Here is a 56009-nt window from a genome sequence, read left to right as displayed (position 1 = left end):
TGCTCAACATCCAGCTGGACTACATCTTTCCCGGCTCCTTCTATCCCCTGCACTTCTACGGGGGCTGGGTGTTCATCGCGGCGTTCGTCGTCCATGTGGCCACCCGGTTCCCCCGGATGCGGCGCGCTCTGCGCAGCCGCCGGCTGCGCGACGAGCTACGCGTCCCGACAGCCCTGACCCAGCCCGAGCCGCAGGATGAGACCGGGCTGGTCACGCCCCGTCCGGCCGCGCCCACCCTGTCCCGCCGGGGAGCGCTCGGCATGGTGGGCCTGGGATCCGCCGCCCTGCTGGTGGCGACAGCCGGGCAGAGCATTGGCGGGCCGCTGCGGCGTACGGCTTTTCTCGCCCCGCACGGTCAGGACCCCGGTCCCGGGCCGAACGGCTTTCAGATCAACAAGACCGCGGCGTCCCGCGGCATCCAGCCCCGCGACATCGGGCCCGACTGGCGGCTGGTCGTCCGGGGCGAGGGCCGCCAAGTGGTCCTCAGCCGTGCGCAGCTGCTGGCGCTGCCGCAGCACACCGCGGCCCTGCCGATCGCCTGCGTGGAGGGATGGTCCACGAATGATCAGCACTGGAGCGGAGTGCGGCTCGCGGACCTGGCGGCCCTGGTCGGCTCGGACGGCCGCCCGCCTGGAGTGTTCGTGGAGTCGCTGCAGCGCAGGGGCGCCTTCCGGGCGACGGCGCTGCGGGACAACCAGGTCCGCGACCCGAGGTCGCTGCTGGCCCTCCGGGTGAACGGCGCGGACCTCTCCCCCGACCACGGATACCCGGCGCGCATCATCGTTCCGAACAACCCCGGCGTGTACAACACCAAGTGGGTCGCCCGCCTGAGCTTCGGGGAGCCGGCGTGAAGCGCCGCAGGGCAGGCTTCCGGGAGCGGTACGGGGCCTCGCCGCTCCAACTGCTGCTGATGCTGGGCTCCTTCGCCCTCACGCTGTACGCGGGGGTGCGGCTGCTGGAAGGGAACGCGTACGGCATCGCGATGTGGTTCATCGGTGGCGCCCTCCTGCACGACCTGGTGCTGCTGCCCCTCTACACGGCCGTCGACCGCGGTGTGCAGGCCCTGCTCCGCAGCGGTGCGCGGCCCGGCGAGCCCGTCTGGGCGACCCTGCAGTGGATCAACTTCATCCGGGTTCCCGCCGTCGTCTCCGGAGTGCTCCTGCTGGTGTGGTTCCCGCTGATCCTCGATCGGGTCGGCCACTACGAGGCGTACACCGGGCTGCCCGGCGGCGTTTTCTGGGAGCGCTGGCTGCTGGCCAGTGCCGCTCTTTTCGGTGCCTCGGCCCTGTGGCTCCTGGCCCGGATGTGGCGCGTCCGCCCACGGAAGCCGAGCCCACCGGCCCCGCGGGCCAAGCCGAAGCGTCAGTAAGTACGGCGCAGCGCGACAAAGCTCCGCCGCGGCGCCGTCCACTGCTCCACGGCACTCCAGCCCGCCGCCCTGGCGTGCCGCAGCAGCGCCGGCATACCGACCCGCGCCCAGAGGAAGCCGGCGCCCAGGTGCCCGCGCCCGTCGTCGACCCGCACCCGCACCCGCTCGTCGATGTCCGCGGGTGCGGCCTCGACCAGCAGCAGCCCGCGGGGAGCGACGATCTCCGCGATCCGCCTGAGCAGGCCCGGTACATCGCCGCCGATGCCGATGTTGCCGTCCAGGAGCAGGACGGTCCCCCAACGGCCCTCGCCGGGCAGCGGGTCGAAGACGGAACGGCGCAGCGCCAGGCCGCCTGTACGGACCGTACGGGCGACCGCCGCCGGGCTCACGTCGATGCCCAATGACGGCTGGCCGAGCCCGGCCAGCGCCGCGACCAGCCGCCCCGGTCCGCAGCCGACGTCCAGGACGGTCCCCTCGCACCGCCGCAGTACGGCCAGGTCCGCCGAGTCGGCCGCGGCGCACCAGCGCTCCACCTCCAGGGGAAGCAGCCGTCCGTCGGCCCGGCGCAGGAACAGCGGACCGCGTCCGGCGCGCAGCGCGTCGGTGTACGGGTCGCTGGACCAGGCGCGCGTTATGACGTCCGCCGACGGGACCGGCGGCGGTTTCTGGGCTGCGCTCATCGCGGGGTCGCCTGGGTCAGGCCGGCGAACGTGGCGGCGAAGCGCCCGCCCGGCGCGGTGGCGGCCACCTGGGCGGCGTCCGACGCGGTGTCGACGTCCCGCAGTTCGGGCAGGTCACGCACCCGCAGCCCCGCGTCCGTCAGCCGTCGTCGCTGTACGGCGCCGGTGGTGGCCGTGGACATCGGTACGCCGCGCAGCAGCCCCGGTTCGGGCTCCGCGAGGCCGAGTGCCCAGAAGCCGCCGTCCGCGGCGGGGCCGAACCAGGCGTCGCAGTCACGCCAGGCGTCGTGGCACAGGGCCGGGTCGAGCAGGCCGGGGGTGATCTGCGGGGTGTCCATGCCGATGAGCAGCGTCGGGCCCGGACAGCCCGCGAACGCCGCCGCCAGCCGCTCGTCCAGCCCGCCGCCGCACTGCGGCACCACCTCGATGCCGGCCGGCAGCCAGGGCCCCGGCTGTCCGTCGAGGGCCAGGACGCGGCGCCGGGCCGGGGCCCGGAGCACCGTCTCCAGGGTGTCGGCGAGGGCGGCCTGCGCGAGCAGTGCGGCCTCGGCAGGGCTGTAGTCGGGGGTGAGGCGGGTCTTCACCCGGCCGGGGGCCGGCTCCTTGGCGATGACCAGCAGGGTGGTCGGCCCGTCAGGCCCGGTCATCGGGCGGCCTGCCGCGACGCCTGGGGCTCGGGCGGCTGCCGCAGTACGGCCCGCATGTCCCGTACCGCGTGCCAGGTGCCGAGCCAGGTGCCGGTGACCTTCGACTTGCCCGTCCGCGGCCGGTAGGGCACGTCGAGCTCCGCGATCCGCCAGCCGGCGTCCGCAGCCCGTACGACCATCTGGAGCGGATAGCCGCTGCGCCGGTCGGTGAGCGCGAGCCCGAGGAGCGGCTGGCGCCGGGCGGCGCGCATCGGACCGAGGTCACGCAGGCGTACTCCGGTGCGCCCGCGCAGCATACGGACCAGGGCGCGGTTGCCCAGGCGTGCGTGCAGCGGCCATGCGCCCCGCACCTGCGGACGCCGGCGCCCCAGTACCAGGTCCGCGGTGCCGTCGAGCAGCGGCCGGACCACCGTGGGCAGCAGCCCGGGGTCGAGGGAGGCGTCGCAGTCGCAGAAGCACACGATGTCGGCGTCCGCCGCCAGCAGCCCGGCGTGGCAGGCAGCTCCGAAGCCACGCCGCAGCTCGTGCACGACGGTGGCGCCGAGGGATCGGGCGATGTCGGCGGAGCCGTCGGTCGAGCCGTTGTCGACGACGATGGCGCGCCAGCCCGGCGGGATGCGTTCCAGCACCCAGGGCAGGGCGGAGGCCTCGTCAAGGCAGGGGAGGACGACGTCCACACGGGGAGTGGTCGAGTGGGTCACGCCGACCACAGTACGAAGCTAAAAGCGACAATACGGACTTCCGGTTCTTACGAAACACGGACATCGCCCCATGGACGGCGGCCCGAGCGGCCCAAGCGGCAAGCGCCGGTGCGACGCTGGAGCCATGCAGCAGACCCCATCTCCGGCCCCCGTACGGCGTGTCCTCGTCGTCGACGACGACCCGACCGTCGCCGAGGTCGTCACGGGCTATCTGGAGCGCGCCGGCTTCGTCGTCGACCGCGCGGACGACGGCCCGGCCGCGCTCGAGCGGGCCGACGCCGAGTGGCCCGACCTGGTCGTCCTCGACCTCATGCTCCCCGGCATGGACGGCCTTCAGGTGTGCCGCACGCTCCGCGGCAAGGGGCCGGTCCCGGTCATCATGCTCACCGCCCGCGGGGACGAGGACGACCGGATCCTCGGTCTGGAGATCGGCGCGGACGACTACGTCACCAAGCCGTTCAGCCCCCGGGAACTGGTGCTGCGCGTGGAGTCGGTGCTGCGCCGCGGCCGTACGCCCGGACGCGACCGGCCCGGGCCGCTGCTGCACTGCGCGGGGATCACCCTCGACCCGACGGCCCGCCGCGCCACCAAGGACGGCCGCGAACTCTCCCTCACCCTCCGCGAGTTCGACCTCCTCGCCTTCCTGCTGCGCCACCCCGGCCGGGCGTTCGGCCGCGAGGAGCTCATGCGCGAGGTGTGGGGCTGGGAGTTCGGCGATCTGTCCACCGTCACCGTCCACGTACGGCGGCTGCGCGGGAAGATCGAGGACGACCCGGCCACACCCCGCCTGATCCAGACCGTATGGGGTGTCGGCTACCGCTTCGATGCCGCGCGGATGGGGAGCTGACCATGAACGACCTGCTGCTCATGGCCCTGTTCGCCTTCCTCGGCGCCGCCGCGGCCGGGCTGCTCGGGGCCGTCGCGCTGCGTGTGCTGCGCCACCGCTCCGTGGCCGTGTCCCTCGCCGTCGTCGCCTCGGTGGCGGTGACGGCCATGCTCGCCGGGACGCTCGCCGTCGCGTGGGCGATGTTCCTCTCCGCGCACGACCTGACGGTGGTCACCACCGTCTGCGCGATGGCCGCCGTGGTCTCCCTGGCCACGGCGCTGCTGCTGGGCCGCTGGGTGGTGGCTCGCAGCAACGCCCTCACCCTCGCGGCCCGTTCCTTCGGCGACGGCGGCAGCTTCGCCGCCCCGGACGGCGACGCCACCGCCGAACTGGCCGCACTCGGCCGGGAACTGGCCGCCACCAGCGCGAAACTCACCGAATCGCGTGAGCGCGAGCGTGCCCTGGAAGCCTCCCGACGCGAGCTCGTCGCCTGGATCTCGCACGACCTGCGTACCCCGCTCGCCGGGCTGCGCGCCATGTCCGAGGCCCTGGAGGACGGCATGGCCCAGGACCCGGACCGCTACTTCCGGCAGATCCGCACCGAGGTCGAGCGCCTGAACGACATGGTCGGTGACCTGTTCGAGCTCTCCCGCATCCACGCCGGCGCGCTGTCCCTCAGCCCCGCCCGGATCTCCGTCTACGACCTGGTCGGGGACGCTCTCGCGGGTGCCGCCCCGCTCGCCCGCGAGCACGGCGTCCGGCTCAACGGCGACGGTGTCACGGCGATCCCGGTGGAGGTGGACCTCAAGGAGATGACCCGGGTGCTCGGCAATCTGCTGGTCAACGCCATCCGCCGGACCCCCGCCGACGGTACGGTCGCGGTGGCCGCGCGCCGCGAGGCCGACTCCGTCGTGCTGTCCGTCACCGACGCATGCGGCGGTATCCCCGATGAGGACCTGCCCCGCGTGTTCGACACCGGCTGGCGCGGCACCGACGCCCGTACGCCCCCGGCCGGCGCCGGACTGGGTCTGGCCATCGTCCGCGGGATCGTTGAGGCACATCAGGGGCGGGCGGCCGTACGGAACGTGGCCGGCGGCTGCCGGTTCGAGGTCACTCTGCCCGCGGTGCCGTCATAGCGGCCGTCGCCCGCAGGGGCGAGCGCGCGAACTCGGCCATCCCGGCGGCGAATCCGACCTCCGGCCGCCAGCCGAGCTCGCTCATCAGCCGCTGTGACGAGGCGGTGATGTGGCGTACGTCGCCCAGCCGGTACTCCCCGGTCACCACCGGCGCCGGCCCGCCGTGCGCCGCGGCCAGCGCCCGCGCCATCTCGCCGACGGTGTGCGGTTCGCCGCTGCCGGTGTTGAACGCGGTGAAGGTGCCCGGCGCCCGGCTCGCCACGGCCTCCAGCGCGACGGCATTCGCCGCGGCGACATCCCGTACGTGCACGAAGTCCCGCCGCTGGCAGCCGTCCTCGAACACCCTCGGCGCCTCACCGCGGGCCAGCGCCGAGCGGAAGAACGAGGCGACGCCCGCGTACGGGGTGTCTCGCGGCATCCCCGGCCCGTACACGTTGTGGTAGCGCAGCGAGACCGCCCGCCCGCCCGTCGCCCGCGCCCACGCGGCGGCCAGCTGCTCCTGCGTCAGCTTCGTCACCGCGTACACGTTGCGCGGATCGGCCGGCGCGTCCTCGCCGACCAGCCCGGGCCGCAGGGCCTCGCCACAGCGCGGACACGCGGGTTCGAACCGTCCCGCGTCGAGATCCTCGGGCGCGCGCGGGCCGGGCCGCACCTCGCCGTGCACCGGGCAGTCGTAGCGCCCCTCCCCGTACACCACCATCGAGCCGGCAAGGACCAGGTCGCGCACCCCGCGCTCCGCCATCGCCGCGAGCAGCACCGCCGTGCCCAGGTCGTTGCAGCCGACGTACGCCGGCGCGTCCGTGAAGTCCTTGCCCAGACCGACCATCGCCGCCTGGTGGCACACGGCGGTGACGCCCCGCAGCGCCCGCTCCACGGCCTGCCGGTCCCGTACGTCGCCGTGGATCACCTCCACGTCCGGCAGCGGCGGCGCCTCGGGATGCGCCGCGGGCAGCAGCGCGTCGAACACGACCGGCTCGTGTCCGCGGGCGGCCAGGGCCGGGACGATGTGGGCGCCGATGAACCCGGCGCCTCCGGTGACAAGTACACGCATGAACGCGACGCTAAGGGGCCGGCCACCGCCGGGCCGGGCCACGCGCCGTACCGTCACAGGTCCGTAAGAGGTCCGGGGCGTCGCGTCAGGTCGCGCGCCAGCCACTCCACCGATGGACCGAGACCTCCACCACCGGACCCTGCGGAGCCCGCCCGGTGTACTGCGCCCGGTACTTGTCCACCAGCAGCGCGACATACCCGGCGGAGGTCGCCGAGCGGTCAGCCGGCGGCAGAACGTGGGCTTCGCCGTCGGCCCGTGCCCACCACAGGCGGTCCCAGTCCTCGTCGTACGCGTCGGCGAGCAGGCAGACATTCGGGTTCGCGGAGATATTGGCGAGGCGTTTGAGCCGCGTCGACCGCTTCGGCTTGTGGTCGACGGCCAGCACCACCGTGTCGCCGAGTACGGCGAAGACCACCGGCACCAGGTGCGGGCGGCCCTCGGGGTCCACGGTCGCCAGCCGGGCCACCCGGGACCGCGTGAACCGTTCCAGAGCCTGCTCACTCGTGAGAGTGGGCACCACGCCTCCCGGGGGCTCAGCGGAACCGGGCGGCGATCTCGGCCATGTGGTCCAGCTGCTCCAGGGTTTCCCTCTCCGGCAGGGTGTCCAAGTAGAACAGCAGCCGCTCGATGTCCACGCGCTGGTAGCTCTCGACCGCGTCGGCTGAGGCAGGCACCCCGTATACGGTCACCGGCACATCACGTCCCGCGATACGGCGCAGCTCCTCGGTCTGCTGCCCGAGCACGTCCGGTGGCAGGGCCTGGGAGAGCCAGGCGTCGCCGAACTCGGCGATCCGGGGGAACGCGCGCTGCCCGCCGCCCACATAGATCGGGGGGTGGGGCCGCTGGACCGGCTTGGGCCACTGGTAGACCGGGTCGAAGTTGACGAACTCGCCGTGGAACTCGGCCTTCTCCTTGGTCCACAGCTCCCGCACGGCCCGCAGTCGCTCGTTGAGCACCCGGCCGCGTGTGGCCGGGTCCGTACCGTGGTTCTCCATCTCCTCGCGGTTCCAGCCGGCGCCGACACCGAAGATGAAGCGGCCGCCGGAGACCAGGTCGAGGGAGGCCACCTCCTTCGCCGTGATGATCGGGTCCCGCTGGATCAGCAGGCAGACGCCTGTCGCCACCAGCAACCGCTCGGTGACGGTGGCGGCGGCGCTGAGTGCGACGAACGGGTCGAGGGTGCGGTAGTAGATGTCCGGCAGCTCGCCGCCCATGGGATAGGGCGTACGGCGCGACGCGGGAATGTGCGTGTGCTCGGCGATGAAGAGCGAGTCGAACCCGCGCTCCTCCAGCGCGCGCCCGAGAGGAGCCGGTCGGATGCCCTGATCGGTGATGAAGGTTGCGATCCCGAACTTCACAGCGGTCCCTCCGACTGGATTTTGGTGCGGGAAACGGCGGATATCCGTCTTCGTGTACCCGCCTTCCGGCGGATCTCAGCATGAGGATCCGCCGATCGGGTCGGGCCTGCTGGGTACGGCCGGCGCGCAGGTACGGCTGTTCGCCGCGACCTGGTTTCCGAGCGGTGCCGCGATTGGAGCACCCCAGCTTGCGCTGCCCCGCCCGGCATTTCCTGATTCTCTGATGAATCAGTGCACATAGGCTTGTGGAAATAACCGAAGAGAGGTCAGTAATGATGCGGACCACGGGGCTTGCTGCTTTCGTCTGTGCTGTCCTTCTCGCCATGACCGCAGGGCAGGCCCTCGCGTCCGCCCCCAGCCCGACTCACCGCGGCATGGTGATCGTCGCTCACCGTGGCGCTTCGGCCATGGCCCCGGAGAACACGCTCGCCGCCATCGATGCCGCCGGCAGACTCGGTGTGAAATGGGTTGAGAACGACGTCCAGCGCACCAAGGACGGCCGGCTGATCGTCATCCACGACCGCACGCTGTCGCGGACCACGAACGCCCGGGTGGTCTACCCCGGTCGAGCCCCGTGGAACGTCCCGGACTTCACCGAGGCGGAGATCAAGCGTCTGGACGCCGGCAGTTGGTTCGGCAGGCAGTTCGCCGGCGAGCATGTGCCTACGCTCGCGCAGTACCTGAAGCATCTGGACCGCACCGATCAGGGGCTGCTGCTGGAGATCAAGACACCTCAGCGGTTCCCGGGCATCGAGCAACAGATCATCGCCCAACTGCGGGCCTCCGGGTGGCTCGACGCCTCTCATGTGCGGGACAAGCTGGTCATCCAGAGCTTCGGCGCCAACAGCATCAAGACGGTGCACCAGCTGCGGCCGGATGTGACGACCGCATTCCTCGGTGCCCCGACAGCCGCCGAGCTTCCCGCGTACGCGCGCTTCGCCGATCGGATCCATGCGCGTGCGCGTCAGCTGAACCGTCCCTATGTGGACGCGGCACACACGTTCACGGGCCCGCACGGAAGGCGGCTCGAGGTCTATGCGTGGGAGGTTGCCAGCCCCGAGCTCGCCCGCGCCCTGACCCTCGACGGCGTCATCGTCTGAGCCGCCGACCACTGAGCGCCGAGGCAAGCAGCCTGCCGGCAGATCATCGCCGTACGGGACCCAAGGGCGTCGGCGCGGCTGTGCCCCCGCCGGTTACCGGGCCGGATTGGAGTAGGCGGTCAGGAATCGGTCGCGGAAGGTGTCCATCCGCCAGACCGGGGCCTTCGGGCCGGGCTTCAGGCCGTCGCCCCAGCCCCAGTCGGAGATCCGGTCCAGCACGGCCCGGTCATGAGCGACGATCGCGATCGGTACGTCCCGGCTGGCCTTCTCGCCGACGACGATCGGGTTGGGCTGGTGGTCGCCGAGGAAGACCAGCACGGTGTTCTTGTTGCCGTACTTCGCCACGTAAGAAATGAGGGTGTGCACCGAGTACTGGATGGAACGGCTGTACTCCTTACGCACCTGGGCGGCGTCGTTCCACACCTCCTTCGGGTCCTTGCCCGCCTTCGCGATGGCGTTGTAGACCGAGCCGTCACCGACCTCGTTCCAGCCGATCGTCTTGGGGATGGGCGCCCACGGGGTGTGGCTGGACGTCAGAATGATCTCCGACATCAGCGGCTTTTCGTGCGGCCTGCCGTGCTCCAGGCGCTGGAAAGACGACAGGGCGTACTGGTCGGGCATCCGTGACCAGCTGAACCTCGGGCCCTTGTACCCCATGTGCCGGGAGTCGTAGACGTGGTCCAGGCCGTAGAACTTCCCCTCCGGCCAGGCCCGGGTGACACCCGGCATGATGCCGACCGTCCGCCAGGCATTGGTGCGCCGGAAGGCGCCGGTGAGCGTCATGCGGTCGCTCGAGGTGACGCTGCGGTAGCGCTGCTGGTTCTTGATCCACAGGCCTGACAGGAAGGTGGAGTGGGCCAGCCAGCTGCCGCCGCCGAATGTCGGTGAATGGAGCCAGGCGCTCCGGGAGGAGTACCCGGCCTTGCGCAGCCGCTCGGTCTCCTTCGCGAGCGCGGCGTCGACCTGGGGGGCCATCCTCGGGTCCTCGACCGCGCCGCGGCCGTAGCTCTCGATGAAGGTGAAGATGACGTCCTTGCCGCGCAGCGCGGTCAGCAGCCGGTCGGGCGGCACATGGCGGAAGTGGTCGACCTTGGCTTGCTTGGCGAACGCCCGCTCGTCCTTCAGGTCCGCACTCACCAGGTGCGCACGGCTGTTGATGAGCCCGAGGGCGCTTCTGGAGGCGACCGGGGTCCCCGCGATCTGCACGCTGAGCGCCGCACAGGCGATCCAGGCGGTCCCGAGTACCAAGGTGGTGGGCCCCGCCGCGGCGCGCTGCCGGGCCATGAGGTTGCTCAGCCGGACGACCGCCAGCGTCGTGAGGACGAGCAGGGCCAGGACGAGGACGATGGCCCCGGTCACGGCACCGATCGCGCCCGCCCGGCCGACCGAGTCCTGGAGGGCTGACTCGGCGTCGTCGAACAGGATCCAGTCGAGCACCGGGTCGAACGGCCGGGCGAGAACCGCGTAGAAGCCGATGTCGAGGAGCTTCAGAATCGTCAGCAGGGCGAGGCCTGCGCCGGCCAGGACCGCCACCACCCGCCGCGCCTTGGGAGGCAGGACGAGCAGGACCGCGGCGCCGAACACGCCCTCCACCGGGAGGCGTACGAATGCGTTGGGCGTGAAGCCGGCGGCCCTGTTGGGCAGGAAGAGCGCGCAGAGCACAAGCGCGGCGGCCAGGGCGGTGGTCGTCCAACTCACCGCCCGCGCCGCGGCCGGGTACCTGCCCCGCCAGCCGCCGTCCGCGACGGCCTCCCCCGGGTCTTCGCCGGCGGCGTCACCTGCGGTGGCTTCCTCACGGTCGCTACGGTCGCCCGTGCGCTCACTCGCGGCGGCCCCGTCGGGAGCGGGCTCCGGAGGGCCGTCCGGCGTCGGGCCCTCCTCAGTGCCTGCCTTGGCCGTATTGGGCAGTTGACGAAAGCGTGTGAAGAGCGACAACCCCAAGGTCCTTCCCCGCGACATCCGGTGGTGGCACGGCGGACGAGGCTCGGGAGGCCAGGGCCGCCGGTGTCTGTACGGCTCGTCGGCGGCTTCGGTTCATTTGCCGGGGAATCCCGCGTGGGACTGCCGTCAGTACTCAACGCCTCCGGGGTGCGCGGGCGACGGCCGCGTCAGCGAAGGCACACCACCAGCACACACACGGGCTCCGGCGACGAGGGTGCCGGCGATGAGGGTGCCGTCGACGGAGACGACGGAGAGCTCGCAGGCGGCGTGCTTGCGGTGGAGTCGTCGCCCGGCTGGGGCGTCGGCGCGGGCTTGGCGGTGTACGAGGGGGCAGGGACGGCGCGCTGAACGTGCGTTTCGCTGAGCGCGGCGGATGGCGTGTGGGGCACGAGACTCGCCGGCGCGGTGGGATGGGCGCTGGCGGCGGTGTGGGGCGGCGCGCTGGTGGCGGGCTTGGGGGCCGCGGGGACAGTGGTCTCGCGCTGCGGGCCGGCCTTGTGCGTCGGGCGAGCGCTGGGACGCTTGGGAACCTCCTCGTCCGACCGAGTCGATGACGAGTCGGCGGACCCCATCGGGGTGGTGGTCTCGGATATGTCCGGTGCTGAGGCCGCTTCCGGGCGGGCGTTGGACGCTCCGCTCGGCAGGGCGGTGAGGGCCAGGCCGCCACCGACGAGCGCAACGGCCGTCGCGACTGCGGCCCGACGGCGGCTCTTCTTCCAACGTGCCAGTTGCCGGCGCCGGGCGGCACGGCCCTGCGCGATGGGGGCGGTCGGTTCATCACCGCTGGAGGAGTCGGCAGGCGCCCCTCCTGCATTCCCGGCGGCGCCGGTCCCGATCGCTGCGGACTTGGGGCGCGCAGTGGCTGAGTGAGTCCTTGAGGCGGCGAACTCCCCGCTGTCGTCCGCCGCCCACGACGTTGTCGCCGCGTTACGGTCGCGATGCGTGAGCGGGGCGATGTCCGGTGCGTATGAGCCGCACCCTGGGCACACCAGGGCACCATTGAGGTTCCGACGGCACAAGGTGCAGTAGTCCATGTCAATCTTTCTCTGCCGGCTGCCGGGGGCTGGGGCGCGGATTCACCTACGCACACCCATGGAGCGCCCGCAACGCTAACGGCCGCTGCCGAATGGGATGTGTAGCCCTTGTGGTGCTCTTGCAAAGGTTGCCTGCCGTCGCGTTTCGCGTTCGAGACCGCCGAACCGGCGTAAGCGACATATGGCGATGTCGGCTGGCATGCTCCTAGGTGCGCCCTGCCCGCGCCGGAGCGGATGCCGCTCACTCACGATCCGCCCGGGTACTCAATCCGCTCGCGCAGGCCGCTCGCTTCGATCCCGACGGGGAGTACGTACGCCGCTGGGCTCCCGGACTCGCCGCGGTCGAGGGCACTGCTGTACACCGTCCCTGGTGGCTGCCGGGCGCCGAACGCCGGCGCCTCGACTGCCCCGCACCCATCGTGGACCTGGCCGAGGGCCTTGCCCGGTTCCAGCAGGCCCGCGGCGACGACTGGGACCTTCCGACAGGACGGCCCTCTCGCTTCCGTCCTCCCCCAGGTGCGTCAGGCGGACATCGGCTTCGGCTTGATGACGGCGAAGGGCGCTCCCTGGGAGTCCGCGACGACGGCCATCCTTCCCGCAGCCATGTCGAAGGGCTGATTGAGCACCGTCCCGCCGAGGGAAGTCAGCTTCGCCACACAGGCGTCGGTGTCATCGACCGCGAAGTAGACCAGCCAGAAGGAGGGGGTGCCGGGCGGTGCTCCTTCGGGCATGCTTTGCATCCCGCCGACTGTGCGGCCGTTCACGTTGAGCGCGAAGTAGCCCTCGGCGCCTTCCATCGTGGAGGTTTGAATGCCGAGCACCGCGGAGTAGAAGGCGGCCGCCGCCTCCGGGTCGGTGGTGTTGAGCTCGTTCCAGATCAGTGCGCCAGGCTCGTTGACGATCCCGGCGCCGGGGAATTCCTTCGCTTCCCAGACACCGAAGATGGCCCGGGTGGGGTCGGCGGCCAGCAGCATCCGTCCCAGGTTCATCACATCCATGACCGGCATCATCACGGTGCCGCCGCTGCGGGTGACCGCCTGCTCGGCGGCGCTGGCGTCGGCGGAGGCGAAATAGGTGGTCCACACGGTCGGCGGCGCGGGCTGGCCCTCGGGCACGGCTTGAGCGGACATGATGCCGGCGACCGGCTTGCCGCGCAGTGAGCAGACGGAGTATCCGCCGGTCTCAGGCGGTCCGATCTCACCGGTCCAGCCGAACAACTGCCCGTAGAAATCCAGCGCGGCCTGCTGGTCGCGGGCGATGAGATCGATCCAGCAGGGCGTACCGGGCTGGTACGGAGTGGTGACTTCGGGCATCGGCGCCTCCAGGTCGGGCCCGGCCCTTCCGGCCGGGCACAAGCACCCCCTCTGCCACCCTCTCCATCAGCACTGGCTCCCGCCACTCGGCGGCCTCTGGGAGGGGGAGCCGGCCGCGCGCCCGGCCTCGTACATCTGCCGGCGACTGGATCCCGCCCACTGCCCGTCAGTGCCGGCTCATTCTGGCGCACAGTGTACGGATCTGGCACGTTCGACCGGATGTGCTGCAGGCACTGGGGTCAGGTCGGGAACGTGCGGTCCGGTAAATCATTGCCCGCGATGTAACCCCTCGTGACGTGGAGTGCCGTTGGCGGTAACGTGCGTCGCACACTTTTCGGCCTGCTGGCCGGTATGCAACCAGGGACTCTGATGCAGGAACCTTCGAAGTTGCCCGCTCATGCCCATCAGGAGATGGGGTCGGTAGGCTCCCAGGCATGGCATGTCCCTGACGTCCTGTGTGGGCGCGGCAAGGCCGTTGAGCGCCACCTGGTGCTTCTCGCACTGCTGCCTGCCGGGCTGGTCACGCTCACCGGAGCCGCAGCCGCTGCCATCCTGTTCACCGTGGGCGTGGGCCACGTCGACAAGAACGCCTTCTGGGGTCTGGTCACGGGCACGCTGCTGATCATCTGCGGGATCCTCACCGGCGCAGGGTTCTTCGCCTCCGACAAGGCACGGGCCTTCGCGCGCGGCTATACCGAGCTGAGCAGCTTCGCAGCACGCGCCCAGGACGAACTGGCGAAGCTGCGGCAGCAGACCGAGCGCGGCCAAGAGCTGATAGAACGTCAGCAGCAGAGCGGCCCGCTGCCCGAGCCGACGGGTGAGGCGCTGGACCGGCTTGGGCACGAGATCGCATCCGCCCAGCGCGCCGCCGAGGCGACCGTGGCGGAGCTCGCGGCACAGGAGCGTGGCGGCGAGCATTTCGAGGTCTTCGCCAATCTGGCCCGCAGGCTGGAGTCTCTCGTGCACCGCGAGATCGGGCTGCTGGACGACCTGGAGAACGAGGTCGAGAACCCGGACTTGCTCAAGGGCCTGTTCCATGTCGACCACCTGGCCACCCGTATCCGGCGATACGCCGAGAATCTCGCCGTGCTCGGCGGCGCTGTCTCCCACCGCCAGTGGACCCGACCGGTCAGCATGGGCGATGTGATGCGCTCCGCGACTGCCGAGATCGAGCAGTATTCGCGGGTCAAGATGGTGCCTCCGGTCGAAGGGACGGTGCGCGGGCACGCGGTCGTCGACGTGGTCCACCTGCTGGCGGAGCTGGTGGAGAACGCCACGGTGTTCTCCCGTCCGCAGACCCAGGTGCTGCTGCGTGCCGAGCACGTCACCGCCGGGCTGGCGATCGAGGTCGAGGACCGCGGCCTGGGCATGACCTCCGCTGAGCGGAACCAGCTCAATGCCCTCCTCACTTCCCCTGACAGGATCGCTTTGGGGGAGCTGCTCCAGGACGGGCGGATCGGCCTGTACGTGGTCTCCGCGCTTGCCCGGCGGCACGGCATCGCCGTACAACTCCACAGCAACGTCTTCGGCGGTACACAGGCGGTGGTGGTGCTGCCGCATGAACTGCTGGGCGAGCGCCCGGACGAGGTGGAGCCACAGCAACAACCGTCGGGTGTCACTCCCCCTGCCCCTCACGGACGGGCCGACGACTCGGCGGAGCCGGCACCTGCGCGGGACACATCCGTCGCTCAACGCCCGGTACCCGCAGCGGTGGCCGAACCACCACTCGCCCCTGTCGCGGCCGCCACGGCGGAAGTTGATCGTCCCTTGCTGCCCAAGCGCCGCCGTCAGGAACACCTCGCCCCGGAATTGCGGCAGACCTCCGGCGCTGCCGCAGTGCCGAAGCAGGCGAAGGACGTCGAGCACGATCCCGGCCTGATGGCCGCCTTCCAGACCGGCGTCCGCCGGGCCGAGGACTTCCAGGAGACGGACGCCTCCTCGCCCCTTGGCGCGCATACCCAGCCGGACCCGGCCCCCTAGCGGTTCACGTCATTTGAGGAGAAGGGCGCGATCGTGGTGAGCGAAGATCTTTCTTGGCTGTTGACCAGCCTTGTGCAGCGCGTACCCCATACGCGAAGCGCACTGCTGTTGTCCTCGGACGGTCTGGTGATGGCCTCGGAAGGACTGGACAAAGACGCGGCGGATCATCTGGCGGCCATCGCCAGCGGGCTGTACTCGCTGGCCCGCGGTGCCGGCAAGCGATTTGACGACGACGATGATGTGCGGCAGATCGTGACCGAACTCAGCAGCTCGATGCTCTTTGTCTCCGCGGCCGGGCCGGGCGCCCTGTTGGCCGTGCATGCCGGGCGCGAAGCGGATGTGCCGGTGCTGGGCTACGAGATGACCATGATGGTCAAGAGCGCCCGCCGCCACCTGGGGGCCGCTCCCCGCCAGTCGGTGGGGCAGTGAGCGATGCCGGACGCCTCGGACGATCCGGATGGGCCGTTGCTCGACGACGCCGTCGGGCGGCTGGTCCGGCCGTACACCGTCAGCGAGGGACGCACCAGACCCACGTGCCACTTCGACTTGATGACCATGGTGGTGGCCACCGGTACCGCGCTTCGGAAACACCTTGGACTGGATCACGCACATGTGCTTGAGATGTGCCAGACGCCGGTCACGGTGGCTGAGATCGCGGGGCACACACGAATGCCCGCAACGGTGATCAAGGTGCTGCTGTCCGACTTGGTGGAGCACGGCGCGGTCGTCACACGGCCCTTCGACCTGGGAACGCAGGGGCCATGTCCTACCCTCGATCTAGATCTATTGGAGGCGTTGCGGGATGGGCTCCTCAAACGGCTGTGAGGCACCCGGCGCCGACTCCCTTCCGATGGGGATCAAGGTTTTGGTCGCCGGGGGTTTCGGGGTGGGCAAGACCACCTTCGTGGGAGCGGTCAGCGAGATAGAGCCGCTGAGCACGGAAGAGCTGCTGACCGAGGTCAGTGCTGCCACGGACAGACTGGACGGGGTGGAGAACAAGGCCACCACCACGGTCGCGATGGACTTCGGCCGGATCACCATCAGCCCCCAGCACGTGCTCTATCTGTTCGGCACGCCCGGCCAGGAACGCTTTTGGTTCATGTGGGACGAGCTGTCAGCCGGTGCACTCGGTGCGGTAGTGCTTGCCGACACCCGTCGGCTGGACCACAGTTTCGCGGCGGTTGACTTCTTCGAATCGCGTGGCATCAACTTCCTCGTCGCGGTCAATGAGTTCGACGGGGCACACCGCTACCGGCCGGACGAGGTGCGGGCGGCGCTGGACCTCAAGCCCGAGGTGCCGGTGGTCGCGTGTGATGCTCGCCTGTCCAGCTCGGGTATGCGGGTTCTACTTTCCCTCGTGCAGCATCTGATCAGTTCAAGGAGTTCCCATGGCAGCGATGGCGTCCAAACCTCCCCACGAGGGGGATATAGCGATCGCCGTGCGTCATCTGCTTCTCCCTCCGGAGGACTCTGAGCAGGAGGCCCGGACACGCCGGCTTCGCGAACTGGGAATCGAAGACAGGCCCGTTCCGGAGCTGGATGACTTCGCGCGTGAGCTGGCGAGGCGCACTGGGGGGTGCTACTCGGGAGTCAACTTCTTTCTCGACGAGGAGCGTCAGTACTACGGGGGCTTGTACAGCGCGGCCACCGACACAAGTGTGAGTTTGAAGCCGCCGAATCTTCTCGAGGACCCCGTGCCCGGCCGGGTGATGCCTCGTGACTTTGACATTGGTTTCTGCCCACATGTGGTCAAGCGCCGCAAGGCTCTGGTGCTGGACGATGTCCGCGACTACCCCCGTTTTGCCGGGAATTGGGTGGTCGATGCCATCGGCATCCACTCCTACCTGGGAGCGCCGCTGATCGACCGCACGGGCATGGTACTGGGCACGATCTGTGTGGTGGACCAGGATCCGCACCCCTGGGGCCACAAAGGCCTGGAGACCATCAAGACGATGGCCGCTGAACTCGTGGAGCGCATCGAGCGGTCGGCGGACGACCGGTGAGAGAACCTGCTTGAGCAAGGGTGCCGGGTACGGCAGATGAGGCGCGCGCTGGGGAAGGCCGGCGCCGGTGCCAGGTTCGCGCTGCCCGTCCTGCGACTGGATGTATGCGGTGAGCCGCGCCACCAGCCGAACCAGCCGACGGCTCATGCACCCGGCCGCTCATCGTGTGGGGCCGGCGGCCGTAGCACCCCGGCACGGCCCGACTACGCGGCCTGTGGGCAGCCGGCCGGCCAGGAGCGGTGCCCAGCACTCCGGCGTGTGATGGCCGGCCGTTTCACATGGCTCGGCGGCCCAACGGGCGTATGCCGACGTGCCCGTTCGTCCCGCGCTCGTCGGCCTGGCCAATAACCCATGGGACCCCACCGGTTACCGGGTCGGCGTGGACGGGGTGGGGCCGGGCTGCGAGCTGTAGGCGGTGAGGAAGCGGTCGCGGAAGGTGTCCATCCGCCAGACCGGGGCCTGTGGTCCGGGTTTCAGACCCTCCTGCCAGCCCCAGCCGGAGATCCGGTCCATCACAGCCGGGTCGTGGGCGATGATCGCGATAGGTACGTCCCGGCTGGCGTGGTCACCGGTGACGGCCGGGACGGGCTGGTGATCACCGAGGAAGACGAGCACGGTGTTGTCGTCGCCGTACTTCTCCACATAGGAGATGAGGCTGTTCAGCGAGTATTCGATGGAACGCCGGTACTCGGTGCGCACCTGCTGGGGGTCCTTCCACACCTCTCTCGGGTCCTTGCCCGCCTTCTTGATGGCGTTGTAGACCGAGCCGTCGCCGACCTTGTCCCAACCGATCATCTTGGGGACGGGCGCCCAGGGGTTGTGGCTGGAGGTCAGGATGATCTCCGTCATCAACGGTTTGTGGCCCCGCTTGCCGTGCTCCAGGCGTTCGAAGGCGGCCAGGCTGAACTGGTCGGGCATGGTCGACCAGCTGAACTTCGGGCCCTTGTACCCGAGGTGCCGGGAGTCGTAGATGTTGTCGAGGCCGAAGAACTTGCCCTCCGGCCAGCCAGTGGTGACGCCCGGCACGATGCCGACCGTCCGCCAGGCGCCGGTGCGCTTGAAGGCACCAGTGAGAGTCAGGTGATTGCCCGCGGTGACGGTGCGGTAGCGCAGCTGGTTGTCGATCCACAGGCCTGTCAGGAAGGTGGAGTGGCCCAGCCAGCTCATGCCGCCCCTCGTCGATGAGGTGAGGAACGCGCTCCGGGAGGAGAACCCGGCCTTGCGCAGCCGCTTGGTTCCGTCCGCGAGCACCGCGTCGACCTGCGGCGCCATCCTCGGGTCCTCGACCGCGCTGCGGCCGTAGCTCTCGATGAAGGTGAAGATGACGTCCTTGCCGCGCAGCCCGGTCAGCAGTTGGTCGCCCGGGGTGACGCGGAAATGGTCGACGGCGGCGGCCTGTTCAAACGCCCGCTCGTCCTTCAGGGCCGCATTCACCCGGACCACACGGTCCTGCACGAGTGCGGCCGTGCTCATGGAAGCAACCGGCACGCCGCCGATCTGCACGCCGAGCGCCGCGCACATGACCCAGGCGGTCCCGAGTACCAAGGCGGTATAGGTCGCCGTGGTCCTGTGCCGGGCCATGAGGTGACCAAGGCGGACGACCGCCAGCACGTTGAGGACGAGCAAGGCGAGGATGAAGAGCACGACTGCGACCACGGCAGCGATCGCGCCGGCCGGACCGATGGAGTCCCTGAGGAACGACTCGCCGTCGTCGAGCAGGACCCAGTCGAGCACCAGGTTGAACCCTCGGCCGAAGACCTCGTTGAAGCCCATGTCGAGGATGTCCAGGATGGTCAGCAGGCCGAGGCCCACCCCAGCCGGCACCGCGGCCACCCGCCTGGCCTTGTGCGGCAGGACGAGCAGCACGGTGGCGCCGAAGATCCCTTCCACCGGGATGCGCGTGAACGCGTAGGGCGTGAGGTGGCTGAGCTGGTTCGGCAGGAGGAGGGTGAAGAGCACCAACAGGGCGGCCAGGGCCGCGGTCACCCTCGCCATGTACCGGGCCGCAGCCGGGTGCCTGTCCCGCCAGCCGCCGCCTGGGACGGCCTCGCCCGGGTTGTCACTGGCGGCGTCGCCTGCGGCGGATTCCTCACCAACGTCGGCGCCGGCACTTTCGGCGGTGTCCTGACCCGCGGCGGTGTCGTCCGGTGTGCGCTCCGGGGGGCCGTCCGGCGTCAGGCCTCCCTCCGCCGTTGCCTTGTCCGTATGCGGCAGCTGACGAAGGCGAGTGAAGAGCGACAACCCCAAGGTCCTTCCCGCGCGAGGCCCGGTGATGGCACGGCGGATCCGGGTCGTTGGGCCGGGGCCGCCGTTATGTGTACGGCTTGCCGGCGGCGTCAGTTCAATCGCCGGGGGCACCATCGCCCAGTGCGGTACCCAGAGAAGGTCATCGCGACCTCCCGCGACGTGGCACTGAAGTCGGAGGACTGACAGGTGATTCCGACCGCCGACAGACCAGTGGCCGTCCCGGCTCCCCGGCCCGTCCGGGCGCCGGGACGGCCCGCTCCGGCCGATGGCGTCGCCTCCGCCCACCCTCCCGCCCCGGCCTGGGCGCTCACTGCCCCGGGGGTCCTGAGCTCCATCGCCCTGGCGGGTGCCTGCCGGGTGGCCGACCACGTCATGCGGACCCGGCTCTGCAGACGGTCGAGACACCGCTTGGTCCCGAGCGGGCGTTAACCCGAGGGACCGGGCGGATGAGCCCAAGGACGTCCCCGTCGTCCCGCGAATCCTCTCGGCCATCGCCCGGTTGGTGTGCGTCCCCAAGTTGACATGAGGTCATGCCCTCACCTGCGGTACTGGCCGACTCCACCCAACAACCGCATCATGGCGCATGCATGCCAATGACCACGGCGGGTGTCGCGGGGAAACCGCGATCCAAGAGGGGGAAAGGTTGACCGTGAACAGATCCTTCGTCCGAGTGGCGCTCACCGCCGCCATGCTGGGCGTCGTCGCGGGTGCTCCACCGGCGCCTCAGGCGGCGGCCGATCCGCCCGCGGCCACCGGGCGCACCGCGAACGTCCTCGAACTCCCTGCCGCCCGCCCGGCGGAGGCCTGGACGCCTCCGCTGAGCACGAGGGGCCGCTACATCGTCGACGCCGACGGCAACCGGTTCAAGCTGAGATCGGGCAACTGGCATGGCGCGAGCGGCACATGGACCGGATCGGGGAACCCCGACGACCCGGGCAACAACCACGCGGGCGAGAAGTCGGATCGGATGCCGCTGGGTCTGGACCGGGCGCCGATGTCCGAGATCGTCGCCGGGTTCCGGGAGCTCGGCCTGAACAGCGTTCGCCTCCCCTTCTCCAACGAGATGATCCATGACACGCGCCCGGTCGCGGACGCCTCGGTGGCGGCCAATCCGGCGCTGCGCGGGAAGACGCCGCTCCAGGTCTACGACGCCGCGGTCGAGGCCCTCACGGACGCGGGCCTCGCGGTGATCCTGAACAACCACACCAGCACCACGCGCTGGTGCTGCGGCGTCGACGGCAACGAACGATGGAACGCGAGCCAGACCACCGAAGCCTGGGAGCGGGACTGGCTGTTCATGGCCCACCGCTACCGGGACAACCAGAGGGTCGTCGGCGCCGACCTCTACAACGAGGTGCGCCGCTCCGTCCTCGACGATCCCAACTGGGGCCTCGGAGACCGGCACGACTGGTTCGCGGCGTCCCAGCACCTGGCGGACCGCATCCTCCAGGAGGGCGATCCGGACCTGCTGGTGATCGTCGAGGGGATCAACTGGACCGGCATCCCCGTTGACGGACTCCCTCACGGACGGCCCACCCTGGAGCCCGCCGAGCGTCTCTCACACACCCTCGTACGGTCCGGCAAACTCGTCTACTCGGCCCACTTCTACGACTACACCGGCCCGCACCACAGCGGCGCCACCGGCATGGGCGAGACCTCCGACCCGCGCTATCGCGACTTCACCCGCGACGAGTTGTACGACGTGCTGCGTCGCCAGGCCTTCTTCGTCGCCTCGGAACACGACCGGCATTTCACGGCACCCGTGTGGATCAGCGAATTCGGCGTCGGCGGCCGCGAGGAGACGGGGGCCAAACAGCGGGCCTGGTTCGGCCACTTCGTCGACTACCTCATCAAGACGGACGCCGACTTCGCGTACTGGCCGCTCGTCGGCTGGCACGAGAACCGGAAGGGCAACGGGTGGGCGCTGCTGCACTGGGACTCAGCGGGCCGGAGGATGGGCGTCTTCGACGGCGACGACTGGCGGGCCGACGACTGGAGGCGCCTGGTCGGCGCACCGGGCCGTACGGGGCAGGTGGCCCCCGCGGACCGCTGGTCGATGCTGAGTCCGGACCACGGAGACTTCGTCCAGTCCCTGCGGATGCGCGCACTCCCGGACTGGGACCAGGGGGCCCGCAAGGCGGCCTGCCCGGATGACCAGCGACTCATCGGGCTCAGCCACTCCGGCAACCGGGGCCTGTGCACCGACACCGGCGCCCGCGGCCTCCAGGCGCCGGGCGGCTCCCATGAGGTGGTCCGGGACGAACGGCATGTCGAACCCGGGCGCGACTGGGCTCCCGGACACACCAAACTCCAGTGCCCTGCGGGCCACTTCCTGTCCGGCTACAGCGTGCGCGGGGCCGCTGTGTCCGCCGCGCTGTGCACCGCGGCGCACCGGGGCCTGGGCACGGAGGGCAGGACGGTGTGGTTCGACCGGTCCGACAACCGCCCGCCCCAGGCCCCGGGGGGCGACTTCGCGTACGGGCATCACAAGGGCCAGTGCGCGGACGACGAGTACGCGGCCGGAATCGCGTACACCGGCCGCTTCGGATCGTCGCGCGCACCCGACGCCTTCCTGTGCCGGAAGCTGCGCTGACGCGGTCCCTGGGCCGACCGGTTGTGGTCCGCGGCCCCCGTTTGCGATGAGCGGTGGGCCGCTCGCCGCGCGGCGCCCAGCACCGGGGCTGCCTCGGTCAACGACACAAGATGGCCCAGGTTGGGGATCACGTCCCTGACCTGGGCCTCAGTCTTTGGAGCCGGTGACGGGAACCGAAGCCGCGCTCTGTGCTTGGGAATCATCGGACGAACCGAGTCGGTAAGGTCGCTGACGCGCAAATAGATCAGTTCCAAGGTCACCAAGGCTCTGGCACCTTCGATTTGCCCGCCCCACGGCGGGCGGCGAAGCCGCCCTGGGTTGCTGACCTGCGGAAATCATCGTCAGCGGGGTGCCGGAGAGAAGCTGCTGTGACCGCAGCTGACCCCTGTTCTCCCGTCGTACTGGCATGCATCTGGCACGGCCGGGGCAGAGGCGCGGGACATCTACCGCTTCAGGGACCTGAATCGCTTCAGAAGCGCGATGATCTTCTCGTGGTCCGCCGCACCGTTCAGTGAACCAACAGGGCCCGGTTACTCCCCGTCTGGCCCCGCTCCTGTCGCGCTGACAGCTATGCCCATATATGTCATATAAGACGACCTTTTGTGGGGTGGCGAACCAGGAGTCAGACGATGAGGATATGCAGCGCAACCGTCGTCGGAGCGATGCTGGGCATAGCGGCCGTGTCAGCGGGCTGTTCGGCGCCGGAGTCCGGCCACCGCACGCCGAAGTCCGCGGTCACGAAGCAGGCCGGCCGTGCCGCCAAGATATCGCCGCAAAGCACCTTCACCCTGGTGGCCACGGGTGACGTCCTGCCGCACGATTCGATAATCCGGCAGTCTCAGCAGGATGCCGGCCGGTCCGGGGAAGATCATGACTTCCGTCCGATGCTCGCCGGGGTGAAGCGGATCGTTTCCGCCGCCGACCTCGCGATATGTCACATGGAGACCGTCTACGGCAAGGAAGCCGGCCCGTTCAGCGGATACCCGACGTTCGTCTCTCCGCCCGAGGTCGCGCAGGCGCTGAAGGATACGGGTTACGACGCCTGCTCCACCGCCTCCAACCACACACTCGACGCCGGCAGTGCGGGGGTGCAGCGCACACTGGACGCGATGGACAAGGCGGGGCTGCGGCACACCGGGTCGGCACGGTCGGCCGCCGAAGCTGCCAAGCCGGTCCTGCTGCGGGCGGGGGCGGCGAAGGTCGCCCATCTCTCCTACACCTACGGGACCAACGGCATCCCCATTCCCAAGGACCGCCCGTGGACCGTGAACCTCATCGACGAAAGGCGCATCATCGCCGATGCCCGTGCGGCCCGGAAGGCGGGCGCCGATGTCGTGGCGGTCAGTCTGCACTGGGGCACGGAGTGGCAGCAGGCGCCGGACCAGCAACAGCTGGCCCTGGCACGGCGACTGACGGCCGCCAAGAGCGGGGACCGCCCCGACATCGACCTGATCCTCGGCACGCACAACCACGTTCCGCAGCCGTACGAGAAGGTCAACGGGACCTGGGTCGTGTACGGGATGGGCGATCAGCTCTCGGGCAAGATGATCAATTATCAGGGGCGCTCGGACGGCCGCGGCAATCAGAGCTCCATCGCGCGTTTCACCTTCGCACCACCATCGCAGCCGGGCCAGCGCTGGACGGTGCGCAAGGCCGAGTTCATTCCCCAACTCACCGACCTGGGACCACCGATGCGTGTAGTCGCCCTCGGAGTCGCCGGGAGCGGCCGCGGTACGGCACCCGACAGCGCGCTGGAACAGATCCGCAGTGCGGTCCTGTCCCGCGGCGCGCAGAAGGACGGCCTCATCATGGCCCAGTGAGGGATGGCGTCAGGCGGTGAGGACGCCGGGGTTGGTGGGTCCCGCAGAGGTCGCAGACCCTGATTGACCGTGGTTCCCTCCGGACACGCAACGGGCACAGCCGGCGAGGTGGCTGGCACGGAGATTTCGGCTTCGGGACCCCGGTGTACGACAACCGCAAGGGCCGGGTCTCCCTCTGGTACGGCTCCTCCACGGGCCCCGCCACCAGCGCCCGTATCTCTCCCAGGCCACCAGCGGCGTCGCCGGCACCCCGGAGAGCTTGGACGAATTCGGTTCCTCGATCTCGGCAGCCGACGTCAACGGCGACGGCTACCGGGATCTGGCGATCGGGGTGTACGGCGAGAAGATCAACGAGGAGGCGTACGCGGGCGGCGTCCACGTCCTGAAGGGCAGCGCGAGCGGCATCGGCGGCACCGGCTCCCAGTGGTTCGCCCGCAACACCGCCGGCGTGCCGGGCTCCGTGACGTGGAACGACTGCATTGGCACCACGGTCCGCCGTCGCGACACCGACCGTGACGGCTACGCCGGCCTCCACATCACGGGCGGCCGACCTCCACATCACGGGCAACAATGGCCTCCGCCTCCCCGGTACGGCCTCCGGCATCACCACGACCGGCGTCACCTCCATGAACCGGGAGATCATTGAGGGCATGCTCCAGTAGCCGCGTCCGACCCGAACTCTCCAGCCCCCACCACATCACGCGGGGCCGGCGACGTCGGCCGCGCGGCGCGGAGGCCTCACGGCGAGCGTCGTCCATGATCTGCCGGATTTCGGCGAGCACGGGACGTACGGACTCCCGGTCGGTCGCAGCTTCGGCAGCCGGCTCCAACTCTCGCAGGCGGGCGGCTGCCGAATGCGGTTGAAGAGCCGCCGCGTCCACACCGGCGACCGGGGCGAAGTTCTCCGGGGCGATCATCTCGAGGGTGGAGCGCTGGCGGTGGAGCTCGGCGTCGCTGGTGCGGGTTCCGTGGGACTTGTCCATGTCCGGCGCCCGCCTCGACCGGCCCATCGGTGCACGTCCGACCACCTCCGTGTCGAGGTGTTTCCCGCGCCGGGTCAGCCGCGCTTTTCCTCCTCGGCCTCCATGAGCCGGATGCCCTCGTGGGTCAGGGTGACGGTCGCGGCAGTGTTGTGCGATGTCCAGTCGACCGCGACCAGTCCCTCTCCCGCCAGATAGGTACAGGCGGCGGCGAGGTCCTCCTCGGGCAAGTGGAGGCGGTCGCGGAGCGTGGCTCCACTGAGGCCCGGGCGATTGTCTGCGACGGCATCGTACAAAGCCCGCATGACGGCCTTGCGGTAGTTCTTGCGCTCACCCAGTGTTGCCATGACTGCAGCTCTCTCGCTCCGGTGCGAGGCCGGGACCGTGAAGGGCGGTTCGAGGCGGCCGCTGTGCGCTCAGACCTCGCCCGCCTGAGGATGCTCCTCCATGGAAGGCTCGCTGGTCGACAGCCAGGACCGCGCCGGTCCTGCGGTGTGGGTGGTGTCCACCGTGAGATCGAGACGGGTTCCGCCTTCGCCGCCGGCGGGGTAGCTGCGCTGTTCGGTCGCAGCGAAGCTGCGACGCAGCACCTCCGCGACCCGGCGGGCGACCTCGGGCGTTGCCGCGACGACACGGACCTCGGCATGGCCGGCGGAGGGCAGCTGCTGTTCGACCTTCATGGCAGACCTCCTCTGGCGCGGCCCGGCGCGGCGAGGTGGCGGTGTACGGGACGCTGTCGCGGCGCAACCTCGCCTGCCCCGCCATCAGGAGCCGGTGGTGCTCCCGATCACCGCGACGGTGCGCGGGTCGCCGACTCCGGCGTCCTGCTGTACGAGAGCCCCTGCTCTTCGGTGAACCGTCCCCACGTGCACCGTATGCCCGGTCAGGTGCGCCTTACGCGGAACCGGAGACATCGGGACGCGGGCGGCCACCAGGCGAGATCCCGCGTGCACCGTACGGCGGGTGCCCCGGTCCTCGGTATCCCGGTGCTGTGCGCGATGCGGGGGGTGCCGATGACCGAAAACGCCTCGCCCTTGGCCCGGGTTCCCTGCTGGATGGAGCGGCCGGGCCGCTGCTCCATGGCCGCCGTCGGGCGGTTCGCCGCGCGCAGTACCGTGAAGTCAACGAGATCCCTTCGTTGGCGGGCACAGCGAAGCCCCGCAGGCGGGCGGGCACACCATGACCGACTCCGAGACCCCTCGCGTTTCGAGGGTGCTGCCCGATGCGATCCACGAGGCCGTGAAACCCGGGACGGCTCTGCTGCGGCTGGAGACGACATCGTCCCGCGAGGGCGTCCTCGACGGGGCATGGTGGCCGCGCTCCCGCGACATCAGTGCCGAGCTTCCCGCCCTCGTCAGCGCCCTTACCGAGCACCTCGGCCCGGTCACGCGTGTCGGGCTGGACGCCGCTGCCTGGGAAGCACTCCCGACCCGGCTGATCATCGACGACCGCGTTGTGCACATCGACTCCTTCCCCGTCGGAGACGACACCGTTCTCATCACCCGCGGTGATCAGGACCTTTTCTCGCTGATGGTGGTGCCCCCGCAAGCGACTGCGGAAGCCGCGCGTGCCGCGATGGCACAGGCCGTCCGGGCCGACAACATCACCGGGGCCCAACAGATCCTCATCGACACCGGTGCCGGCCGCGAACGGAGCGACCCGGCCTGATGCCGGGGCTGGATGCCGGGCCCGGTCCGTCGGGTCTTCATCCCTCGGGGCCTGCAGGAACTCGCGAGGGTCTGGAGGCGCGATCCGTCGGGTTCGTCAGACGAGCCCGTGCCCGCCCTCGGATTCCCGCTGCAGCCTCTTGCTCTCCGACGACGTCGGCCTCGGCCAGCGTCAGCATTTCCTCGGCCGTCAGACGGTTCCACGGATCAGCGGCGGCGGCCAGCAGCCGGGCAGCTGTTCCGGGCGGCGCGTACGGAGGAATGACCAGAAGCACCCAGCGGCCCATGGTGCCGGAGAGGAAAGTCAGCCTGTGGGCCTCCGCCGCGGCGCCGGATCTGGTCACCTCGACCAGGTGTCCCGGAACCAGGACCGTGCGCGGGGCGTGGGGCCATGCGGCCGCGCCCACGGTGACGTGGGTGAGCGCTCCGTAGTGGGGGTCGAGGAGGTCCGCGAGGGCGGGCAGCTCGAGTTCGAGCATGTCACAGCGCGGCCACCATGCTCCGTCGAATGGTCCATGGCTGGCGTCGGATGTGAGGCTCAGCCGGGCCTGCGGCAATCGATAGGAGTGCATTTTCTCAGGCGATACACGGTCGGTGGACTTTTTCATCACACGGTCCCGTCCTGGGCATTTTTTGGCTGCCCATGTAGTCACTCGCCGGGAACGGCACCGCCGTGACTGCGCTGCACGAAATGCTCTCGGTAAGATCAGGCTACGCCTGATCGAAGAAACGCGCGCGGCCCAAGCCGGCTCCGGGAAAAGGGTGAGCCAGTCGGCCGGGCGAAATGGAGCAGGGCCCGCACCTCGTGAGGCGCGGGCCCTGTTCTCGGTGCCGCTGCGCGGCACCCGGCTGTGTCAGGCCGGAACGATGTTCTCCGCCTGGGGACCCTTCTGGCCCTGCGTCACGTCGAACGTCACCCGCTGGCCTTCCTGCAGCTCGCGGAAGCCCTGGGTGGCGATGTTCGAGTAGTGCGCGAAGACGTCGGCGCCGCCGCCATCCTGCTGGATGAAGCCGAATCCCTTTTCCGCGTTGAACCACTTCACGGTGCCAGTAGCCATGTTTTTCTCCTTGAATGGGGGCAATGATGAGTTCCCGCACGGTGCAGAATCCCCAGTCGCCGAAATGACCCCATCCGGAGGGTCCGGAAAACAAAAATGCACCTGACGTTACATCCGTCAGGTGCACACTGAGTTAATGGGTACCAAAACTGCAACTGGAACCAAGCTAGCACAGATTTCTCCGCTGTGTCGGATTTCCCGGAAAAAATTCTTGACCGGCCATGCGCCGCTGCCCGGGACGCACGTCCCCCGGTTGACCAGTCCGTGAGCCGAACGGCGTAGCCGCCGGTGAGCACCAAGGGGTAGACGCCGCCACGGCGAGGATGCCCTCCGGCAGGCGGCTGTCCCTCGGCCAGGGCCGTCCGGTAGTAGCCCATCCGTTCTGGCATGTATCTGACAGGGCGCAGGGTGCCCTGACCGTCGCTTCAACCGGTCCAGGTGACCCGGGTAATGACGATGAGCCGCAGACGTTCCAGTGCGAGGAAGAGGAAGAAACCCCGTCCGCCGAAGATGTCCAGGGTGCGCAGTCCGCCGCCATGCAGGTTGCCGCGGCCTACCTGGGCGGCGTCGGGGCCGAGGACGACGAGCTGTTCGGCGAGTCGCTCGACCTCGGCTGTGACTTCGGTCGGGAGGCCACCGACAACATGGTCGGCGTCCGGGGCGTAGTCCCATGTCCAGGCATCGCTCACGCGGAGGCCTCACGGCGTGCGTCGTCCGTGATCTGCCGGATTTCGGCCAGCACAGGACGTACGTCGTCCCGGTCGGTCGCGGATTGCGCAGCCTGCTCCAACTCGCGCAGGCGGGAAGCTCTGGCAGGGAAGCGCTGGATCGCGACGAACTCTCCCCACCACATGAGGAAGCTACGGAGAGGCGTGATGGTGCTCTGAGCGGCTGCCTGCTCTACAGCTTGGTCCAGGTGCTCCACGAAGGCGGGCAGATGTGCCGGGGCGATCTGCGCGACTGCCGCTCGCAGTGCGCCCGGGGTCAGGGCCGGCATAGGGATCAGCGGTGCGTCTGTCGGGGAGGAGTGCTGCTCGGACACGGGACTGTCTCCTGATTGGTGGAGTGCTCTACCACCGGGAGGCTTGCTGCCCGGGTGACTGGAGTGAGCCTACGCCGACGACTCGGGCGCACGCTTCCAAATCTGTTGTGGTGAGGGACGCCGGCCATGGCCGTGGGCCCGGCATGGACAAGCGACAGCCTGACCTCGCGCGGGAGATGTCGGCGTTCGCGCTGCCCGGGACGGGGTACCTGATCAGTTCCTGTTGTTGTCGACCTGGAGGCGCTCACCCTCGACCGGCCCGTGGTCCGATATGTTCCCGCTTCGACTGGGAGGTAGCATGTCACCTTCCCGCGCGGCCTTGGTCGCACTCGCCGGCACGCTCATCGTCGTGCTTACCGGCTGCTTCTCCGGTGGCGGCGCCGAGGCAGCCGACACAATGGCCACCCCGGGCGCATCGTCAACTGCAACGGAGCCCACGCAGACGCCCACGGCTCCCTCGCCGGACAGCCCCTCAGCGGTCCTGCAGACGACCTCGACGAAGCCGACTTTGCGCGAGGCCAGCACCCGGACCCAGACCGCCTCGCTGACGATCCCGTCGATCGGCCTCAAGGACCTGCCCGTCGTCCCGTACGAGGGAACGACTGACGACTGGCCGGGTACGCGGATCCAGGACCGCGGCATCGCCGCCAGCCCGTTCGGGGACCACGGGGGTGTCGGCCCCGGCGAGATCGGCAACTACCTCGTGACAGGCCACCGCCTTACCGCTGGTGGGGCCCTGCGCAAGCTCCCATCCCTCGACCAGGGCGACTCGGTCCTCGTCACGTCGGGTGGCATGATCTACGAATACAAGATCACCAAGACCAGGACGGTCTCCTTCCGCTCCCAGAGATCGCTCGCCGAGCAGCGGGCGGCGGTCCCTGGTTCGCCGGGTGAGCGTCCCACCGAGTCCATGATCACCATCTCCACTTGCGCGACTCCGGAGGACGACGCGGCCGGCAATTCCTGGCGCGACGACAAGGGCAACCCCGAGCACCGCATCGACAAAGTCGGCGTGCTGGCCTCGACGCGGAAGGCTCCCGGCAATCCGGCCTCGCCCTGACCCGGCGCTCCATCGACCTGGCGGGCATGGCGCTCAACGCGCCGCAGCGGCCAGCCGCGGGGCTACGACCCTCGACGAACCCTCCCCGCCTGGTCCCCAGACGGTCCCCACGGAAGCGGCATCTCCGCTGGCTACACCCAGCCCTGGTACTCGGTGCGCGACGTGGAGGAACCGGTCGGCGGAGAAATGGGTTACATCACCTGCTTCCTGCGCGACGGCGACCGCGTGTTCCTCACCTACTCCACGACCGGCCGTGGCAACGAAAGCCGGTCAACGGGTCCCTCGGCGGGTGCGGACACGAGAAGGTCGGCCTGTATGCACCCATTGCCGTCAGCGTTGCCGTCAGCACGCAGCGCAACCAGGATGCCCAGGAGCGCACGGGCCGCCGCGTGCGCCGCGCACTGCACAGTCGCAAGCTGGACGTATGGCCTATCGGTGCGCGACGAAAGGTGCCCCATGAATATCGCAGTCATCGGCGGTACCGGCCTGATCGGGTCGCAGGTCGTGAAGAAGCTGAACGCGGCCGGGCACGAGGCCGTGCCGCACTCGCCGTCCACAGGTGTCGACGTGATCACGGGCCAGGGCCTGGCGGAGGCGGTGGCCGGCGCTGACGTGGTCGTCAACCTGACGAATTCCCCGACCTTCGACGACGCGTCCCTGGCGTTCTTCCAGACCTCGATGGACAACCTCCTGGCCGCCAGCCACAAAGGCGGGGTGGGGCACGTCGTCATTCTCTCGATCGTCGGCGCGGACCAGGTGCCCGACCTCGTCTACTACCGGGCCAAGGTCCTGCAGGAAGACATCCTCAAGGCCGGGCCAGTCCCCTACTCGATCGTCCACGCCACCCAGTTCATGGAGTTCATCGACGCCGTTATGTCCTGGACCACCGAGGGCGACACCGTCCGCCTGCCCACCACCCCGCTCCAGCCGATCGCCGCCCAGGACATCTCCGACACCGTCGCCGAAGTCGCCGCCGGTCCCCCCTTGAACGGCACCCTCAACATCGCCGGGCCCGACGTCTTCCCCCTCGACGAACTCGGCCGGATCACCCTGAACGCCCACCCCGACGGCCGCACGGTCGTCACCGACGACACCGCCGGCATGTTCGCCGCCGTCCCCGGCGATGCCCTCACCGCCAAGGGCGACGCCCGCATCGCCCCCACCCACTACAGCGACTGGCTCTCCTGAACCACCCAGCCCACCACCGGAGGCCTCACAATGTCGAACAATGAGCCGGCAGCAGACAGCACTGAGAGCCAACCGCGCTCAGAAGCATGGAAAACGGCGCTAACTGTGCTGCAGTCGGTGAAACCACCGTCCATTCCGGATGGGGCAGAGGCGACGACGGTCCTCATCGAGTTCCCTCCCGGCGACCCCGGTACCCCTCCGCACCGGCACTCGGGACCCGCTTTCGGCTACATGCTGGAGGGGGAGATGCTCTTCGAGCTGGAAGGCGAGCCCGAGCGTGTGATCAAGGCCGGGGAGACGTTCTGGGAGCCGGGCGGCGATGTCATCCACTACCAGGACGGGAACAACCGGTCGGACTCCTGGAGCCGCTTTCTCGTCACCATGATGTGTGCGCCGGATCAGCCCATGCTCACCCTGGTCGACGACGAAGAGCTGGCACAGCGTCAACACCTGCGAGCTCCCCGTCCGGGCACCTGACCCGCTGCTGTGTCGTATCTGGATGTCAAACGCCCCGGAACCATGATCGGACGGGGCGTTTCGGCTTGTGTTCCGGACAGGATTCGAACCTACGACACCCCGCTTTAGGAGCGAGGTTGGAAGGCATGCCGGTGACCCGGGGCTTCGATACCTGGTGAGGCGGCCCCGAAGTCGACCGCGAGACACCCTCGTTGACCGTGGCTGACCGCTGCATCTGGCACGGTTGTGGCACGAACCGTAGCCGACGACAGTCAGCCAATGCGGCGGGTGCGCCGGTCGACCAGGCATGGTGTGCCTCGCTGCAGCAGACGCGCCCCGCTTCTGTAGCACTCAGCTTGGGAAGTGACGGCGCTTGAGGTGCGACATGATTGCTGACCTGTGGGTATGCGCTCCTGCCGGCTAGTGGCGCGGGTCCGGTCGCACCGCTGTTGACCGTGGTTGCCGGCCGTTACGGTCACGGATCGGGCACGGCATCGATTGCCGTGTCGCTCAGCGGTGGCGTCTGGCCGGGGGCGCCGCGCATCCGCTGCCCTGCGGCCGCCTGCCAGGGCCTGCGATGTCCTGCGCCGTGTCCCACGAAAGGAACGGCGGGCACAAAGGAACGGCGGGCACAAAGGAACGGCGTGCACGAAGGGAACGGCGGGCACAAGGGGACGGCGGGCACAAGGGGACGGCGTGCACGAAGGGAACGGCGCGGCCCGCCTCCCGGAACTGCGACGAACTGGTGCTCGTGGGCGGTCGGCCCCCAAGCCCGTGCGCCGACCCCTGTCACCCTCCGACCGGGACCGGCGAGCTTGCGGGGCTCGTCCTCGGGCCTGAACATGGGCTCAAGGGAACAGCGACAGGGCCCCCCGAAGGGGCACGTCCCGGGGAGGCATGAGAGCCATGACGTTTCTTGCGGCCCGCTCCTCCAGCCGTCGCCGGACAAGGTGCACTCGAACGGCATGCGTGCGATCGGCATGACCGACGACGACCGGCCGCTGCGCTGTCTGGTCACCGGTGCCACCGGTTACCTGGGCGGCAGGCTGGTGCCGGAGTTGCTGTCCGCCGGGCATTCTGTGCGCTGCCTGGCCCGCTCCCCCGGCAAGCTGCGGGGCCACCCATGGACCGGGCGGGCGGAGGCCGTGCGCGGGGACGTGACGGACGAGGTGTCCGTGCGCGCGGCGATGGAGGGAATGGACGTCGCGTACTACCTGGTGCACGCGCTGGGCACCGGGCGGGGTTTTGAGGAGACCGACCGGCGCGCGGCCAGGATCTTCGGTGAGCAGGCGCGCACCGCCGGAATCCGGCGGATCGTCTACCTCGGCGGGCTGGGCCCTTCCGGAACACCCGAGCACGCGCTGTCGCCCCATCTGCGGTCCCGCGCCGAAGTGGGCCGCATCCTCCTGGCCTCGGGGGTGCCGACCGCCGTACTGCGGGCCGCCGTGATCATCGGTTCGGGTTCGGCCTCGTTCGAGATGTTGCGGTACCTGACCGAGCGGCTCCCCGTGATGGTGACCCCGAGCTGGGTGCGCACCCGCATGCAGCCGATCGCCGTCCGCGACGTGCTCCGCCTCCTCGTGGGGTGCGCGCGGCTGCCGTACGACATCAACCGCGCCTTCGACATCGGCGGGCCGGACATCGTCACGTACGAGGACATGATGCGGCGGTACGCTGCCGTCGCCGGCCTGCCGAAACGCGTCATTCTTCCCGTGCCGCTGCTCACCCCCCGGTTGTCCAGCCTCTGGGTCGGTCTGGTCACCCCGGTTCCGGGCGCCCTCGCGCGCCCGCTGGTCGAGTCACTGAAGCACGAGGTGGTCTGCGCCGAGCGGGACATCGTCCGTTATGTGCCGGACCCGCCGGAGGGACCGGTCACACTCGACCAGGCGATTCGACTGGCTCTCCGGCGCGTGCAGGAAGCGGAGGTGGCCACACGGTGGTCCTCGGCCTCGACTCTCCGCGCCCCCAGCGACCCGCTGCCGACCGACCCCGACTGGGCGGGCGGAAGCCTCTACACGGATTACCGCGAACGCACGGTCGCGGCGTCCCCGCAGGCGCTGTGGCGGGTGGTCGAGGCGATCGGCGGCGAGAACGGCTGGTACTCCTCGCCGCTGGCCTGGTCCCTGAGAGGGTGGCTGGACACGCTGGTGGGCGGTGTGGGCCTGCGCAGGGGCCGCCGGGACGCGACCCGGCTGCGGGTCGGCGACAGCCTGGACTTCTGGCGAGTGGAGGAGATCGAGCCGGGCCGGCTGCTTCGGCTGCGGGCGGAGATGCGCCTTCCGGGCCTGGCCTGGCTGGAGATGGCCGTCGACCGGGATCCGCAGGGGCGCACGGTGTACCGGCAGCGGGCCCTGTTCCATCCGCACGGCCTGACCGGGCACGCCTACTGGTGGGGCGTGACGCCCTTCCACGCCGCGATCTTCGGCGGCATGGCCCGCAACATCGCCGCCGCAGCCGAGTCGACCGACCCCGAACCAGCCCGTACGCACTGAGGGGGCTCAAGGAACCGTGCGCGTCTCGGTCGCCCTGTTCACCGCGGACTTGCGGGTGCACGACAACCCGGTCCTCCAGGCCGCCCTGAGAGAAGCGGAACGTGTGGTGCCGCTCTTCGTCGCCGACACCGGTATCCGCCGTACCGGCTTCGTCGTACCCAACCGGGCGGCGTTCCTCGCCGACAGCCTGGCCGACCTCGACGCGGCCCTGCGTGCCCGGGGCGGACGGTTGGTGGTGCGCGTCGGCGACGTGGTCGAGGAGACCTGCCGGGTGGCGGCGGAGACCGAGGCCGCGGTGGTCCACATCGCGGCCGGCGTGAGCCGTTACGCAGCGCGGCGCGAGGACCGGCTGCGCGCGGAGATGGCCGGCGACCGACGCGAACTACGCGTCCATGAGGCCTCGTTGACGGCCGTGCCTCCGGGGGCGCTGACGCCTGCGGGCAGGGACCACTTCGCGGTCTTCACCCCGTACTTCCGCCGGTGGGCGGGCTTCTCGGTACGCGGAGTCCTGCCCGCTCCGGACGCGGTGCCGGTGCCCGACGTACGCTCGGCCGGCCTGCCACGTGCGAAGTACCTCGCGCCAGGCCGCACGTCACCGGACCTGCCCGCCGGCGGGGAATCCGAGGCCCGCCGCAGACTGCGGTCATGGCTGGATGGCCCGCTGGCCGGATACGACGACCAGCACGACGACCTGGCCGCCGACGCGACATCCAGGCTCTCCCCCTACCTGCACTTCGGCTGCCTCTCACCGACCGAACTGCTGCACCGGGCCCGCGCACAGGACAGCCCCGGGGCACATGCCTTCGTCCGCCAACTCGCCTGGCGGGACTTCCACCACCAGGTCCTCGCGGCCCGCCCCGACGCGGCCGACCACGACTACCGCCCCCGGCACGACCGCTGGCGCCGCGCCACGAAGGAGATCGAAGCCTGGCAGGAGGGCCGCACGGGCTACCCCGTCGTCGACGCGGCCCTGCGGCAGCTGAGCCACGAGGGCTGGATGCCGGGCCGGGCCCGCCTGCTCGCGGCTAGCTTCCTCGCCAAGACGCTGTATGTGGACTGGCGGGTGGGAGCTCGCCACTTCCTGGACCTCCTCGTCGACGGCGATGTCGCGAACAACCAGCTCAACTGGCAATGGGTCGCCGGGACCGGCACGGACACCCGTCCGAACCGGCTCCTCAACCCTCTCCTCCAGGCACGCCGGTTCGACCCCCACGGGGAGTACGTACGTCGCTGGCTCCCCGAGCTCCGGAACCTCGACGCCACGACGGTCCATGGTGTCCCGCACCTCGACGACGTCAACCGTGAGGGCTTGGACTATCCCGCCCCGATCGTGGATCTCGCGGAGGCCGCAGCCCGGTTCAGGGAGGGGCGTGGGGTCGGCTGACCCACGTCATCCGCAAGGCGTGCGGCGGCAGGAACAGGGGCCCGGCGAGATGCTCCCGTGCCGGGGCCAAACCGGCTTCACCTGTAGCGGCCATTCTGGTTCGGAGGCCTCACAGCCGCTTAAAGGGTGATCTGCTGTGAAAAAGGGTGATCATGAGTTGCGGCTCACGCCTCCGGCTCTCTCGTCCTGATATCTGCATGTTCATACGGCTTTATGTCAGTACGAGAAGGAGAGCGCATTGACACGCAGAATGACGGCACTCTTCGTCGTCGCGGGACTTCTGGCTACGGTACTCGGCCTGGCTGCCCCCGCTCAGGCCGATCACACACGGCAGCTCAAGGTTGCCACCTACAACATCTATCAGGGCGCCGACCTCACGCCGCTGTTCACCCGCTTCCACCCCTGAGGAACTCGTCAGACGGGCCGGAATCGCCTATGACCAGATGGTTGCCACCGACTTCCCGTCCCGTGCCCGAGCGATCTCCCGCCTGCTGCGGCGGGAGCACCCTGAGGTCATCGGCCTGCAGGAAGTCGCCTTGTGGAAGAAGGGACCACTGAACGGCTCACTGCACACCACCTATGACTTCCTGAACATCCTGCTCCGGGAGCTACGCGCGGCCGGTCTCCACTACCATGCCGCCGCGATCGACACGACCTCCAGCGCTACCCTGCCGATCAGCGCCACTGAAAAGGCGAGCTTCGCCGAACGTGAAGTGGCGGCAACTCGATGACCCCCGGATCTCGGCGGAACAGAAGGGGGAGCTGCAGTCCGAACTGTCCGAGGCGAGCAAGCTCCTCGACCACTCGGAGGGGTACGTGCCCAGGACCAAGAACTGACAGTGCATACCATCGCCGGCGATCATTTTGGAGGTGAGGATGTCCCGACTGGAACTGTCTCTCGAACAGATCGAGGGCGACGTCTGGCCAGCTCCCAGCGACGACGACACCAAGCTGGTGCGCACCGCGCACGCGCTGCGCCGTGAGCCGATCGGCTCGCTGGATGCAAAGGGCTTGCGGCTGCTGATCAGCCAGAACATCGGGCTGGAAGTGCTGGTGCCCGCGCCATGAAGTTCCTGCACGAGGACCCCCTCGCCGAAGGCGACTACTACCTGGCGACCTGCTGAGTGCCGTGCTGGAGGTGCCCACGGACTTCTGGTCTCGTCACCGCGACTTGGCTGACGAGGTAAAGCAGATCGCGGCGTCGGTGCCCGACGAAGACCTCCTGCCCCCGCTGCCGGAGCGCATCGCCTCGTTCCGCGCCGCGGTGAATCCGTGATTCCCGGGTGCCCAGGGGCAACTTGTTCCGGCAGAGGCTACCGGAACGAATTCGCAGGTAGTGGGGGCTGGCGTGGGTCCAGGGTGGGTGAACATGGAGCAGAACGCTGCTGCCCTCGCCGCGACGAGCGACGAGGGCAGCAGGCTGGGCTCAGCGGTGCCGATTAAGGCCCAGGTCGCTGACCTGGGCCTTCAGTCTGGAGCGGGTGACGGGAATCGAACCCGCGCTCTGAGCTTGGGAAGCTCATGTTCTACCATTAAACTACACCCGCGTAAGACGGCCTGCTTGGCCCTCTAACCGTCGCACACTGTACCTCATCGCTGGCCCCCGGTGCATGCACCGCGGGGCCTTCGCGCTGTTCACGGGGTGGGGATCCGGCTGTGGCGTGCGGGAGTTGGGGCGTACCGTGGGCGCCGGAGTGCCGCTTGGAGCGACGCCCGGTCCATCCCCTAATGTGGCTTTTGTCGTTCACGTCCGTAGGGGAAGGGACTCGATGGAGCGCACCGTCGTTCGTTGTGCCGAAGGGCACGTGTTCAGCACCGCGACGTTCCCGATGCAGAACCTCGGTACCGGTCGGCTGGGACCCGGCCGGCTTCTGCGCTGCCCCCGCTGCGCCCGGCTCCGGAATGCGGTGCCGGTGCAGGTCTCGGCGGGGAAGCAGTAGCGCGCAAGCGATGGCAGAGGAACGGTAGCGCCGACGGGAGCACGGCGCTCCGTATGGCGCGGGCCTGGTCCGGAGGGACCGGGCCCGCGTCCGGCCGTTCCGGCCCTCGTAGGGCCGCCGCGGCACCCATTCCGTCGGGCCGAGCGCGCCGCCCCCGCCCCGCCGGGTCCTGTCCGGCCGAGCCGTGGCGCCGCCCCCAGCCCGGATCCCCCCTCCCCCGATTGGGCCCCGCCCGCTTGGGCGCCTATCCTGCCCCCGTGCTTCTCTCTGACAAGGACATCCGGACCGAGATCGACGCAGGCCGGGTGCGGATCGATCCGTACGACGCCGAGATGGTGCAGCCGTCGAGCATCGATGTGCGGCTCGACCGCTACTTCCGGGTGTTTGAGAACCACCGGTACCCCCACATCGACCCCGCCGTCGAGCAGAGCGACCTGACGCGCCTGGTCGAGCCGGAGGGCGACGAGGCGTTCATCCTGCACCCCGGTGAGTTCGTGCTCGCCTCGACGTACGAGGTCATCACCCTCCCCGACGACATCGCCTCCCGTCTGGAGGGCAAGTCCAGCCTCGGCCGGCTGGGGCTGCTGACGCACTCCACGGCCGGGTTCATCGACCCCGGATTCTCCGGTCATGTGACCCTGGAGCTGTCGAATGTCGCGACGCTCCCGATCAAGCTGTGGCCGGGGATGAAGATCGGGCAGCTGTGCATGTTCCGGCTGACCTCGCCCGCGGAGCACCCGTACGGCTCGGAGCGGTACGGCTCCCGCTACCAGGGCCAGCGCGGGCCGACGCCTTCACGCTCGTACAAGAACTTCCACCGCACACAGGTCTGAGGGACCGGAACGGGGCAGGGGCACCAGTGACTGACGAGCGCGAGAACCTGACGTATCCCCTCTTCGGGCAGGCCATCCGCGAGCTGGCGCGGACCATCGCGGAGGACGGCTACGAGCCGGACATCATCCTCTCCATAGCGCGTGGCGGACTCTTTGTCGCGGGCGGTCTGGGTTACGCACTCGACGTGAAGAACCTGCACGTCATGAACGTGGAGTTCTACGTCGGCGTCGGCGCCACGCTCGAGATGCCCGTCGTGCTGCCCCCGGTGCCCAACGTCGTCGACCTCAGCGAGAAGAAGGTGCTCGTCGCGGACGACGTCGCCGACACCGGCAAGACGCTCAGGCTCGTGCATGACTTCTGCGCCGGTCATGTCGCGGACGTCCGCTGCGCCGTGATCTACGAGAAGCCGCAGTCGCTGGTGAAGTGCGAGTACGTGTGGAAGCGCACCGACCGTTGGATCAACTTCCCCTGGAGTGTCGAACCGCCCGTCGTACGCCGCGAGGGCCAGGTCCTCGACGCCTGAGCACGCCCCGCAGAACCCACACACAAGGGCCCCGCCGACGGCGGGGCCCCTTCCATCGGTCTCCGTCGGCTACAGCGCGCCGAGCTTGATCAGAGCCAGCAGCGCGATCAGTTGGATCGAGGACGCCGCCAGCGCCTTCGGCCAGGGAAGGTCGTGCGACTTGCTCACCATCGAGGCGAACAGGGCGCCCGCCATGACCCAGGTCGCCCAGCCCAGTACCTTGACCAGCGGGCTGTCGCCGCCCTGGAAGAGCGCGACGACCAGACGCGGCGCGTCGGTGACCGACATGATCAGCATCGACAGGCCCACCGTCGGCTGCCAGGCGCCGTCGCCGCCCAGCTGCCGCGCGAGCGTATGGGTCACCGCGCCCAGCAGCAGACCACTGATCACCACGGCGATGCCGGAGCTGATCACCATCGGGATGCTGTTGGACAGTGTGGCGTTCAGCACATCCTCGCGGGCCTGGCCGAAGCCGAAGACGGCGACCAGGCCGTAGAGGAAGGTGACGATAAGCGCCGGGCCCCACACGGGGTAGTCGCGCATCTGCCAGAAGGTGGCGTTGGGCCGGAACACGATGCCGCTCAGCAGCTCCTTCCAGTGCAGCCGCGGTCCGGCCGGCGCAGCGGAGGCCTGGCCTGCCCGGTAGGTGCCCACGTGCGCACCGTCGTCGTACGGGCCGTAGCCCTGGTCCGGGCCGTAGCCGGGCCCGTACGCGTCGGGGGCCTCGCCGACGCTGAAGGCCTGCGTGTGGCCGGGGTTGTTGGCGCGCGCATCGCCGCGGCCGGGTCCGTGACCCGGATACGGCTCCTGGCCGCCGAAGTACTCCGGCTCGTCGCTCTGCCCGCCACCGTACGTCCGGGGCTGCTGCCACTGCCCGTACGGCGGCTGTGCCTGCTGAGGTGCTCGCTGCTGCGCGGAGCGGGAGTCCCGGCCGCGTCCCATCCTGAATCCAGCCACCATTCGAACGTACCTGGTCCCGCCGACTGGGGTTGCCGGACCCGGGGACAGGCCCGGCATTGCGGCCGACCTGTGACATCCCCTAGGGGTGTCGGCAGGGTTCTCCCGGAGGGGCGCGGCGGAAGATCCATCCGCCGCTCTACCGGCAGTGGCGTGGCGGCTTACCGCCGCTGTCAGTGGCGCCTGTAAGACTGCACAGCAGACGGGCAGCAGCGGGTAGGTGTGTCTTCGGGGGGATGCACCTCCCCGCTGCGTCCGGCCGTACAGGTCCGGCAGCCGCACTGGTCGTACGGGGTCCGCAGGGCAGCCGTGCCGGAATCCGGGGCCGGGGAGCCCAGGAATCGCCGATCGTTGGGGCGTCGGCACCAACCATCCCCGTAGAAGCCGGAGTTGCCGTCCACGGCGCGGTCGCCGCCCCTCGCCATCCCACGCCTGTTTGACGGCGGCTCAGGCCATGGCGGCTGTTACGCGCTCCATCTCCCGGCCCCACGCGCAGGGCCCTGGCACTGCGCTCGCCTCGGGATGGCGGACGGTGTTACAAAAGGGGCATGATCGGGCATTTGTGTCGATCAAGTGTCCGTCGCGAGGGCGGTCCCGGCCCGCCGCAGCGCCTCGTGTGGCGTCGGCTGCGGGCTTCGCTGAAGCGTCCCGTGTGGCGTCGGCCGCGGGCTTCGCTGAAGCGTCCCGTATGGCGTCGGCTGCGGGCTTCGCTGAGCAGGCGTAGCGTCGCGGGCCAAGTGTTCCTGTTGCAGGCGGCCATCGTGGTGCTGCTCGTGGTCGCCGCGGTGGCGGCGCTGGTGCTGCAGGCCCGGCACGACAGTCAGGCGGAGGCCCGCCACCGGTCGATGGCCACAGCCCACACGTTTGCCCTGGCCCCCGGCACGCTGCCCGCGCTGACCAGCCGCAATCCGTCGGCGGTGCTGCAGCCGCGCGCCGAAGCGGCCCGGAAGAGTGCCGGTGTCGACTACATCGTGGTGTTCAGCAAGGACGGGATCCGGTACACCCACCCCAATCCCGAGCTGATCGGCAAGCCGGTCTCAGGCCCGTACAAGAACGCTCTCAAGCACCCTGACACGACCGGCTTCCGTTCGACGCTGGGCGCCACGGTGGATTCGGCCGTGCCGGTCTTCAAGCCCGACGGCTCCGTCGCCGGCGTGGTCTCGGTGGGTGTCACGGTCAAGTCCGTCAGCCAGGTGGTGGACAGCCAGTTGCCGCTGCTGCTGGGGTCAGCGGCGGCGGCGCTGGGTGTCGCGGCGGGCGGTACGGCATTGGTGAGCCGGCGGTTGCGGCGGCAGACGGCGGACTTGGATCCGGACGAGATGAGGCGGATGTACGAGCACCACGACGCGGTGCTGCATGCGGTGCGGGAGGGCGTGGTGATCGTGGCGGGCGATGGGCGGCTGCTGCTGGCCAATGACGAGGCGCGGCGGTTGCTGGGGCTGCCCAAGGACGCCGAGGGCCGGCTGGTCACGGAGTTGGGGCTGGACAGCGACCTGGCGGACTCGCTGGTGTCCGGACGGGAGGCGTCCGATGAGCTGCGTCTGGTGGGGGACCGGCTGGTGGCGGTGAATGTGCGGCCGACTGGCCCGCATGGGGGCGTGCCGGGGAGTGTGGCCACGCTGCGGGACACCACGGAGCTGCGGGCGGTGGCGGGCCGGGCGGAGGCAGCGCGCGAGCGGTTGCAGCTGCTGTACGAGGCGGGGGTGCGGGTGGGCACCACGCTGGATGTGGTGCGAACGGCGGAGGAGCTGGCGGAGGTGGCGGTTCCGCGGTTCGCCGACTTCGTCACGGTGGAGCTGCTGGAGGAGGTGGTGAGGGGGGAGGAGCCGGCCGAGCCGAGTACGCGGATGCGCCGTAGTGCGATGCGGGGGATCCGGGAGGACTCGCCGCTGTTTCCGGTGGGTGAGGTGATCACCTGGGCGCCTCAGACGCCGATGGCGGTGGCGCTGCGGTCCGGGCATGCGGTGCTGGAGTCGGATCTGAGCCGGACGCACGGGTGGCGTGACCAGGATCCGGACAGGGCGGAGCGGATTGTGCGCTATGGCGTGCACTCGCTGATCTCGGTGCCGCTGCAGACCGGAGGGGTGGTGCTGGGGCTGGTGAACTTCTGGCGCGCTGAGCGGACGGAGCCGTTCGGGCGGGAGGATGTGTCCTTCGCCGAGGAGCTGGTGGCACGCGCCGCGGTGGCCGTCGACAACGCGCGCCGCTACACGCGCGAGCACGCCATGGCGGTGACGCTGCAACGCAGTCTGCTGCCGCGCGGTCTGCCCGAGCAGGACGCCGTGGAGGTGGCGTCCCGCTATCTGCCCGCCCGCGCCGGGGTGGGCGGCGACTGGTTCGACGTCATCGGGCTCCCCGGGTTGCGGGTCGCCCTGGTGGTGGGCGATGTCGTCGGACACGGCCTGCACGCGGTGGCCACCATGGGACGGCTGCGCACCGCAGTCCACAACTTCTCCGCCCTGGACCAGCAACCGGACGAACTGCTGAGCCATCTGGACGAGCTGGTGACCCGTATCGACCAGGACACCGCCACCGAGAGCGCGTCGGTCGCCGGCGCCACCTGCCTGTACGCGATCTACGACCCGGTCACCGGCCACTGCTCGATGGCCCGGGCCGGCCATGTCGGTCCCGCCCTGATCCACCCCGACGGTACCGTCACGATCTCGAACCTGCCTCCGTCCCCACCCCTGGGGCTGGGCGGTGAACCCTTCGATATCACCGAGTTCACGCTGCCCGAGGGCTCGGGGCTGGTGCTGTACACCGACGGGCTCATCGAGGGCCGTGACCGCGACCCGGACACCGGCCTGAGCATGCTGCTCAGCGCGCTGGTCGGGCATCCCAGCGGGCCGCCGGAGGAGATCTGCCAGGCGGTTTTCGACGGCGTGCTGCCCGCCCGGCCCAGCGATGACATCGCCCTGCTCGTCGCCCGCACCCGCCTGCTGGCCCCCGACGATGTCTCCGAGTGGGACGTGCCGTCCGATCCCGCCGCCGTCTCCCCGATCCGCGCCGCCTGTGTGAAGCGGCTCCAGGAGTGGGGTCTGGAGGAGATCAGCTTCAGCACCGAGCTGATCCTCAGCGAACTGATCACCAATGCCATCCGATACGGCGCCCAGCCGATCCGGGTGCGCATGTTGCGCGACCACAGCCTGATCTGCGAGGTTTCCGACGGCAGCAGCACCGCGCCGCATGTGCGGCGCGCGGCCACCACGGACGAAGGCGGACGCGGTCTGTTCCTCGTCGCCCAGTTCGCCCGCCGCTGGGGCACCCGCTACACCTCGACCGGCAAGGTCATCTGGACCGAACAGCCCCTCCACGACGGGGCCGGCACATCCACCCCCGACCTCGCCGACATGCTCCTCGAGCAGTTCGACGCCTCGGAGGAGCCCGCCGCCTGACCGCCGTACCTGCCCCGTACGCCGATACGCGCACGGATACGGCAACGGCCGGGACCGCGCGGTGCGGTCCCGGCCGTAACGGCCGGCCTGCTCGGCCTTACTTCACCGGCTCCTGCTGCGGCTCTGCCGCCGCCTGGCCGTCGCCGCCCTCCGGCTCGTCGGCCGGCGCGGTCTTCACCGAGTCGAGGAGCAGCTGCGCCACGTCCACGACCTGCAGCGACTCCTTCGCCTGGCCTTCGTTCTTCTTGCCGTTGACCGAGTCGGTCAGCATGACGAGGCAGAACGGGCAGGCGGTGGAGACGATGTCGGGGTTGAGGGACAGCGCCTCGTCCACGCGCTCGGTGTTGATCCGCTTGCCGATACGCTCCTCCATCCACATGCGGGCACCACCGGCGCCACAGCAGAAGCCGCGCTCCTTGTGGCGGTGCATCTCCTCGTTCCGCAGGCCCGGCACCTTGGCGATGATCTCGCGCGGCGGCGTGTAGACCTTGTTGTGGCGGCCCAGGTAGCAGGGGTCGTGGTACGTGATCAGGCCCTCGACCGGGGTGACCGGGACCAGCTTGCCCTCGTCCACGAGGTGCTGGAGCAGCTGGGTGTGGTGGATGACCTCGTAGTCGCCGCCCAGCTGCGGGTACTCATTCGCGATCGTGTTGAAGCAGTGCGGGCAGGTCGCGACGATCTTCTTCTTGGACTTCGGCTTCTTCGTGTCCGGGTCGTCCTCGTCCTCGCCGAAGGCCATGTTCAGCATGGCCACGTTCTCGGCGCCGAGCTGCTGGAAGAGGAACTCGTTGCCGAGGCGGCGCGGCGAGTCACCGGTGCACTTCTCCTCGCCGCCCATGATCGCGAACTTGACGCCCGCGATGTGCAGCAGCTCGGCGAAGGCCTTGGTGGTCTTCTTGGCGCGGTCTTCCAGGGCGCCCGCGCAGCCGACCCAGTACAGGTAGTCGACCTCGGTGAGGTCCTCGATGTCCTTGCCGACGACCGGGACCTCGAAGTCGACCTCCTTGGTCCACTCCAGCCGCTGCTTCTTGGCCAGGCCCCAGGGGTTGCCCTTCTTCTCCAGGTTCTTGAGCATCGTCCCGGCCTCGCTCGGGAAGGAACTCTCGATCATCACCTGGTAGCGGCGCATGTCGACGATGTGGTCGACGTGCTCGATGTCGACCGGGCACTGCTCGACGCAGGCGCCGCAGGTGGTGCAGGACCACAGGACGTCCGGGTCGATGACGCCGTTCTCCTCGACCGTCCCGATCAGCGGCCGCTCGGCCTCGGCCAGGGCGGCGGCCGGAACGTCCTTGAGCTGCTCCTCGGTGCCCTTCTCCTCGCCCTCCATGGTCTTGCCACCGCCGGCGAGCAGGTACGGCGCCTTGGCGTGCGCGTGGTCGCGCAGCGACATGATCAGCAGCTTCGGGGAGAGCGGCTTGCCGGTGTTCCAGGCGGGGCACTGCGACTGGCAGCGGCCGCACTCGGTGCAGGTGGAGAAGTCGAGGATGCCCTTCCAGGAGAAGTGCTCGACCTGGGAGACGCCGAACTGGTCGTCCTCGCCCGGGTCCTCGAAGTCGATCGGCTTGCCTCCGGAGGTCATCGGCTGCAGCGGGCCGAGGGCGGTCTCGCCGGTGGCGTTGCGCTTGAACCAGATGTTGGGGAAGCCGAGGAAGCGGTGCCAGGCCACACCCATGTTGGTGTTGAGCGAGACGGTGATCATCCAGATCAGGCTGACGCCGATCTTGATCATCGCGGCGAGGTAGACCAGGTTCTGCAGGGCGCCGGTGCTCAGGCCCTTGAAGGCCAGGACCAGCGGGTACGACACGAAGTACGCCGCCTCGTAGTGGCCGACGTGGTGGATGGCGCCCTCGAGGCCCCGCAGGGTGAGGATGGCCAGGCCGATGGTGAGGATGACGTACTCGACGAAGTACGCCTGCCAGGCCTTGGAGCCCGTGAACCGGGACTTGCGGCCGGCCCGGGAGGGCAGGCTCAGCAGCCGGATCACGATGAGGACGGCGATGCCGACGACCGTCATCAGGCCGATGAACTCGGTGTACATCTCGAACGGCAGGAACCCGCCGAGGGCGGGCAGCGTCCAGTCGGCCTGGAACAGCTGGCCGTACGCCTGGGCGAGGGTCGGCGGCAGCGTCAGGAAGCCGACCGCGACGAACCAGTGGGCGAAGCCGACGATCCCCCAGCGGTTCATCCGGGTGTGGCCGAGGAACTCCCGGACCACGGTGATCGTTCGGGCCTTCGGGTTGTCCGTGCGGCTGCCCGCCGGGACCGGCTGTCCAAGTGTGACGAACCGGTAGATCTGCGCGATGGCTCGGGCGAAGAGCGCGACGCCGATCACCGTCAGGACCAGCGACACAATGATCGCGGCGAGTTGCATGGGGGCTCCTCGGGCCTGCGAGAGCGAGGCTTTCCAGTAATTACTAAGCGGTAACTTTGTAAGTCTCGCGCTGACATTACCCAGGATCGCAGGCCCGATGAAGTCGCGCGGCCGGTGATCTGTGTCGCTGAGGCAACCCTCGCCACGCCGACCGCGTCAGTGACATGTACATCCTCATGAGAGTTGAGTTGACCTGACTCAGGTCTGTTGACACCCATTCTTGGATCGGGCACCCTTGAGCCAGTTCCACTCAAGTCAGCTGGAGGAAACAACCATGGCACGTGCGGTCGGCATCGACCTGGGCACGACGAACTCCGTCGTCAGTGTTCTTGAAGGCGGTGAGCCCACCGTCATCACCAACGCCGAGGGCGCCAGGACCACGCCGTCCGTCGTGGCCTTCGCGAAGAATGGCGAAGTGCTGGTTGGTGAGGTGGCCAAGCGCCAGGCCGTCACCAACGTCGACAGGACCATCCGGTCGGTCAAGCGCCACATGGGCACCGACTGGAAGATCGAGATCGACGACAAGACCTTCAACCCGCAGCAGATCAGCGCGTTCGTGCTGCAGAAGCTGAAGCGGGACGCCGAGTCGTACCTGGGCGAGAAGGTCACCGACGCGGTGATCACCGTCCCGGCGTACTTCAACGACGCCGAGCGGCAGGCCACCAAGGAGGCCGGCGAGATCGCCGGTCTGAACGTGCTGCGCATCGTCAACGAGCCCACCGCCGCCGCGCTGGCCTACGGTCTGGAGAAGGACGACCAGACCATCCTCGTCTTCGACCTCGGTGGCGGTACGTTCGACGTCTCGCTGCTGGAGATCGGCGACGGCGTGGTCGAGGTGAAGGCCACCAACGGTGACAACCACCTCGGTGGTGACGACTGGGACCAGCGGATCGTCGACTACCTGGTCAAGCAGTTCCTGGGCGCCAACGGCGTCGACCTGTCCAAGGACAAGATGGCCCTGCAGCGCCTCCGCGAGGCCGCTGAGAAGGCGAAGATCGAGCTGTCCTCGTCCACTGAGACCACGATCAACCTGCCCTACATCACGGCGTCCGCCGAGGGCCCGCTGCACCTGGACGAGAAGCTCACCCGCGCCCAGTTCCAGCAGCTGACCTCGGACCTGCTCGAGCGCTGCAAGGTTCCGTTCCACAACGTCATCAAGGACGCGGGCATCCAGCTCTCCGAGATCGACCACGTCGTTCTCGTCGGTGGCTCGACCCGTATGCCGGCCGTCGCCGAGCTCGTCAAGGAGCTGACCGGCGGCAAGGAGGCCAACAAGGGTGTGAACCCGGACGAGGTCGTCGCCATCGGCGCATCGCTCCAGGCCGGTGTCCTCAAGGGTGAGGTCAAGGACGTTCTGCTGCTGGACGTCACCCCGCTGTCGCTTGGCATCGAGACCAAGGGCGGCATCATGACCAAGCTGATCGAGCGCAACACCACGATCCCGACCAAGCGTTCGGAGATCTTCACCACGGCCGAGGACAACCAGCCGTCGGTGCAGATCCAGGTCTACCAGGGTGAGCGCGAGATCGCGGCGTACAACAAGAAGCTCGGCATGTTCGAGCTGACCGGCCTGCCGCCCGCCCCGCGCGGGGTCCCGCAGATCGAGGTCACCTTCGACATCGACGCCAACGGCATCATGCACGTGTCGGCGAAGGACCTCGGCACGGGCAAGGAGCAGCGGATGACGGTCACCGGCGGCTCCTCGCTGCCGCAGGAAGAGGTCAACCGGATGCGCGAGGAGGCCGAGAAGTACGCGGAGGAGGACCACAAGCGCCGCGAGGCGGCCGAGACTCGCAACCAGGCCGAGCAGCTGGTCTACCAGACCGAGAAGTTCCTCAAGGACAACGAGGACAAGGTCCCGGGCGATGTGAAGGGCGAGGTCGAGACCGCCATCGCGGACCTGAAGGAGAAGCTGAAGGGCGAGGACACCCCCGCGATCCGCGAGGCCACCGAGAAGGTCGCCGCGGTCAGCCAGAAGCTGGGCCAGGCCATGTACGCCCAGGCCCAGGCCGACGGCGCGGCCGGTGCCGCGGGTGCCGGTGAGGCCGGTGCCAAGGCCGAGGACGATGTCGTCGACGCCGAGATCGTGGACGACGAGAAGCCGAAGGGTGGTGCCGCGTGACGGAGGAGACCCCGGGCTTCGAAGAGCAGCCCGACGTCCCTTCCGACGCCGCACAGACGCCTGATGATGCGGCGAAGGCCGCCGAGTCCGCCGAGCAGGCGGGCCCGGCGGCCCCGGCCGGGGACGAACTGCAGATGGTGGGCCTGCAGGCGCAGCTGGACCAGGTCCGGATGGCGCTGAACGAGCGCACGCTGGACCTCCAGCGGCTGCAGGCCGAGTACCAGAACTACCGCCGGCGGGTGGAGCGCGACCGGATCACCGTCAAGGAGATCGCCGTGGCGAACCTCCTGAGCGAGCTGCTTCCGGTGCTTGACGACATCGGCCGGGCCCGTGAACACGGCGAGCTGGTCGGCGGGTTCAAGTCCGTCGCCGAGTCGCTGGAGAACATCGCCGCGAAGATGGGCCTGCAGCAGTTCGGGAAGGAGGGCGAGCCCTTCGACCCGCTGGTGCACGAGGCCCTGATGCACTCCTACTCGCCCGAGGTCGCAGAGACCACGTGCGTGTCGATCCTGCAGCCCGGGTATCGCTTCGGCGAGCGCACGATCCGCCCTGCGCGCGTCGCGGTCGCCGAGCCGCAGCCCGGAGCGCAGCCCAAGAGTGCCGGCGAGGGTGACAAACCCGCGGCGCCGGACGAGGAGAGCGGTGGCCCGGACGAGGGCTGACGCGCACGACAGAGGGAAGGAGGGACGTCGGGGATGAGCCTGAGCAGGGACTTGCTGGAAAAGGACCTCTACAAGGTCCTCGGCGTCCCGAAGGACGCCACCGAGGCGGAGATCAAGAAGGCGTACCGGAAGCTCGCCCGCGAGTTCCACCCGGACGCCAACAAGGGCGACGCCAAGGCCGAGGAGCGCTTCAAGGAGATCTCCGAGGCCAACGACGTTCTGGCGGATCCCAAACGCCGCAAGGAGTACGACGAGGCGCGCGCGCTCTTCGGCAACGGAGCCTTCCGTTCCGGACCGGGCGCGGGCGGCCCCGGCGGCTTCAACTTCGACCTGGGCGACCTCTTCGGGGGCGCTCCGGGCGGGGGAGCCGGCGGATTCGGCGGCGGACTCGGTGATGTCTTCGGGGGGCTTTTCAACCGCGGCGGCACCGGGACCCGTACCCATCCGCGCCGTGGTCAGGACATCGAGTCCGAGGTGACGCTCAGCTTCACCGAGGCGGTTGACGGGGCGACGGTCCCGCTGCGGATGTCCAGCTCGGCCGCCTGCAAGGCGTGCGCGGGCACGGGGGACAAAAACGGTACTCCTCGGGTGTGCCCCACCTGCGTGGGCACCGGCCAGGTCAGCCGCGGCGTCGGGGGCGGCTTCTCGCTCACCGACCCGTGCGCGGACTGCAGGGGCCGGGGCCTGATCGCCGAGATCCCGTGCGAGGTCTGCAAGGGCAGCGGGCGCGCCACCAGCGCACGCACCATGCAGGTCCGGATCCCGGCGGGGGTCTCCGACGGGCAGCGGATCCGGCTGCGCGGCAAGGGCGCTCCCGGCGAGCGCGGCGGGCCGAACGGCGACCTGTACGTGGTGGTGCACGTCGACGCGCACCCGGTCTTCGGGCGTCAGGGCGACAACCTCACCGTCACCGTGCCGGTCACCTATCCGGAGGCGGCGCTCGGCGGCGAGATCAAGGTGCCCACGCTCGGCGGCCCGCCGGTGACGCTCCGGCTGCCGCCCGGCACACCCAACGGACGGACGATGCGCGCCCGTGGCAAGGGTGCGGTGCGCAAGGACGGCACGCGCGGCGACCTGCTCGTCACCGTGGAGGTGGCCGTCCCCAAGGACCTCGGAGAGAAGGCGAAGGAAGCATTGCAGGCCTTCGCCAAGGCCACCGCGGGCCACGACCCGCGGGCTGAGCTGTTCCAGGCCGCGAAGGGAGCATGAGATGGATGGCCGAGGCATGCCCGCCGGGGGCAGGGGCGGCAGGGGCCGCAACCCCTATGAGCTGACCGACGACTCGCCGGTCTACGTCATCTCGGTCGCTGCCCAGCTGTCGGGGCTGCACCCGCAGACCCTGCGGCAGTACGACCGGCTGGGTCTGGTCTCGCCGGACCGTACGGCCGGCCGCGGCCGTCGCTACTCGGCCCGGGACATCGAACTGCTCCGGCAGGTGCAGCAGCTCTCCCAGGACGAGGGCATCAACCTCGCGGGGATCAAGCGCATCATCGAACTGGAGAACCAGGTCGCGGCTCTGCAGGAGCGCGTAGCCGAGCTCCAGCAGGCGCTGGACGGCGCCGCGGCGACCATGCGGCAGCGGGAGGCCGCGCTGCACGCCTCGTACCGCCGCGACCTGGTGCCGTATCAGGACGTCCAGCAGACCAGCGCCTTGGTCGTCTGGCGGCCCAAGCGGTCGGAGTAGCGCGGCGCAGACCATATCGACGGCCTCGGGGGCCGGGCACCCGCAGCGGCGGGCGCCCGGCCCTTCGGCTGCGGGCCCGGGACTCCCGGTTCGCAGAGATCGCAATCCGGGGCAAGGAAGGTTCCGGGGCGAACCCTCGATCGCTGGGAGTGACGCCGTTGCTCAGCCAGAGGCGCTTCCACAGGTCACCCGAATGGCGGGCTGTCAGTGATGGGCCGACGATGGACGTAACAGCCTGGAGCGGAGGGACCGTCATGGCCGCGATCGAAGTGAAGCCGATCGGCAAGCCGGACGACCAACGCGATTTCCCCCGTGGTCGCCTGGACATCCTCAGCCTCACGGGTCTGGATTTCGCCGTGGGCAGATTCGAGCCCGGCTGGCGCTGGTCCGAATCGGTGGGGCCGCTCGCCGGCACCGAGAGCTGCCAGTTCCACCACAAGGCCTTCGTCGTCCAGGGGCGGATGCGGATCCGCATGGACGACGGAGCGGAGGCCGAGGTCGGAGCCGGCGATGTCTTCGTGTGCAGGCCCGGTCACGACGCCTGGGTCGTGGGTGACGAGACCGTGGTCGTGTACGACTTCGGCGGCCCGACGGCGGTGGAGTACGGCAAGGCGAAGGAGGCCCAGGGATGACGTTCGTGCAGCTCATCGAATACGAGACGACGCGCGAGGACGAAGTGGAGCAGCTCTGGGAGCAGTGGATGGCGCAGACGGAAGGCAAGCGCACCGTCACGCACGAACTCCACACCAAGGACCGGGAGCGTCCCAACCACTTCGTGGACATCGTCGAGTTCCCGTCCTACGAGCAGGCGATGGCCAACAGCGAACTGCCCGAGACCAAGGCCATCGCGGAGCGGTTCCGCGGCCTGTGCACCAGCGAGCCCCGGTTCGTGAACCTGGAGGTCGTCACCGAGCAGCCGTGAGCGCGCATCGGCCGGCCGGCCCGCCCCGTGAAGGGGCGGGCCGGCGGTTCGTTCCGGCGGTGCTCAGCCGCGGCCCAGTGCGCGGTCGACCGTGATCTCGATGAGCACGCGGTCCGGGTTGGGGGCCGGGGTGCGGCCGTAGCGTTCGGCATAGCGGCGTACGGCGTCGGCGATCAGCTCGGCCTCCGTACGGACCACCGCGCTTCCCTCCAGCGTGGCCCAGCGGCCGCGGTGCACCTGGCAGACGGCGACCCGGGCGCCGCCGGGGCCCGCGGCCTGGATGTTGGCGACCTTGGTGCTGCCCTTGTTGGTGATCACGCGGGCCAACCCGGCTTCGGGGTCGAATGTGACCCCTACGGGCACCACGTGCGGTGTGCCGTCCGGCCGCGGGGTGGTCAGCGTGCACAGGTGGTACTCCCGCCAGAAGGCGAGGTACTCCGGAGGCAGGTCGTGAAGGGGGAGGGCCATGGCAGCGAGGGTAACCGCACACCCGGAGCAGACCCGTACGCCGTCACGTGCTGCAAACTGGCCGCCAGTGCGGTCCAATTTCGATCTGGCCGCAGAAACATTGAGTGGAATAGACTCAAGTTTGGCGTAGGGTTGAGGGAGTCGGATCGAGGCGAGGAGGAGCGTTGGCAGTGGACGCCGAGCTGACTACCAAGAGCAAGGAAGCGATCAGCGCGGCCAGCGGTCGCGCGGTGTCCGCGGGGAATCCCGACATCAGCCCCGTACACCTGCTGCTCGCCCTGCTCGAGGGCCAGGACAACGAGAACATCCGGGACCTGCTCGCGGCTGTCGAGGCGGACCAGGCCGCCGTACGGTCCGGCGCCGAGCGCCTGCTCGGTGCGCTCCCCAGCGCCCAGGGCGATTCCGTCGCGGCGCCCCAGCCCGACCGCGCCCTGCTGGCGGTGCTCGCCGACGCCGGGCAGCGCGCCAAGGAGCTCGGTGACTCCTACCTCTCCACCGAGCATCTGCTCATCGGCATCGCCGCGAAGGGCGGCCGGGCCGGGGAGCTGCTCGACCAGCAGGGCGCGAGCGCCAAGCGGCTGCTCGACGCCTTCGAGACCATTCGCGGAGGACGACGCGTGACCACGCCCGATCCGGAGGGCACGTACAAGGCTCTGGAGAAGTTCGGCACCGACTTCACCGCTCTGGCCCGGGCCGGCAAGCTCGACCCGGTCATCGGCCGGGACCAGGAGATCCGCCGGGTCATCCAGGTGCTCTCGCGCCGTACGAAGAACAACCCGGTGCTCATCGGCGAGCCGGGCGTCGGCAAGACCGCCGTCGTGGAGGGGCTGGCCCAGCGGATCGTGAAGGGCGACGTCCCCGAGTCCCTGAAGAACAAGCGCCTGGTGGCCCTCGACATCGGCGCGATGGTGGCGGGCGCCAAGTACCGCGGCGAGTTCGAGGAGCGGCTGAAGACCGTCCTCGCCGAGATCAAGGACAGCGACGGCCAGATCATCACCTTCATCGACGAGCTGCACACCGTCGTCGGCGCCGGCGCGGGCGGTGACTCCGCCATGGATGCGGGCAACATGCTCAAGCCGATGCTGGCGCGCGGCGAGCTGCGGATGGTCGGCGCGACCACCCTGGACGAGTACCGCGAGCGGATCGAGAAGGACCCGGCGCTGGAGCGCCGCTTCCAGCAGGTGCTGGTCGCCGAGCCGTCCGTCGAGGACTCCATCGCGATCCTGCGCGGCCTCAAGGGCCGGTACGAGGCCCACCACGGCGTGCAGATCGCCGACTCGGCGCTGGTCGCCGCCGCCACTCTCTCCGACCGCTACATCACCTCCCGCTTCCTCCCGGACAAGGCCATCGACCTGGTCGACGAGGCCGCCTCCCGGCTGCAGATGGAGATCGACTCCTCTCCGGTCGAGATCGACGAGCTGCAGCGCGCCGTCGACCGGCTGCTGATGGAGGAGGAATCCCTGCTGGCAGGTCAGTCCACCGACGCGGAGCGGAAGTTCCGCAAGAAGGCGGACCGCGAGCAGGACCTGTCCCCCGACGCCCGCGAGCGGCTGGAGCGGCTGCGCAAGGACCGGGCCGAGAAGGAGGAGGAGCTGCGCGGCCTGCGCGCCCGCTGGAACGCCGAGAAGGAGATCCACACCCGCGTCGGTGACCTGAAGAAGCGGCTGGACGAGCTGGAGACCGAGCTGGAGCTGGCCGAGCGCAAGGCCCCGGAGACCGGCGACTGGGTCACCCCCGGCCGGCTGCGCACCGAGGTCATCCCGCAGACGCGCAAGGAACTGGAGCAGGCCGTCGCGGAGCAGAAGACGCTGCAGGGCATGGTCGGCGAGGAGGTCGGCCCGGACGACATCGCGGACGTCGTCTCCTCCTGGACCGGCATCCCCGCCGGGCGGCTGCTGGAGGGCGAGACCCAGAAGCTGCTGCGCATGGAGGAGGAGATCGGCAAGCGGCTGATCGGCCAGAGTGAGGCGGTGCGAGCCGTCTCCGACGCCGTACGGCGCAGCCGGGCGGGCATCGCCGACCCCGACCGGCCCACCGGATCCTTCCTCTTCCTCGGCCCGACCGGTGTCGGCAAGACCGAGCTGGCCAAGGCGCTCGCCGGCTTCCTCTTCGACGACGAGCGGGCCATGGTCCGCATCGACATGAGCGAGTACAGCGAGAAGCACTCCGTCGCCCGGCTGGTCGGCGCCCCGCCCGGCTACGTCGGCTACGAGGAGGGCGGACAGCTTACGGAGGCGGTGCGCCGGCGCCCGTACAGCGTGATCCTGCTGGATGAGGTGGAGAAGGCCCACCACGAGGTCTTCGACATCCTGCTGCAGGTGCTCGACGACGGGCGGCTGACGGACGGCCAGGGCCGGACGGTGGACTTCCGCAACACCATCCTCATCCTGACCTCCAACCTCGGCTCCCACTTCCTGGTCGATCCGCTGCTGATCGAGGAGCAGAAGCGCCAGAAGGTGCTGGAGACCGTACGGGCCTCCTTCCGGCCCGAGTTCCTCAACCGCCTCGACGACATCGTCGTCTTCCATCCGCTCGGCACCGAGCAGCTCAAGGCGATCGCCCAGCTTCAGATCGGCCATCTGCAGCGCCGGCTCGCCGACCGCCGCCTCACCCTCGACGTCACCGACGCCGCGCTGGAGTGGCTCTCAAGGCTCGGCGAAGAGCCGGTCATCGACGCGACGGAGTCCGGCCCCGACCTGTCCTACGGCGCCCGGCCGCTGCGCCGGCTGGTGCAGACCGCGATCGGTGACCAGCTGGCCCGCGCGATCCTGGCGGGTGAGGTCGAGAACGGCGACACCGTACGGGTCGACCTCGACGGCCCGGCCCTGGCCGTCCGTCCCGTGCGCGCCGGTGTCTGAATCTGAGATCCGGGGCACGCGCGGCATCGGCAAAAGTGCTGGTCCGCGCGTGCCCGGCAACTGATCGTGATCGACCGGCCCGCCGCGCTTGCCACGACGGGGCGCATGTGAGGGAGGATGGCAGGAACCATACGAAGGGAAATCCACGGTGAGCATCGACCCGTCCTCGATTCCGAATTTCGGGGGCCAGCCCGAACAGCAGCCGTCGGGGCCGATGGGCCCTGTCGTCCCCGATCAGGACCTGGTCAAGCAGCTCCTGGACCAGATGGAGCTGAAGTACGTCGTCGACGAGGAGGGTGACCTCGCCGCGCCGTGGGAGCAGTTCCGCACGTACTTCATGTTCCGTGGCGAGCAGGAGCAGCAGGTCTTCTCCGTCCGTACCTTCTACGACCGGCCGCACTCCATCGAGAGCAAGCCGCAGTTGCTCGAGTCGATCGACGACTGGAACCGCCGCACCCTGTGGCCCAAGGTCTACAGCCACACCAATGACGACGGCACCGTCCGCCTGATCGGCGAGGCGCAGATGCTGATTGGCACCGGCGTCAGCCTCGAGCACTTCGTGTCCAGCACTGTCAGCTGGGTGCGGGCTTCGATCGAGTTCGACCGGTGGATCGTCGAGCAGCTCGGCCTGGAGGCCGACATCGACTCCGCCGGGCCGGAAGACGATGAGAAGGACGAAAACGACGGCGAGGCCTGACCGGGCCGCCATCACCCGGCTCCTGTCACCCGGCGCCCGTGGCGCGTCTCACGGCGCCGAGCTGGCAATCGTCAACAGATACATCCCATAGCACCAAGAGAGCCCGGCGAGTGCGCTGACCGTCACCAGGACAGTGCGCGGCCGGGCTCTTGCCATGCCCATCGCCGCGGGCAGCAGGAGCGGAAAGGCGGGCAGCAGAAAGCGCGGCTTGCAGGTGAAGTAGCGGGCGCCGCCAAGAGCGATCACCATCAGCACGGCGGTGTAGACGATCAGCGGCAGCGGCGGGCGGTCCAGTACCAGCAGCACGAACATCACCAGCGCCATCCCCACGACCGAGAACACCATGAAGTACGAGAACGGCTCCCGGCCCACCACGAGCGAGCGGACCGACGCCAGGGCGTCCCGCCCGAAGTCGAACTCCGAGCCCCACAGCTGCTGCACCCGGAAGTAGCCGAAGAGCGGGTCGCCCTGCCGGGTGCCGACCCATAGGACGTAGCCGAGCCAGCCGAGTGGGGCCACGGCGGCGCCGGCCCACATCCGCCAGTTCGCCCAGGCGCCTCGCGTACGCAGCGCCTCGTAGACGGCGGCCACGCAGACGGCCGCCGCCACCGCGATGCCGTTCGGGCGGGCCAGCCCGGCCAGCACGGACAGCGAGCCCGCCCACAGCCAACGGCGGGTCAGCACGCAGTACAGCGACCAGGCCGCGCAGGCGGTCAGCAGCGGCTCGGTGTACGCCATCGACTGGATGATCGCGTTCGGCAGCACGCCCCACAGCACCACCAGCAGGGTGCCCGTGCGACGGCCGTGCAGCCGCTCACCGACGGCGTAGATCCCCCAGGCCGCCACCGCGGCCGCGGACCAGGACACCAGCAGCCCGGCATCGACGAACCCGAGCGAGAGCACCGACCGCACGGCCCGCACCAGGCCGGGGTAGAGCGGAAAGAACGCTCCGTCGTTGAAGATCCGGTCGCTGGCGGTGGAGTGGCGGACGGTGCCGTAGCCGTGCGCGACGATGCGCGCGTACCAGGCCGAGTCCCAGGAGTAGCCGAGCAGCCTGAGGGGCGGCTGCTTGCCGGCGTGCCAGGACCACAGTGCGAGGCACAGCATCCCCGTCAGCCGCACGGCGGCGTAGAACGCGAGCGCGGGCATGGCCCGGCGCAGCGCGCTCCGCACCCGATCGCGCAGCCGGGTCCGGATGGGCACCTGCCGCGGGGCCGGAGGCCGTGAGGTCGGAGCGCGCAGGGGCACATGGGTGTCGGCGGACAGGGCGAACCTCCGGTGCGGGCGCGATGGCGTGCTCAGCACCGACAGTGCGCGGCGTCCTCCGAGCCCGCGACTGCTGACGCCCGAAGGAGGGAGGCATTGCACCCGCTCGGCGCAGAGCGCGGTGGAGACCGTGCGCGTGCTCGTGCGCGCTCGCGCCTGCCTGTGCTCGTGCGCGCTCGCG

At 69.7% G+C, this 56009-nt stretch carries 54 protein-coding genes, 1 tRNA gene and 2 pseudogenes (1 of these 57 running past the window's edge); 36 read left to right on the top strand and 21 right to left on the bottom strand.

Annotated elements, in window-relative coordinates:
- Window positions 1-851: the 3' portion of a molybdopterin-dependent oxidoreductase gene (locus ACY34J_RS21430; RefSeq protein ID WP_462728125.1), read on the top strand. 574 nt of this gene lie to the left of the window's left edge; only the last 851 of its 1425 coding nucleotides appear in the window; the start codon falls outside the window, past its left edge; it ends in the stop codon at window positions 849-851.
- Window positions 848-1369 (top strand): hypothetical protein, encoded by a 522-nt coding sequence (locus ACY34J_RS21425; RefSeq protein WP_462728124.1) that lies wholly within the window; start codon window positions 848-850, stop codon window positions 1367-1369. The genes ACY34J_RS21430 and ACY34J_RS21425 overlap by 4 nt, the downstream gene beginning before the upstream one ends.
- Here ACY34J_RS21425 and ACY34J_RS21420 read toward each other — a convergent pair.
- From ACY34J_RS21420 to ACY34J_RS21410, 3 genes are read right to left on the bottom strand one after another with little or no spacing between them, the layout of a single operon-like run.
- The gene (locus ACY34J_RS21420; protein WP_462728123.1) at window positions 1363-2049 is read right to left on the bottom strand and encodes a class I SAM-dependent methyltransferase; all 687 of its coding nucleotides are present in this window, start codon (window positions 2047-2049) and stop codon (window positions 1363-1365) included. The genes ACY34J_RS21425 and ACY34J_RS21420 overlap by 7 nt on opposite strands.
- Window positions 2046-2696: a TIGR04282 family arsenosugar biosynthesis glycosyltransferase gene (locus ACY34J_RS21415; RefSeq protein WP_462728122.1), complete on the bottom strand. Its 651-nt coding sequence runs from the start codon at window positions 2694-2696 to the stop codon at window positions 2046-2048. The genes ACY34J_RS21420 and ACY34J_RS21415 overlap by 4 nt, the downstream gene beginning before the upstream one ends.
- Window positions 2693-3406, bottom strand: a complete 714-nt coding sequence (locus tag ACY34J_RS21410) for a glycosyltransferase family 2 protein (RefSeq protein ID WP_462728121.1) — start codon at window positions 3404-3406, stop codon at window positions 2693-2695. The genes ACY34J_RS21415 and ACY34J_RS21410 overlap by 4 nt, the downstream gene beginning before the upstream one ends.
- Before the next feature lie 115 nt (window positions 3407-3521).
- Here ACY34J_RS21410 and ACY34J_RS21405 point away from each other — a divergent pair, with 115 nt between their 5' ends.
- Together ACY34J_RS21405 and ACY34J_RS21400 are read left to right on the top strand one after the other, a co-directional pair.
- Window positions 3522-4244 carry a response regulator transcription factor gene (locus ACY34J_RS21405; protein ID WP_462728120.1) on the top strand — a complete coding sequence of 241 codons (723 nt, stop codon included), beginning with the start codon at window positions 3522-3524 and terminating at the stop codon, window positions 4242-4244.
- A gap of 2 nt (window positions 4245-4246) precedes the next feature.
- Window positions 4247-5359, top strand: a complete 1113-nt coding sequence (locus ACY34J_RS21400) for a sensor histidine kinase (RefSeq protein ID WP_462728119.1) — start codon at window positions 4247-4249, stop codon at window positions 5357-5359.
- On the opposite strand, the gene ACY34J_RS21395 is transcribed toward ACY34J_RS21400, so the two are convergent.
- From ACY34J_RS21395 to ACY34J_RS21385, 3 genes are all read right to left on the bottom strand, one after another.
- On the bottom strand, window positions 5334-6410 hold the full coding sequence (locus ACY34J_RS21395; RefSeq protein ID WP_462728118.1) for an NAD-dependent epimerase/dehydratase family protein: 1077 nt from the start codon (window positions 6408-6410) through the stop codon (window positions 5334-5336). The genes ACY34J_RS21400 and ACY34J_RS21395 overlap by 26 nt on opposite strands.
- 85 nt (window positions 6411-6495) lie before the next feature.
- Window positions 6496-6927, bottom strand: a complete 432-nt coding sequence (locus tag ACY34J_RS21390) for a TIGR03668 family PPOX class F420-dependent oxidoreductase (protein WP_462728117.1) — start codon at window positions 6925-6927, stop codon at window positions 6496-6498.
- Window positions 6928-6943: 16 nt separating this feature from the next.
- Window positions 6944-7768, bottom strand: a complete 825-nt coding sequence (locus ACY34J_RS21385) for an LLM class F420-dependent oxidoreductase (protein ID WP_462728116.1) — start codon at window positions 7766-7768, stop codon at window positions 6944-6946.
- A gap of 323 nt (window positions 7769-8091) precedes the next feature.
- On the opposite strand from ACY34J_RS21385, the gene ACY34J_RS21380 reads away from it, so the two are divergent.
- Window positions 8092-8868 carry a glycerophosphodiester phosphodiesterase gene (locus tag ACY34J_RS21380; protein WP_462728115.1) on the top strand — a complete coding sequence of 259 codons (777 nt, stop codon included), beginning with the start codon at window positions 8092-8094 and terminating at the stop codon, window positions 8866-8868.
- Window positions 8869-8961: 93 nt separating this feature from the next.
- Here ACY34J_RS21380 and ACY34J_RS21375 read toward each other — a convergent pair whose 3' ends face one another.
- Window positions 8962-10803 carry an alkaline phosphatase family protein gene (locus ACY34J_RS21375; protein WP_462728114.1) on the bottom strand — a complete coding sequence of 614 codons (1842 nt, stop codon included), beginning with the start codon at window positions 10801-10803 and terminating at the stop codon, window positions 8962-8964.
- Window positions 10804-10923: 120 nt separating this feature from the next.
- On the opposite strand from ACY34J_RS21375, the gene ACY34J_RS21370 reads away from it, so the two are divergent.
- On the top strand, window positions 10924-11157 hold the full coding sequence (locus ACY34J_RS21370; protein ID WP_462728134.1) for a hypothetical protein: 234 nt from the start codon (window positions 10924-10926) through the stop codon (window positions 11155-11157).
- A 257-nt stretch (window positions 11158-11414) separates the two neighbouring features.
- On the opposite strand, the pseudogene ACY34J_RS21365 reads toward ACY34J_RS21370, so the two are convergent.
- A pseudogene (locus tag ACY34J_RS21365) lies at window positions 11415-11843 on the bottom strand (SCO2400 family protein); the annotation flags it as partial.
- Between the two features lie 209 nt (window positions 11844-12052).
- Between ACY34J_RS21365 and ACY34J_RS21360 the strand changes: the two are divergent.
- Window positions 12053-12286, top strand: a pseudogene (locus ACY34J_RS21360) (FAD-binding domain-containing protein); the annotation flags it as partial.
- 78 nt (window positions 12287-12364) lie between these two features.
- Here the strand turns inward: ACY34J_RS21360 and ACY34J_RS21355 are convergent.
- A complete protein-coding gene (locus ACY34J_RS21355) occupies window positions 12365-13156 on the bottom strand; it encodes a VOC family protein (RefSeq protein ID WP_462728113.1) in 792 nt (263 codons plus the stop codon).
- Window positions 13157-13567: 411 nt separating this feature from the next.
- Here ACY34J_RS21355 and ACY34J_RS21350 point away from each other — a divergent pair, with 411 nt between their 5' ends.
- From ACY34J_RS21350 to ACY34J_RS21330, 5 genes are read left to right on the top strand one after another with little or no spacing between them, the layout of a single operon-like run.
- Window positions 13568-15136, top strand: a complete 1569-nt coding sequence (locus ACY34J_RS21350) for a sensor histidine kinase (RefSeq protein ID WP_462728112.1) — start codon at window positions 13568-13570, stop codon at window positions 15134-15136.
- 33 nt (window positions 15137-15169) lie between these two features.
- The gene (locus tag ACY34J_RS21345) at window positions 15170-15565 is read left to right on the top strand and encodes a roadblock/LC7 domain-containing protein (RefSeq protein ID WP_462728111.1); all 396 of its coding nucleotides are present in this window, start codon (window positions 15170-15172) and stop codon (window positions 15563-15565) included.
- 3 nt (window positions 15566-15568) lie between these two features.
- Window positions 15569-15961 carry a DUF742 domain-containing protein gene (locus ACY34J_RS21340; RefSeq protein ID WP_462728110.1) on the top strand — a complete coding sequence of 131 codons (393 nt, stop codon included), beginning with the start codon at window positions 15569-15571 and terminating at the stop codon, window positions 15959-15961.
- Complete coding sequence (locus ACY34J_RS21335) at window positions 15939-16610, top strand: GTP-binding protein (RefSeq protein WP_462728109.1); 672 nt, start codon at window positions 15939-15941, stop codon at window positions 16608-16610. The genes ACY34J_RS21340 and ACY34J_RS21335 overlap by 23 nt, the downstream gene beginning before the upstream one ends.
- Window positions 16534-17139: a GAF domain-containing protein gene (locus tag ACY34J_RS21330; RefSeq protein ID WP_462728133.1), complete on the top strand. Its 606-nt coding sequence runs from the start codon at window positions 16534-16536 to the stop codon at window positions 17137-17139. The genes ACY34J_RS21335 and ACY34J_RS21330 overlap by 77 nt, the downstream gene beginning before the upstream one ends.
- Before the next feature lie 366 nt (window positions 17140-17505).
- Here the strand turns inward: ACY34J_RS21330 and ACY34J_RS21325 are convergent, their stop codons facing one another.
- Complete coding sequence (locus ACY34J_RS21325) at window positions 17506-19380, bottom strand: alkaline phosphatase family protein (protein ID WP_462728108.1); 1875 nt, start codon at window positions 19378-19380, stop codon at window positions 17506-17508.
- Between the two features lie 694 nt (window positions 19381-20074).
- On the opposite strand from ACY34J_RS21325, the gene ACY34J_RS21320 reads away from it, so the two are divergent.
- The 3 genes from ACY34J_RS21320 (at window position 20075) to ACY34J_RS21310 (ending at window position 24445) form a co-directional block, all read left to right on the top strand.
- On the top strand, window positions 20075-21979 hold the full coding sequence (locus ACY34J_RS21320; protein ID WP_462728132.1) for a glycoside hydrolase family 5 protein: 1905 nt from the start codon (window positions 20075-20077) through the stop codon (window positions 21977-21979).
- A gap of 629 nt (window positions 21980-22608) precedes the next feature.
- A complete protein-coding gene (locus ACY34J_RS21315) occupies window positions 22609-23799 on the top strand; it encodes a CapA family protein (protein ID WP_462728107.1) in 1191 nt (396 codons plus the stop codon).
- A gap of 259 nt (window positions 23800-24058) precedes the next feature.
- Entirely contained in the window at window positions 24059-24445 is a 387-nt protein-coding gene (locus tag ACY34J_RS21310) for an FG-GAP repeat protein (protein ID WP_462728106.1), read from the top strand.
- A 411-nt stretch (window positions 24446-24856) separates the two neighbouring features.
- Here the strand turns inward: ACY34J_RS21310 and ACY34J_RS21305 are convergent, their stop codons facing one another.
- Together ACY34J_RS21305 and ACY34J_RS21300 are read right to left on the bottom strand one after the other, a co-directional pair.
- Window positions 24857-25126, bottom strand: a complete 270-nt coding sequence (locus ACY34J_RS21305; RefSeq protein ID WP_462728105.1) for a hypothetical protein — start codon at window positions 25124-25126, stop codon at window positions 24857-24859.
- A 69-nt stretch (window positions 25127-25195) separates the two neighbouring features.
- A complete protein-coding gene (locus ACY34J_RS21300; RefSeq protein ID WP_462728104.1) occupies window positions 25196-25459 on the bottom strand; it encodes a hypothetical protein in 264 nt (87 codons plus the stop codon).
- Window positions 25460-25958: 499 nt separating this feature from the next.
- Between ACY34J_RS21300 and ACY34J_RS21295 the strand changes: the two genes are divergently transcribed.
- Window positions 25959-26447, top strand: coding sequence for a DUF5994 family protein (locus tag ACY34J_RS21295; RefSeq protein WP_462728103.1), 489 nt, complete (start codon window positions 25959-25961; stop codon window positions 26445-26447).
- Window positions 26448-26484: 37 nt separating this feature from the next.
- Here the strand turns inward: ACY34J_RS21295 and ACY34J_RS21290 are convergent, their stop codons facing one another.
- From ACY34J_RS21290 to ACY34J_RS21275, 4 genes are all read right to left on the bottom strand, one after another.
- Complete coding sequence (locus ACY34J_RS21290) at window positions 26485-27018, bottom strand: DUF5994 family protein (RefSeq protein ID WP_462728102.1); 534 nt, start codon at window positions 27016-27018, stop codon at window positions 26485-26487.
- A gap of 282 nt (window positions 27019-27300) precedes the next feature.
- Window positions 27301-27504 carry a cold-shock protein gene (locus ACY34J_RS21285; RefSeq protein ID WP_462728101.1) on the bottom strand — a complete coding sequence of 68 codons (204 nt, stop codon included), beginning with the start codon at window positions 27502-27504 and terminating at the stop codon, window positions 27301-27303.
- Between the two features lie 425 nt (window positions 27505-27929).
- Window positions 27930-28193, bottom strand: coding sequence for a hypothetical protein (locus tag ACY34J_RS21280; RefSeq protein ID WP_462728100.1), 264 nt, complete (start codon window positions 28191-28193; stop codon window positions 27930-27932).
- Entirely contained in the window at window positions 28190-28546 is a 357-nt protein-coding gene (locus ACY34J_RS21275) for a DUF6247 family protein (RefSeq protein WP_462728099.1), read from the bottom strand. The genes ACY34J_RS21280 and ACY34J_RS21275 overlap by 4 nt, the downstream gene beginning before the upstream one ends.
- A 298-nt stretch (window positions 28547-28844) precedes the next feature.
- Here ACY34J_RS21275 and ACY34J_RS21270 point away from each other — a divergent pair, with 298 nt between their 5' ends.
- The 9 genes from ACY34J_RS21270 (at window position 28845) to ACY34J_RS21230 (ending at window position 36194) form a co-directional block, all read left to right on the top strand.
- Complete coding sequence (locus ACY34J_RS21270) at window positions 28845-29606, top strand: class E sortase (protein ID WP_462728098.1); 762 nt, start codon at window positions 28845-28847, stop codon at window positions 29604-29606.
- A gap of 456 nt (window positions 29607-30062) precedes the next feature.
- Window positions 30063-30794, top strand: coding sequence for an SDR family oxidoreductase (locus ACY34J_RS21265; RefSeq protein ID WP_462728097.1), 732 nt, complete (start codon window positions 30063-30065; stop codon window positions 30792-30794).
- Between the two features lie 30 nt (window positions 30795-30824).
- Entirely contained in the window at window positions 30825-31271 is a 447-nt protein-coding gene (locus tag ACY34J_RS21260) for a cupin domain-containing protein (RefSeq protein ID WP_462728096.1), read from the top strand.
- A gap of 944 nt (window positions 31272-32215) precedes the next feature.
- Complete coding sequence (locus ACY34J_RS21255; protein ID WP_462728095.1) at window positions 32216-33742, top strand: SDR family oxidoreductase; 1527 nt, start codon at window positions 32216-32218, stop codon at window positions 33740-33742.
- A gap of 16 nt (window positions 33743-33758) precedes the next feature.
- Complete coding sequence (locus ACY34J_RS21250) at window positions 33759-35126, top strand: cryptochrome/photolyase family protein (protein WP_462728094.1); 1368 nt, start codon at window positions 33759-33761, stop codon at window positions 35124-35126.
- Window positions 35127-35364: 238 nt separating this feature from the next.
- Complete coding sequence (locus tag ACY34J_RS21245) at window positions 35365-35532, top strand: hypothetical protein (RefSeq protein ID WP_462728093.1); 168 nt, start codon at window positions 35365-35367, stop codon at window positions 35530-35532.
- A 37-nt stretch (window positions 35533-35569) separates the two neighbouring features.
- Window positions 35570-35857, top strand: a complete 288-nt coding sequence (locus tag ACY34J_RS21240) for a hypothetical protein (protein ID WP_462728092.1) — start codon at window positions 35570-35572, stop codon at window positions 35855-35857.
- Window positions 35835-35963: a hypothetical protein gene (locus ACY34J_RS21235; protein WP_462728091.1), complete on the top strand. Its 129-nt coding sequence runs from the start codon at window positions 35835-35837 to the stop codon at window positions 35961-35963. Before ACY34J_RS21240 ends, ACY34J_RS21235 begins: the two co-directional genes overlap by 23 nt.
- A gap of 39 nt (window positions 35964-36002) precedes the next feature.
- Window positions 36003-36194 carry a contact-dependent growth inhibition system immunity protein gene (locus ACY34J_RS21230; RefSeq protein WP_462728090.1) on the top strand — a complete coding sequence of 64 codons (192 nt, stop codon included), beginning with the start codon at window positions 36003-36005 and terminating at the stop codon, window positions 36192-36194.
- Window positions 36195-36599: 405 nt separating this feature from the next.
- Here ACY34J_RS21230 and ACY34J_RS21225 read toward each other — a convergent pair.
- Window positions 36600-36673: transfer RNA gene (locus ACY34J_RS21225), tRNA-Gly, on the bottom strand.
- A 650-nt stretch (window positions 36674-37323) separates the two neighbouring features.
- On the opposite strand from ACY34J_RS21225, the gene dcd reads away from it, so the two are divergent.
- Window positions 37324-37899 (top strand): dCTP deaminase, encoded by a 576-nt coding sequence (gene dcd, locus ACY34J_RS21220; protein ID WP_462728089.1) that lies wholly within the window; start codon window positions 37324-37326, stop codon window positions 37897-37899.
- Between the two features lie 26 nt (window positions 37900-37925).
- Entirely contained in the window at window positions 37926-38423 is a 498-nt protein-coding gene (locus ACY34J_RS21215; RefSeq protein WP_462728088.1) for a phosphoribosyltransferase, read from the top strand.
- Between the two features lie 69 nt (window positions 38424-38492).
- Here ACY34J_RS21215 and ACY34J_RS21210 read toward each other — a convergent pair whose 3' ends face one another.
- Entirely contained in the window at window positions 38493-39383 is an 891-nt protein-coding gene (locus ACY34J_RS21210) for a Yip1 family protein (protein WP_462728087.1), read from the bottom strand.
- Between the two features lie 734 nt (window positions 39384-40117).
- On the opposite strand from ACY34J_RS21210, the gene ACY34J_RS21205 reads away from it, so the two are divergent.
- Complete coding sequence (locus ACY34J_RS21205) at window positions 40118-42775, top strand: SpoIIE family protein phosphatase (RefSeq protein WP_462728086.1); 2658 nt, start codon at window positions 40118-40120, stop codon at window positions 42773-42775.
- A 97-nt stretch (window positions 42776-42872) separates the two neighbouring features.
- Here the strand turns inward: ACY34J_RS21205 and ACY34J_RS21200 are convergent, their stop codons facing one another.
- Window positions 42873-45149 (bottom strand): (Fe-S)-binding protein, encoded by a 2277-nt coding sequence (locus ACY34J_RS21200; RefSeq protein ID WP_462728085.1) that lies wholly within the window; start codon window positions 45147-45149, stop codon window positions 42873-42875.
- Window positions 45150-45423: 274 nt separating this feature from the next.
- On the opposite strand from ACY34J_RS21200, the gene dnaK reads away from it, so the two are divergent.
- The 6 genes from dnaK to ACY34J_RS21170 all read left to right on the top strand — a co-directional run bounded on the left by dnaK (window position 45424) and on the right by ACY34J_RS21170 (window position 50539).
- A complete protein-coding gene (gene dnaK, locus ACY34J_RS21195) occupies window positions 45424-47271 on the top strand; it encodes a molecular chaperone DnaK (protein WP_462728084.1) in 1848 nt (615 codons plus the stop codon).
- Complete coding sequence (grpE, locus tag ACY34J_RS21190; protein ID WP_462728083.1) at window positions 47268-47933, top strand: nucleotide exchange factor GrpE; 666 nt, start codon at window positions 47268-47270, stop codon at window positions 47931-47933. The genes dnaK and grpE overlap by 4 nt, the downstream gene beginning before the upstream one ends.
- Before the next feature lie 33 nt (window positions 47934-47966).
- On the top strand, window positions 47967-49142 hold the full coding sequence (gene dnaJ, locus ACY34J_RS21185; RefSeq protein ID WP_462728082.1) for a molecular chaperone DnaJ: 1176 nt from the start codon (window positions 47967-47969) through the stop codon (window positions 49140-49142).
- Between the two features lies 1 nt (window position 49143).
- Complete coding sequence (locus tag ACY34J_RS21180) at window positions 49144-49617, top strand: heat shock protein transcriptional repressor HspR (protein WP_462728081.1); 474 nt, start codon at window positions 49144-49146, stop codon at window positions 49615-49617.
- Between the two features lie 254 nt (window positions 49618-49871).
- The gene (locus tag ACY34J_RS21175; RefSeq protein ID WP_462728080.1) at window positions 49872-50249 is read left to right on the top strand and encodes a cupin domain-containing protein; all 378 of its coding nucleotides are present in this window, start codon (window positions 49872-49874) and stop codon (window positions 50247-50249) included.
- On the top strand, window positions 50246-50539 hold the full coding sequence (locus ACY34J_RS21170) for a hypothetical protein (RefSeq protein ID WP_462728079.1): 294 nt from the start codon (window positions 50246-50248) through the stop codon (window positions 50537-50539). Before ACY34J_RS21175 ends, ACY34J_RS21170 begins: the two co-directional genes overlap by 4 nt.
- 63 nt (window positions 50540-50602) lie before the next feature.
- Here ACY34J_RS21170 and ACY34J_RS21165 read toward each other — a convergent pair whose 3' ends face one another.
- Entirely contained in the window at window positions 50603-51007 is a 405-nt protein-coding gene (locus tag ACY34J_RS21165; protein WP_462728078.1) for a pyridoxamine 5'-phosphate oxidase family protein, read from the bottom strand.
- 170 nt (window positions 51008-51177) lie between these two features.
- Here ACY34J_RS21165 and ACY34J_RS21160 point away from each other — a divergent pair, with 170 nt between their 5' ends.
- Entirely contained in the window at window positions 51178-53865 is a 2688-nt protein-coding gene (locus tag ACY34J_RS21160; protein WP_462728077.1) for an ATP-dependent Clp protease ATP-binding subunit, read from the top strand.
- A gap of 148 nt (window positions 53866-54013) precedes the next feature.
- Window positions 54014-54562: a type III secretion system chaperone family protein gene (locus tag ACY34J_RS21155; protein ID WP_462728076.1), complete on the top strand. Its 549-nt coding sequence runs from the start codon at window positions 54014-54016 to the stop codon at window positions 54560-54562.
- 48 nt (window positions 54563-54610) lie between these two features.
- Here the strand turns inward: ACY34J_RS21155 and ACY34J_RS21150 are convergent.
- On the bottom strand, window positions 54611-56009 hold a 1399-nt coding region (locus tag ACY34J_RS21150; protein ID WP_462761970.1), incomplete at its 5' end, for a hypothetical protein.

It is taken from the genome of Streptomyces sp. HSS9-12, from assembly GCF_054963655.1.
Note: the sequence above shows the minus strand (reverse complement) of the source record. Positions and strands in the feature narration are given on the sequence as shown.

What these genes read in the sequence shown, in the direction of transcription:
- ACY34J_RS21420 (WP_462728123.1), bottom strand. Translation starts at nt 2,049, where the DNA reads ATGAGCGCAGCCCAGAAACCGCCGCCGGTCCCGTCGGCGGACGTCATA.
- ACY34J_RS21415 (WP_462728122.1), bottom strand. Translation starts at nt 2,696, where the DNA reads ATGACCGGGCCTGACGGGCCGACCACCCTGCTGGTCATCGCCAAGGAG.
- ACY34J_RS21405 (WP_462728120.1), top strand. Translation starts at nt 3,522, where the DNA reads ATGCAGCAGACCCCATCTCCGGCCCCCGTACGGCGTGTCCTCGTCGTC.
- ACY34J_RS21400 (WP_462728119.1), top strand. Translation starts at nt 4,247, where the DNA reads ATGAACGACCTGCTGCTCATGGCCCTGTTCGCCTTCCTCGGCGCCGCC.
- ACY34J_RS21395 (WP_462728118.1), bottom strand. Translation starts at nt 6,410, where the DNA reads ATGCGTGTACTTGTCACCGGAGGCGCCGGGTTCATCGGCGCCCACATC.
- ACY34J_RS21380 (WP_462728115.1), top strand. Translation starts at nt 8,092, where the DNA reads ATGACCGCAGGGCAGGCCCTCGCGTCCGCCCCCAGCCCGACTCACCGC.
- ACY34J_RS21355 (WP_462728113.1), bottom strand. Translation starts at nt 13,156, where the DNA reads ATGCCCGAAGTCACCACTCCGTACCAGCCCGGTACGCCCTGCTGGATC.
- ACY34J_RS21350 (WP_462728112.1), top strand. Translation starts at nt 13,568, where the DNA reads ATGGGGTCGGTAGGCTCCCAGGCATGGCATGTCCCTGACGTCCTGTGT.
- ACY34J_RS21340 (WP_462728110.1), top strand. Translation starts at nt 15,569, where the DNA reads ATGCCGGACGCCTCGGACGATCCGGATGGGCCGTTGCTCGACGACGCC.
- ACY34J_RS21335 (WP_462728109.1), top strand. Translation starts at nt 15,939, where the DNA reads ATGGGCTCCTCAAACGGCTGTGAGGCACCCGGCGCCGACTCCCTTCCG.
- ACY34J_RS21330 (WP_462728133.1), top strand. Translation starts at nt 16,534, where the DNA reads ATGGCGTCCAAACCTCCCCACGAGGGGGATATAGCGATCGCCGTGCGT.
- ACY34J_RS21320 (WP_462728132.1), top strand. Translation starts at nt 20,075, where the DNA reads ATGCTGGGCGTCGTCGCGGGTGCTCCACCGGCGCCTCAGGCGGCGGCC.
- ACY34J_RS21315 (WP_462728107.1), top strand. Translation starts at nt 22,609, where the DNA reads ATGAGGATATGCAGCGCAACCGTCGTCGGAGCGATGCTGGGCATAGCG.
- ACY34J_RS21305 (WP_462728105.1), bottom strand. Translation starts at nt 25,126, where the DNA reads ATGGCAACACTGGGTGAGCGCAAGAACTACCGCAAGGCCGTCATGCGG.
- ACY34J_RS21300 (WP_462728104.1), bottom strand. Translation starts at nt 25,459, where the DNA reads ATGAAGGTCGAACAGCAGCTGCCCTCCGCCGGCCATGCCGAGGTCCGT.
- ACY34J_RS21295 (WP_462728103.1), top strand. Translation starts at nt 25,959, where the DNA reads ATGACCGACTCCGAGACCCCTCGCGTTTCGAGGGTGCTGCCCGATGCG.
- ACY34J_RS21290 (WP_462728102.1), bottom strand. Translation starts at nt 27,018, where the DNA reads ATGCACTCCTATCGATTGCCGCAGGCCCGGCTGAGCCTCACATCCGAC.
- ACY34J_RS21285 (WP_462728101.1), bottom strand. Translation starts at nt 27,504, where the DNA reads ATGGCTACTGGCACCGTGAAGTGGTTCAACGCGGAAAAGGGATTCGGC.
- ACY34J_RS21270 (WP_462728098.1), top strand. Translation starts at nt 28,845, where the DNA reads ATGTCACCTTCCCGCGCGGCCTTGGTCGCACTCGCCGGCACGCTCATC.
- ACY34J_RS21265 (WP_462728097.1), top strand. Translation starts at nt 30,063, where the DNA reads ATGAATATCGCAGTCATCGGCGGTACCGGCCTGATCGGGTCGCAGGTC.
- ACY34J_RS21260 (WP_462728096.1), top strand. Translation starts at nt 30,825, where the DNA reads ATGTCGAACAATGAGCCGGCAGCAGACAGCACTGAGAGCCAACCGCGC.
- ACY34J_RS21255 (WP_462728095.1), top strand. Translation starts at nt 32,216, where the DNA reads ATGCGTGCGATCGGCATGACCGACGACGACCGGCCGCTGCGCTGTCTG.
- ACY34J_RS21240 (WP_462728092.1), top strand. Translation starts at nt 35,570, where the DNA reads ATGGTTGCCACCGACTTCCCGTCCCGTGCCCGAGCGATCTCCCGCCTG.
- ACY34J_RS21230 (WP_462728090.1), top strand. Translation starts at nt 36,003, where the DNA reads ATGTCCCGACTGGAACTGTCTCTCGAACAGATCGAGGGCGACGTCTGG.
- ACY34J_RS21210 (WP_462728087.1), bottom strand. Translation starts at nt 39,383, where the DNA reads ATGGTGGCTGGATTCAGGATGGGACGCGGCCGGGACTCCCGCTCCGCG.
- ACY34J_RS21200 (WP_462728085.1), bottom strand. Translation starts at nt 45,149, where the DNA reads ATGCAACTCGCCGCGATCATTGTGTCGCTGGTCCTGACGGTGATCGGC.
- dnaK (WP_462728084.1), top strand. Translation starts at nt 45,424, where the DNA reads ATGGCACGTGCGGTCGGCATCGACCTGGGCACGACGAACTCCGTCGTC.
- dnaJ (WP_462728082.1), top strand. Translation starts at nt 47,967, where the DNA reads ATGAGCCTGAGCAGGGACTTGCTGGAAAAGGACCTCTACAAGGTCCTC.
- ACY34J_RS21180 (WP_462728081.1), top strand. Translation starts at nt 49,144, where the DNA reads ATGGATGGCCGAGGCATGCCCGCCGGGGGCAGGGGCGGCAGGGGCCGC.
- ACY34J_RS21175 (WP_462728080.1), top strand. Translation starts at nt 49,872, where the DNA reads ATGGCCGCGATCGAAGTGAAGCCGATCGGCAAGCCGGACGACCAACGC.
- ACY34J_RS21170 (WP_462728079.1), top strand. Translation starts at nt 50,246, where the DNA reads ATGACGTTCGTGCAGCTCATCGAATACGAGACGACGCGCGAGGACGAA.
- ACY34J_RS21165 (WP_462728078.1), bottom strand. Translation starts at nt 51,007, where the DNA reads ATGGCCCTCCCCCTTCACGACCTGCCTCCGGAGTACCTCGCCTTCTGG.